The sequence below is a fragment of the Caenispirillum salinarum AK4 genome, from assembly GCF_000315795.1.
Lineage (GTDB): Bacteria > Pseudomonadota > Alphaproteobacteria > Rhodospirillales > Rhodospirillaceae > Caenispirillum > Caenispirillum salinarum.
Genome location: NZ_ANHY01000013.1, coordinates 1 through 56,341 on the forward strand (window position 1 = coordinate 1; position 56,341 = coordinate 56,341).

General features: G+C 68.8%; 55 protein-coding genes, 1 tRNA gene and 1 pseudogene (1 of these 57 cut by a window edge). 23 read left to right on the top strand and 34 right to left on the bottom strand.

From position 1 onward, the window contains the following. The 8 genes and pseudogenes from C882_RS13085 to C882_RS13115 all read right to left on the bottom strand — a co-directional run. Positions 1–2,384: beta strand repeat-containing protein (locus C882_RS13085; RefSeq protein ID WP_236262685.1), on the bottom strand; the 2,384-nt coding region annotated here is incomplete at its 3' end. Positions 2,385–2,837: 453 nt separating this feature from the next. After that, a pseudogene (locus C882_RS25815) lies at positions 2,838–3,506 on the bottom strand (DUF4347 domain-containing protein); the annotation flags it as partial. A 437-nt stretch (positions 3,507–3,943) separates the two neighbouring features. Next, on the bottom strand, positions 3,944–4,447 hold the full coding sequence (locus C882_RS13090) for a GNAT family N-acetyltransferase (protein ID WP_009541098.1): 504 nt from the start codon (positions 4,445–4,447) through the stop codon (positions 3,944–3,946). Between the two features lie 69 nt (positions 4,448–4,516). Further along, complete coding sequence (locus C882_RS13095; RefSeq protein ID WP_009541099.1) at positions 4,517–5,068, bottom strand: phage tail protein; 552 nt, start codon at positions 5,066–5,068, stop codon at positions 4,517–4,519. Between the two features lie 15 nt (positions 5,069–5,083). Then, positions 5,084–5,620, bottom strand: coding sequence for a phage tail protein (locus tag C882_RS13100; RefSeq protein ID WP_009541100.1), 537 nt, complete (start codon positions 5,618–5,620; stop codon positions 5,084–5,086). Positions 5,621–5,635: 15 nt separating this feature from the next. Next, positions 5,636–6,172 carry a phage tail protein gene (locus C882_RS13105; RefSeq protein WP_043645531.1) on the bottom strand — a complete coding sequence of 179 codons (537 nt, stop codon included), beginning with the start codon at positions 6,170–6,172 and terminating at the stop codon, positions 5,636–5,638. Positions 6,173–6,531: 359 nt separating this feature from the next. Beyond that, a complete protein-coding gene (locus C882_RS13110; protein ID WP_009541102.1) occupies positions 6,532–7,263 on the bottom strand; it encodes a class I SAM-dependent methyltransferase in 732 nt (243 codons plus the stop codon). Positions 7,264–7,352: 89 nt separating this feature from the next. Beyond that, the gene (locus tag C882_RS13115; protein ID WP_009541103.1) at positions 7,353–8,204 is read right to left on the bottom strand and encodes a hypothetical protein; all 852 of its coding nucleotides are present in this window, start codon (positions 8,202–8,204) and stop codon (positions 7,353–7,355) included. An 84-nt stretch (positions 8,205–8,288) separates the two neighbouring features. On the opposite strand from C882_RS13115, the gene C882_RS23305 reads away from it, so the two are divergent. From C882_RS23305 to C882_RS13130, 3 genes are all read left to right on the top strand, one after another. Further along, positions 8,289–8,858, top strand: a complete 570-nt coding sequence (locus tag C882_RS23305) for a YdcF family protein (RefSeq protein ID WP_009541104.1) — start codon at positions 8,289–8,291, stop codon at positions 8,856–8,858. Positions 8,859–8,930: 72 nt separating this feature from the next. Then, on the top strand, positions 8,931–10,160 hold the full coding sequence (locus C882_RS13125; protein ID WP_009541105.1) for a CaiB/BaiF CoA transferase family protein: 1,230 nt from the start codon (positions 8,931–8,933) through the stop codon (positions 10,158–10,160). 121 nt (positions 10,161–10,281) lie between these two features. Then, positions 10,282–11,268, top strand: a complete 987-nt coding sequence (locus tag C882_RS13130; RefSeq protein WP_160166791.1) for a nuclease-related domain-containing protein — start codon at positions 10,282–10,284, stop codon at positions 11,266–11,268. A gap of 26 nt (positions 11,269–11,294) precedes the next feature. Here C882_RS13130 and C882_RS13135 read toward each other — a convergent pair. Then, positions 11,295–11,368, bottom strand: a tRNA-Gly gene (locus C882_RS13135). 184 nt (positions 11,369–11,552) lie between these two features. On the opposite strand from C882_RS13135, the gene C882_RS13140 reads away from it, so the two are divergent. Continuing rightward, positions 11,553–12,518: a radical SAM protein gene (locus C882_RS13140; RefSeq protein ID WP_009541107.1), complete on the top strand. Its 966-nt coding sequence runs from the start codon at positions 11,553–11,555 to the stop codon at positions 12,516–12,518. A gap of 19 nt (positions 12,519–12,537) precedes the next feature. Here C882_RS13140 and gloB read toward each other — a convergent pair whose 3' ends face one another. Continuing rightward, complete coding sequence (gloB, locus tag C882_RS13145) at positions 12,538–13,308, bottom strand: hydroxyacylglutathione hydrolase (RefSeq protein ID WP_009541108.1); 771 nt, start codon at positions 13,306–13,308, stop codon at positions 12,538–12,540. A gap of 192 nt (positions 13,309–13,500) precedes the next feature. Here gloB and C882_RS23310 point away from each other — a divergent pair, with 192 nt between their 5' ends. Then, positions 13,501–13,791 carry a hypothetical protein gene (locus C882_RS23310; RefSeq protein ID WP_009541109.1) on the top strand — a complete coding sequence of 97 codons (291 nt, stop codon included), beginning with the start codon at positions 13,501–13,503 and terminating at the stop codon, positions 13,789–13,791. Positions 13,792–13,821: 30 nt separating this feature from the next. Beyond that, a complete protein-coding gene (locus C882_RS13155) occupies positions 13,822–14,616 on the top strand; it encodes a class I SAM-dependent methyltransferase (RefSeq protein ID WP_152415329.1) in 795 nt (264 codons plus the stop codon). Between the two features lie 7 nt (positions 14,617–14,623). Here the strand turns inward: C882_RS13155 and metW are convergent, their stop codons facing one another. Both metW and metX read right to left on the bottom strand, forming a co-directional pair. Beyond that, entirely contained in the window at positions 14,624–15,310 is a 687-nt protein-coding gene (metW, locus tag C882_RS13160) for a methionine biosynthesis protein MetW (protein WP_009541111.1), read from the bottom strand. Positions 15,311–15,337: 27 nt separating this feature from the next. Further along, complete coding sequence (gene metX / locus C882_RS13165; RefSeq protein ID WP_052000163.1) at positions 15,338–16,504, bottom strand: homoserine O-acetyltransferase MetX; 1,167 nt, start codon at positions 16,502–16,504, stop codon at positions 15,338–15,340. A gap of 223 nt (positions 16,505–16,727) precedes the next feature. Here metX and C882_RS13170 point away from each other — a divergent pair, with 223 nt between their 5' ends. The 5 genes from C882_RS13170 to C882_RS13190 all read left to right on the top strand — a co-directional run bounded on the left by C882_RS13170 (position 16,728) and on the right by C882_RS13190 (position 21,386). Continuing rightward, positions 16,728–17,579: a chorismate mutase gene (locus C882_RS13170; protein ID WP_009541113.1), complete on the top strand. Its 852-nt coding sequence runs from the start codon at positions 16,728–16,730 to the stop codon at positions 17,577–17,579. Positions 17,580–17,691: 112 nt separating this feature from the next. Beyond that, positions 17,692–18,780 (top strand): histidinol-phosphate transaminase, encoded by a 1,089-nt coding sequence (hisC, locus tag C882_RS13175; protein WP_009541114.1) that lies wholly within the window; start codon positions 17,692–17,694, stop codon positions 18,778–18,780. After that, positions 18,777–19,721: a prephenate/arogenate dehydrogenase family protein gene (locus C882_RS13180; protein WP_009541115.1), complete on the top strand. Its 945-nt coding sequence runs from the start codon at positions 18,777–18,779 to the stop codon at positions 19,719–19,721. The genes hisC and C882_RS13180 overlap by 4 nt, the downstream gene beginning before the upstream one ends. Before the next feature lie 468 nt (positions 19,722–20,189). Beyond that, complete coding sequence (locus tag C882_RS23315) at positions 20,190–20,828, top strand: EF-hand domain-containing protein (protein WP_009541116.1); 639 nt, start codon at positions 20,190–20,192, stop codon at positions 20,826–20,828. Positions 20,829–20,999: 171 nt separating this feature from the next. Then, positions 21,000–21,386: a hypothetical protein gene (locus tag C882_RS13190; RefSeq protein ID WP_043645535.1), complete on the top strand. Its 387-nt coding sequence runs from the start codon at positions 21,000–21,002 to the stop codon at positions 21,384–21,386. Positions 21,387–21,573: 187 nt separating this feature from the next. On the opposite strand, the gene phbB is transcribed toward C882_RS13190, so the two are convergent. The 7 genes from phbB to C882_RS13225 all read right to left on the bottom strand — a co-directional run bounded on the left by phbB (position 21,574) and on the right by C882_RS13225 (position 28,307). Beyond that, on the bottom strand, positions 21,574–22,302 hold the full coding sequence (phbB, locus tag C882_RS13195) for an acetoacetyl-CoA reductase (protein WP_009541118.1): 729 nt from the start codon (positions 22,300–22,302) through the stop codon (positions 21,574–21,576). A 330-nt stretch (positions 22,303–22,632) separates the two neighbouring features. Further along, complete coding sequence (locus tag C882_RS13200) at positions 22,633–23,097, bottom strand: hypothetical protein (protein WP_009541119.1); 465 nt, start codon at positions 23,095–23,097, stop codon at positions 22,633–22,635. Then, entirely contained in the window at positions 23,094–23,930 is an 837-nt protein-coding gene (locus tag C882_RS13205) for a dienelactone hydrolase family protein (protein ID WP_009541120.1), read from the bottom strand. The genes C882_RS13200 and C882_RS13205 overlap by 4 nt, the downstream gene beginning before the upstream one ends. A 334-nt stretch (positions 23,931–24,264) precedes the next feature. After that, a complete protein-coding gene (rpmB, locus tag C882_RS13210) occupies positions 24,265–24,564 on the bottom strand; it encodes a 50S ribosomal protein L28 (RefSeq protein WP_009541121.1) in 300 nt (99 codons plus the stop codon). 107 nt (positions 24,565–24,671) lie between these two features. Beyond that, positions 24,672–26,099 carry a sensor histidine kinase gene (locus tag C882_RS13215; protein WP_009541122.1) on the bottom strand — a complete coding sequence of 476 codons (1,428 nt, stop codon included), beginning with the start codon at positions 26,097–26,099 and terminating at the stop codon, positions 24,672–24,674. A 32-nt stretch (positions 26,100–26,131) separates the two neighbouring features. After that, a complete protein-coding gene (locus tag C882_RS13220; protein WP_009541123.1) occupies positions 26,132–27,568 on the bottom strand; it encodes a dihydrolipoyl dehydrogenase family protein in 1,437 nt (478 codons plus the stop codon). Further along, positions 27,549–28,307 (bottom strand): TVP38/TMEM64 family protein, encoded by a 759-nt coding sequence (locus tag C882_RS13225; RefSeq protein WP_009541124.1) that lies wholly within the window; start codon positions 28,305–28,307, stop codon positions 27,549–27,551. The genes C882_RS13220 and C882_RS13225 overlap by 20 nt, the downstream gene beginning before the upstream one ends. A gap of 279 nt (positions 28,308–28,586) precedes the next feature. Here C882_RS13225 and rpmH point away from each other — a divergent pair, with 279 nt between their 5' ends. From rpmH to pcaD, 8 genes are all read left to right on the top strand, one after another. Beyond that, the gene (gene rpmH / locus C882_RS13230) at positions 28,587–28,721 is read left to right on the top strand and encodes a 50S ribosomal protein L34 (RefSeq protein ID WP_009541125.1); all 135 of its coding nucleotides are present in this window, start codon (positions 28,587–28,589) and stop codon (positions 28,719–28,721) included. A 22-nt stretch (positions 28,722–28,743) separates the two neighbouring features. Then, entirely contained in the window at positions 28,744–29,199 is a 456-nt protein-coding gene (rnpA, locus tag C882_RS13235) for a ribonuclease P protein component (protein WP_009541126.1), read from the top strand. Continuing rightward, on the top strand, positions 29,196–29,483 hold the full coding sequence (gene yidD, locus C882_RS13240; protein WP_009541127.1) for a membrane protein insertion efficiency factor YidD: 288 nt from the start codon (positions 29,196–29,198) through the stop codon (positions 29,481–29,483). Before rnpA ends, yidD begins: the two co-directional genes overlap by 4 nt. 45 nt (positions 29,484–29,528) lie before the next feature. Further along, positions 29,529–31,286, top strand: a complete 1,758-nt coding sequence (gene yidC, locus C882_RS13245; RefSeq protein ID WP_009541128.1) for a membrane protein insertase YidC — start codon at positions 29,529–29,531, stop codon at positions 31,284–31,286. Continuing rightward, positions 31,283–31,963: a ribosome biogenesis GTP-binding protein YihA/YsxC gene (gene yihA, locus C882_RS13250; protein ID WP_009541129.1), complete on the top strand. Its 681-nt coding sequence runs from the start codon at positions 31,283–31,285 to the stop codon at positions 31,961–31,963. Before yidC ends, yihA begins: the two co-directional genes overlap by 4 nt. Before the next feature lie 400 nt (positions 31,964–32,363). Continuing rightward, positions 32,364–33,287 (top strand): acetylglutamate kinase, encoded by a 924-nt coding sequence (argB, locus tag C882_RS13255; RefSeq protein ID WP_009541130.1) that lies wholly within the window; start codon positions 32,364–32,366, stop codon positions 33,285–33,287. Between the two features lie 272 nt (positions 33,288–33,559). After that, positions 33,560–34,288, top strand: coding sequence for a pyrimidine 5'-nucleotidase (locus tag C882_RS13260; protein ID WP_009541131.1), 729 nt, complete (start codon positions 33,560–33,562; stop codon positions 34,286–34,288). A gap of 61 nt (positions 34,289–34,349) precedes the next feature. Continuing rightward, positions 34,350–35,147 (top strand): 3-oxoadipate enol-lactonase, encoded by a 798-nt coding sequence (gene pcaD, locus C882_RS13265; RefSeq protein WP_009541132.1) that lies wholly within the window; start codon positions 34,350–34,352, stop codon positions 35,145–35,147. A gap of 18 nt (positions 35,148–35,165) precedes the next feature. Here pcaD and C882_RS13270 read toward each other — a convergent pair whose 3' ends face one another. The 5 genes from C882_RS13270 to pal all read right to left on the bottom strand — a co-directional run bounded on the left by C882_RS13270 (position 35,166) and on the right by pal (position 38,502). Beyond that, the gene (locus tag C882_RS13270) at positions 35,166–35,930 is read right to left on the bottom strand and encodes an SDR family oxidoreductase (protein WP_009541133.1); all 765 of its coding nucleotides are present in this window, start codon (positions 35,928–35,930) and stop codon (positions 35,166–35,168) included. 74 nt (positions 35,931–36,004) lie between these two features. Beyond that, positions 36,005–36,271 carry a hypothetical protein gene (locus C882_RS13275; RefSeq protein ID WP_009541134.1) on the bottom strand — a complete coding sequence of 89 codons (267 nt, stop codon included), beginning with the start codon at positions 36,269–36,271 and terminating at the stop codon, positions 36,005–36,007. 49 nt (positions 36,272–36,320) lie between these two features. Continuing rightward, positions 36,321–37,280, bottom strand: a complete 960-nt coding sequence (locus C882_RS13280; protein ID WP_009541135.1) for a calcium/sodium antiporter — start codon at positions 37,278–37,280, stop codon at positions 36,321–36,323. 134 nt (positions 37,281–37,414) lie between these two features. After that, positions 37,415–37,759 carry a hypothetical protein gene (locus C882_RS13285; protein WP_009541136.1) on the bottom strand — a complete coding sequence of 115 codons (345 nt, stop codon included), beginning with the start codon at positions 37,757–37,759 and terminating at the stop codon, positions 37,415–37,417. Positions 37,760–37,986: 227 nt separating this feature from the next. Continuing rightward, positions 37,987–38,502, bottom strand: a complete 516-nt coding sequence (pal, locus tag C882_RS13290; RefSeq protein WP_043645579.1) for a peptidoglycan-associated lipoprotein Pal — start codon at positions 38,500–38,502, stop codon at positions 37,987–37,989. 206 nt (positions 38,503–38,708) lie between these two features. Between pal and C882_RS13295 the strand changes: the two genes are divergently transcribed. Further along, positions 38,709–39,557: a 23S rRNA (adenine(2030)-N(6))-methyltransferase RlmJ gene (locus C882_RS13295; protein WP_009541138.1), complete on the top strand. Its 849-nt coding sequence runs from the start codon at positions 38,709–38,711 to the stop codon at positions 39,555–39,557. A gap of 155 nt (positions 39,558–39,712) precedes the next feature. After that, positions 39,713–41,764, top strand: a complete 2,052-nt coding sequence (locus C882_RS13300) for a methyl-accepting chemotaxis protein (protein WP_009541139.1) — start codon at positions 39,713–39,715, stop codon at positions 41,762–41,764. Between the two features lie 81 nt (positions 41,765–41,845). On the opposite strand, the gene C882_RS13305 is transcribed toward C882_RS13300, so the two are convergent. The 3 genes from C882_RS13305 to C882_RS13315 are packed head-to-tail and all read right to left on the bottom strand — an operon-like array spanning position 41,846 to position 45,333. Continuing rightward, positions 41,846–42,757, bottom strand: a complete 912-nt coding sequence (locus C882_RS13305; protein WP_009541140.1) for a 3-hydroxyacyl-CoA dehydrogenase NAD-binding domain-containing protein — start codon at positions 42,755–42,757, stop codon at positions 41,846–41,848. Between the two features lie 4 nt (positions 42,758–42,761). Beyond that, positions 42,762–43,916 carry a pyridoxal phosphate-dependent aminotransferase gene (locus C882_RS13310; RefSeq protein ID WP_009541141.1) on the bottom strand — a complete coding sequence of 385 codons (1,155 nt, stop codon included), beginning with the start codon at positions 43,914–43,916 and terminating at the stop codon, positions 42,762–42,764. Positions 43,917–43,956: 40 nt separating this feature from the next. Beyond that, on the bottom strand, positions 43,957–45,333 hold the full coding sequence (locus tag C882_RS13315) for a gamma-glutamyltransferase (protein WP_152415335.1): 1,377 nt from the start codon (positions 45,331–45,333) through the stop codon (positions 43,957–43,959). A 25-nt stretch (positions 45,334–45,358) separates the two neighbouring features. Here C882_RS13315 and C882_RS13320 point away from each other — a divergent pair, with 25 nt between their 5' ends. Then, positions 45,359–46,771, top strand: a complete 1,413-nt coding sequence (locus C882_RS13320) for a M48 family metalloprotease (RefSeq protein WP_236262687.1) — start codon at positions 45,359–45,361, stop codon at positions 46,769–46,771. A gap of 96 nt (positions 46,772–46,867) precedes the next feature. Further along, complete coding sequence (locus C882_RS13325) at positions 46,868–47,644, top strand: DsbA family protein (RefSeq protein WP_009541144.1); 777 nt, start codon at positions 46,868–46,870, stop codon at positions 47,642–47,644. 177 nt (positions 47,645–47,821) lie between these two features. Here C882_RS13325 and C882_RS13330 read toward each other — a convergent pair whose 3' ends face one another. The 7 genes from C882_RS13330 to C882_RS13360 form a co-directional block, all read right to left on the bottom strand. Further along, the gene (locus tag C882_RS13330) at positions 47,822–48,322 is read right to left on the bottom strand and encodes a hypothetical protein (RefSeq protein ID WP_009541145.1); all 501 of its coding nucleotides are present in this window, start codon (positions 48,320–48,322) and stop codon (positions 47,822–47,824) included. Positions 48,323–48,891: 569 nt separating this feature from the next. Further along, positions 48,892–50,025: a DUF2336 domain-containing protein gene (locus C882_RS13335; protein WP_009541146.1), complete on the bottom strand. Its 1,134-nt coding sequence runs from the start codon at positions 50,023–50,025 to the stop codon at positions 48,892–48,894. A gap of 128 nt (positions 50,026–50,153) precedes the next feature. Then, positions 50,154–50,582 (bottom strand): universal stress protein, encoded by a 429-nt coding sequence (locus C882_RS13340; RefSeq protein WP_009541147.1) that lies wholly within the window; start codon positions 50,580–50,582, stop codon positions 50,154–50,156. Between the two features lie 19 nt (positions 50,583–50,601). After that, positions 50,602–53,283 (bottom strand): TRAP transporter permease, encoded by a 2,682-nt coding sequence (locus tag C882_RS13345; protein ID WP_009541148.1) that lies wholly within the window; start codon positions 53,281–53,283, stop codon positions 50,602–50,604. A 190-nt stretch (positions 53,284–53,473) separates the two neighbouring features. After that, on the bottom strand, positions 53,474–54,454 hold the full coding sequence (locus C882_RS13350; protein WP_009541149.1) for a TAXI family TRAP transporter solute-binding subunit: 981 nt from the start codon (positions 54,452–54,454) through the stop codon (positions 53,474–53,476). Between the two features lie 292 nt (positions 54,455–54,746). Further along, entirely contained in the window at positions 54,747–55,586 is an 840-nt protein-coding gene (locus C882_RS13355) for a BKACE family enzyme (RefSeq protein WP_009541150.1), read from the bottom strand. Further along, positions 55,583–56,341: the 3' portion of an aspartate aminotransferase family protein gene (locus C882_RS13360; RefSeq protein WP_009541151.1), read on the bottom strand. It continues 579 nt past the right edge of the window; the window shows 759 of its 1,338 coding nt (coding positions 580–1,338); its start codon lies off the right edge, out of view; the stop codon is at positions 55,583–55,585. The genes C882_RS13355 and C882_RS13360 overlap by 4 nt, the downstream gene beginning before the upstream one ends.

A 56,341-nucleotide genomic window follows, 5' to 3' on the forward strand; every position in this document is an offset into this window, starting at 1 on the left:
GCGCCGTCGTTGACGGTGACCGCGATGGTCGCCGCATTGTCGCCGTTGACGTTGGAGGCGCCGGTGTACTGGATGTTGCTGGCGGTGTTCAGGAAGGTGTCGATGGCCGCCGCCGAGCCCTGGAGCGTCAGCGTGCCCGTCCCCGTGCCGCCCACCGTCACGCCGCCGCCCGTGGTGGCGGCCATGGTGCCGGCGCTGGCCGTCAGCGTCACCGTCAGGGTGTCGGAGGGATCGACGTCACCCAGCGTCACGGCCGTAAGGTCCAGGTTCGAGGCCACGTCCTCGGTCACCGTCACGTCCGACGGCAGGCCGGTCAGCGTCGGGTTGTCGTTCAGGTTGGTGACGTTGAGCGTGATGGTGCCCAGCGCCACGTCGCCGCCGCCGCCGGTGCCGGTGTTGCCGTTGTCCGTCACCGCCACCGTCAGGGTGTCGGTGCCGGCGTAGTTGGTGTTGCCGGTGTAGGTGATGTTGGTCGTGGTATCCAGGTAGGTGTTGAGGGCGCTGACGGTGCCCGTCAGGGTCAGCGCGGTTGCGCTGCCTCCCACTGTGACGCCGGCGACACCGGTGGCCGAAAGCGTGCCGTTGCTCACGCCCAGCTTGAGCGTCACCGTCGTGTCGCCGTCCACGTCCGACAGGGCCAGGGACGACAGGTCGATGTTGATGGCGGTTTCCTCGGGTGCCGCGATGGGGCCGGCGGGCAGGCCGGTGGCCGTCGGGTCGTCGTTCACCGCCGTGATGTCGATGTTGACGGTGCCGGCGTTGATGTCGCCGCTGCCCGCGCCGTCGTTGACGGTGACCGCGATGGTCGCCGCATTGTCGCCGTTGACGTTGGAGGCGCCGGTGTACTGGATGTTGCTGGCGGTGTTCAGGAAGGTGTCGATGTCCGACGCCAAGCCCGACAGCGTCAGCGTGCCCGTGCCCGTGCCGCCCACGGTCACCCCGCCGCCCGTGGTGGCGGCCATGGTGCCGGCGCTGGCGGTCAGCGTCACCGTCAGGGTGTCGGAGGGATCGACGTCACCCAGCGTCACGGCCGAGAGGTCCAGGTTCGAGCCCTGGTCCTCGGTCACCGTCACGTCCGACGGCAGGCCGGTCAGCGTGGGGTCGTCGTTCAGGTTGGTGACGTTGAGCGTGATGTTGCCCAGCGCCACGTCGCCGCCGCCGCCGGTGCCCGTGTTGCCGTTGTCGGTCACCGCCACCGTCAGGGTGTCGGCACCGACGTGGTTGGTGTTGCCGGTGTACTGGATGCGCGACGCGGTATCCAGATAGGCGTTGATGGCGCTGACGGTGCCCGTCAGGGTCATCGCGGTGCCCGTGCCCCCCACGGTCACTCCGCCGTCGGTGGAGGCCGCCAGGGTGCCGTTGGTCACGCCCAGCTTGAGCGTCACCGTCGTGTCGCCGTCCACGTCCGACAGCGTCAGGGCCGACAGGTCGATGTTGGTGGCGGTTTCCTCGGGCGCGGCGATGGGGCCGCCGGGCAGGCCCGTGGCCGTCGGGTCGTCGTTGACCGCCGTCACGCCGATGGTGCGGACGAGGTTGGGGTTGACCGTGTCGGCCGCGCCCGTGCCGACGGTGCCGCCGGAGTCGCGGACCGCGTTCAGCGTGAAGGTGCGGTTGCCGCCGGTGGGATTCTCGCTGGTGTTCTTGTAGGTGATGGCGTCGATGAACGACACCGCGTTGGCGGTGGACTGGCCCGTGCCGAAGGTCACCGTCACCGTGCCGCCGGAGATGCTGACGTTGTGGCCGCTCACCGTGCCGCCGCTGCCGTTCAGGGCGAAGTCCTGGCCGCCGATGGTCACCACCTCGGACGCGGCGTCCTGCAGGCCGCCGACGGAGAAGGCGAAGGAACTGACGGTCTGGGTGCTTTCGATGGTGGAGATGCTGTCCAGGTTGAACAGCTGCTGCGCCGCGCCGCCCTCGGTGAAGCCGCCGGTGGGCTGGCTGGCATTGGCGCTGACGGTGGGCGCATCGTTGATATCGGTGATGTCCAGGTTCACGGTGCCCGCGTTCACGACGGGGCTGCCGGCGTTGTCCTGAACCGTGACGGTGACGGTGGCGGCGTTGTCGCCGCTGACGTTGCTGGCGCCGGTGTACTGGATGTTGGACGCCGTGTTCAGGTAGGTGTCGATGTTGGCGGCCGTGCCGGTGAGGGTGAGGGTGCCCGTGGTCGACCCGCCGACGGTGACACTGCCGCCGCTGGAAGCGGTCATTGTGCCCGAGTTGGCCGTCAGGGTGACCGTGAGGATATCGGCGGCATCGTCGTCGCTCACCGTGGCCGCCGAAAGGTCGAGGTTGCTCGCCGTTTCCTCGGTCACCGCTACATCGGTCGGCAGGCCGGCGACGGTGGGATTGGCGTTTCCGCCGAGCAAGTTGATCGTATACGTCATAACAGAATGAGAACCGCCAACTTGGGTGCCGCTAGCGTAACTGACCCGTATTGTGTCCGCGTCGACTCGTATCATGCTCGCGCTGCCGGACGTCAAGTTCGACGGGCCAGACACCAGGCTGAGGGAGTCGATGCCCACAAAATTCGTTCCAGACAAATTCACAAAGAATGCTGATCCATTTGCGATGCCAGAGCTTGCCGCTAGGGTCCATGTCACGGTCCCCTGGGACGCATTCACGCTATCGACGTCCATGGTCCACTGGCCATTAGTGAATTCGTCGGGATTACCTATGGTGTAGGTCCCGATGGGTTGACCATTGGCGGACCCATCATCGAAAACGAATTGCACCGATCCACCGGTGAGGTCCAGCACGTCGCCGAAGTGCGCGACGGCGATTTCCGACGTTTCGATCGCGCCTCGCGCGACCTCCAGGTCCCAATCGCCCCCAAGGTTCGCCGCGCCGGTCCGGTCGTCGGACGCGGCGACGTCGGCGCCCGTCGCCGCCGACAGTTCCGCCAGAAACTCCTGACCACCGGCATCGGCGCCGACCATGCATCCGTACAGCATGATGTCGCCGGTTTCGGCCAGGGCCTTGCCCAGCGCGGCGAGATCAGCAGCGCGGCCGGTCAGATTTTCCGACGTCAGCGTCACAGTACCAAGACGAATGGTGCCCTCGGCCCCGTGAGAGAGGACATGAACGGCGTCATACCCGCTTCGTCCTTCTGCCCAAGCCGCCATCTGCGCCAGCCCGTCCTGACCCGCCTCCAGGACCACAACTTCCAGACCGTCACGAACGGCGTTCGCCAAAACCTGATGGTCCTCCACACCGGCATCGATGAAGACGACCTCCCGCCGCTCGTCCTTTTCGCCCGGCGGCTGATGGGCGCGCGCCGCCGCGTCCAGTGCGGCATCGACAGCACCATCATGGTTATCGGCGGTCCCGTCGTGTTCGGCCGCCACGGCCTCGGCCGTCGCCTCGCGCACGGCGTCCACGCCCGTGGCGGCGCCGGCGGCGTCGAACATGTAGCGCGGTTCCAGCGCGATGGCGATTGGCGCGGCGTGGGACATCATGCTGTCCTTCAGGCGGCGGGCGGCGCGGGTGGGCTTGACGATCTGGTTCATGGCGGCTGGGACCCTTGCTGATTGTTCCGGTTCCGATGAAACCGGCTCCCCTGTATTTCCCCTGGTGCCGCGGCACCCTGCCCCGCGGCCGGCATCTGTTCTTGCGTTGCCGGCGGCCTACCGCCGGTGGAATGGCCTGTCGTCCTGCTCGCGCACGCGCCCCGGCCAGGGACGCCCATGCGCAAGGACCGTCGGCGCGAGGGCCACGGTCCCTTGAAATCTTGTCTGGCCGGCGGATACCGCCAAGACAGTTGCGCGAATAGACAGATTCGCGCGCGCCGCGACCAAACTTACGTTACCTTGAATCGCTGCGCGCATCCATAGGTTTAAAATAGTATGCAGAAGGCGTGCGGCCTGGAAAACCAGGATGAACGGCATAGCGGCGCCTACGACCAAATGCGCGGCCGGGGCTGGCGGGCCGCGATCGCGGCGGCCGGTCAATGCGGCAGGGCGCGCCATTCCATCGCCAGGCGGAGGCCGTCGTCCCCCACCGTGCGGAAGCCCAGGCGCTCGTACAGGCGTCGGGCCGGATTGTGCCCGATGACGTGCAGGCGCACCGCCTGGCCGCGCCCGGCGGCGGCGTCCATGACGGCCCGCAGGATGGCGCCGCCGTGCCCGCGCCCGCGCAGGCCGGGGATGATGACGATATCCAGGACCAGGATCGCGTCGTTCCGTTGGTGCAGGCACAGGCGGCCGGCGCCCTGGCCGTCGTGTTCCAGAATGTCCATGGATGCGCCGGGATAGGCGGCGCGGTAGTGGTGCGTCTGGGCCCTGGCCTGCTGGTCCATCAGCATGCGCCAATGGCTTGCGTCGCCGGGGAAGAAGGCCCGCTCCGCCTCCCGCGCGCTGGACATGAGGGAAACCAGGAAGGGCATGTCGTCCTGGTCGCGCTGGGGCCGCAAACGGAATCCGGCCACCTGGCCGTCGGGAAAAACATGCATCGGTGCAAGCCTGCTGGGGGGGATGGCGGAGCATCGGCGGCCGGATGACCCGGCCGCCGACCTTGGTGCTTAGTCTCTCGGGGGGTAAGCGCCGTTAATCGCGATGAACCACGCCATCACGCTGAAGGGCTGCACGTTGTAGTGCCCGGCCCCGCCGCCGGCGGGGCTGATGATGCCGCCGCCCATCTGCTGGTCGGGCGGCTGGGTGGAGTAGGCCTGGAAGGGCGTCACGCTCCCGAACGAACTCGCATTCCCCTGCGCCAGGAGGGTGGTGTTGGCCGGCGTCGACGTCCCGCCGTTCGCCGCCACCGCTTCCACGGTGTGGTTGTGCGCCGGCACCTGGTCCAGCGTCAGGGTCACCATCTCCTGCCCGCCGGGCTGGCCCTGCGGAAACGGGGTGCCGCTGTGAGGGTCGGTGCCCGCCCCGAGCGCGCAGCGCCCGCGCAGGTCCGGCAGTTGGAAGTTGGTCGTCCCGTTACCGCCGAAGGTGGTTCCGATCAGGCTGAACAGTGCCTGATTGCCATTTATCGGCAGCGTCTGGCCATCGCAACGCAGCCAGCCCTGCGGGGTTTGATTGTACGGATAGAGGGCGAGTTCGCCGAGAAACGGTTCAGTAGGCATGGTGTTCCACCTTCCTTAAGAGCGCGAGGGGTAGATGCCGTCGACACAGATGCAGAACTGTACCGGGAGGTACGGCGCCATGTTCGGGTGAGCGTTGGCATAGCCGGTCGAGCCGTCGCCGCCGACGCTGCTGATCATCTGCGCTCCCATGGCCACCTTGCCCGTCGCCGGCGCGTTGATGTAAAGGTTCCCGCCCTCGGCGAAGACGTTGCCTGTCGGCGACTTGACGTCCGCGGCAGTCGTCGACGCGGTCATCGCATGGGTGTGCGGCGGGACCTGAGAGGAACCCAGGGCCACGTTCTCGAAGCCAACATCCTGGCCGATCGAGCGCGGCGTCAGCCCGGGACCAACCCCCGTGCCCATGGCAACATGCCCGCGCATCTCCGGAAGCTGGAAGTTCGTCGTGCCGTTACCGCCATAGGTGATGCCGATAATGGAGTAGAGCGCGGTGTACTGCTGGATCGAAAGCAGTTGCCCCTCGCACGCCATCCAGTTGTAGGGGGCGAAGCCGTACGGAAGCAGGCGGATTTCGCCGATATAGGCATAAGACATGGTACAACCCCCTTCCTAGGACCACGACGGGTAAGTGCCGACCGTGGCAATGATGTAGCTCATCGCCACGGTGGGCTGCATGTTCACGTGCGACTGGCCGCCGCCGTTGGAATTGGTCACCGCCGCGGCGTTCAGCGCGACGTTGGTGGCCCCGTTCTTGTAGATGTTCGCCCCATTGGCCGGCACCGTGCCCGGGTAGGCGTTCTGCGGCGAGTCCGCGGTGGCCTCCGCTGCGGCGTGGGCCATCACCTGGTGGGTGTGGGCCGGGTACTGGCTGGTGGTCACCGTCACGGTCTCAAAGCCGCCTTTCTGGCCCACGGAGTAGTCGGTTCCCTGGTTCCCGTAGACCTGCCCCGGATGGATGTTCATGCGGCCGCGATAGTCCGGCAGCCCGAAGGTCGTCACGCCATCGCCCCCGAAACTGGTCCCGAGAAGCGAAAACAGTGCCGTGTTGGTGGAGATGTTCAGAAGCTGCCCGTTGCACAGCTCCCAGCCGTGGGGCGCATAGTTGCCGGCGAACAGCCGGACCTCGCCCAAGTAAGGATCACTCATGAGGATACCCCCCTTCGTTTCAATCGCGCCTCCCGCGGAGGAGGCAGTGACCGAAGCATGGTACCTGGGGGTGCATTATTGGCACATACCTAAAGTTGTCTTTGTAGGCGTAAAGATTTCTGGACACGAAAGTAGAAACACCTTCTACTGGGGGGCTTAGCAGTACCGCAACCCGTGGTAAGTCGCGGATGGATCGATCTGGGTTGCATGATCTTCTACTGCCTTCGTCTTAGGCGGGGCCTTTTCCGAAGCTCAGGGTACTGTCCTTCCCTCGTCCGTTCGCCCAGACAAGACAAGACCCCCTTCGACCTGCGTCGAAGGGGGTCTTGGCGTTTGGGCGGGAGCACCCCAGGATGCGGTCAGATCCCGCGGGCGTGGGCGTGCAGGTCCCAGTCCTCGCGCCGCTCCTTGCACAGGACGGTGACGCGGGTGGGCTGGTCGAACAGCCAGCCGTCGTCCTCTTCGGTGCGCCGCCCCAGGTCCTCGAAGCGGCGGCGCAGGTCGCCTTCCCGGGCGTCGAAGCGGGCCTCGCGCTCTGTGTTGACCGAAACGATGCGGTCGCGGAAAGCCTCGAAGCTTTTCAGGCGCACCACGTGAATGAACACCGTCTCGCGCTCGACGTGCAGGCCGGCGCGGTGGGCGTCGTGCAGGGCCCGCCACGCCTGGGCGCGCACCTCGCGCTCGTCGTCGACCGCCTTGCACAGGTCGTAGAACGGCCCCTGCGCCAGCGGTTCCGAACAGTATACCCGCCCGCCCGACCGCAGCACGCGGGCGGCCTCGGCCATGGCGGTGTCCATGTGTTGGGGCGGAACGTGGTGCAGGCTGTTGAAGAACACCACCGCGTCCATGGTTCCGGCCAGCACGGGCAGCGCCTCGGCCACCCCGTCGATGATGGCGACGCCGTCCACCGGCTCGGCGGCGCGGGCCTTGTCGAGCTGGCGCGGGCTGCACTCCACGCCGATCACGCGGGCGGCGCCGGCGCGGCGGATAGCGCGGGCCAAGCCGCCGTCGCCGCAACCGACGTCAACCACGGCCCGGTCCTCCAATTCCAGGGACTCGAAAAGAACGTCGCGGCTGTTCTTGTATTCCATGGCTTCACCAGACTGTCCGGACACGGCGGGCGCGGGCCGGGACGGGCCGCCGCCAAACCCTCATGATGCGCCGAAACGGCGCCCGGATGCTAGAAAAGTTCAGGCCGTTCGGGCCGGTAGGAGACCTTGTTCGCCCGCTCGAAGGCGTTGACGTAGGCCACCAGCTCGCGCCGGCGGTCCATGGCGGCCTGCACCTGGGCCGGCGTGATCGGCGGACCGGAGATGCGGTTCTCCTCCACCATGGCCTTGATGCGCTCCAGGAACATGCGCACGTTCACGGCCTCGATCAGGTCGGCGCAGAAGTGGATGAAGGTGTCGTAGCGCACGCTTTTCTTGGGCTTGGGCGGGTGGTGCACCGACACCGCGAACGACCCCGTGCGCCCGCCCCGGCGCTCCAGGATGGCGGCGCGGTGATAGCTGGAAAAGGGCGTGAACACGACCGCCGTCTGGCTGTCGTGCTGCACCACGAATTCCTCGTCGCGGCCGAACAGGGTCTGGCTGACGCGGCGCACCAGCTGTTCGTTGATGTCGCCGCCCTGGGCCAGCGCCTCCAGCGCGTCGATGTGGCGCGAGGTGTTGGTGGAGAACAGCGTGGTGCCGGCGTGGTGCAGCGACACCCAGCTTTCCGGCACGAACTTCCGCTCGTACGATGACTGGCGGTTCTCCCACTTGTCCGCCCAATCGACGGCGTCGTCCTTGCGGAAGACCAGGGGATTGCGGGTGAACGTTTCCACCACCATGGCCGCGCAGCGCAGGGTGGAGGGGATGTTCTGTCCGCGCACAACCACCGTCTCGGTCACGTCGGGAGCCTTCAGCGTCATGGCGATGCGGTTGGACCGAATGGACATCGCCGCCGCGTTCCCCTCCGACCCGGCGTCGAAGGAGAAGCTGTGGACGGTGGTCTTTTCACGGAACAGCGTGATGCCGGTGACGGAGGCCATCTCTTGGCTCGAAGGACTTTATACTGCGGCCGGGCGCGACCGGGGTTGCGAGGCGAGCGCCGATCATGGAGGCTCTACTACCAAATGTCCATGACTGATGCGCCGCCTAACCGCGTTTCCCTTGGGGATTTTCCGACCGCCGACGTGATCGTGGTGCTGGGCGCCGCCGTGCGGCCCGACGGAACGCCCTCGGCCGCGCTTTTGCGCCGCGCCGACCACGCCGGCGCCCTGTGGCGGGCAGGCCGTGCACCGGTGGTGCTGGCCAGCGGCGGACAGGCGTCCGGGCCGGCCGACGCGCCGACGGAAGCGCACCTCATCGCCATGCACCTGACCGCCGATCACGGCCTTCCGCCCACGGCCGTCCTGCGCGAGGACGCGGCGCGCAACACGCTTGAGAACGCCGCCTTCTGCCTGACCGAGATGAAGCGGCGCGGCTGGCGCTGCGCCCTGGTGGTGACCGACGGACCGCACATGCCGCGGGCGCTGTGGTGCTTCCGCACGCTGGCCCGGCGGCGGCGGCTGGCGGTGACGCTCGTCCCCGCCCCGGCGCCGGCGCCCGGCCGCTTCGGCCCGGGCTGGTGGGCGGCGGTGGCCTGGGAGGCGGCCGCCCTGCCCGTCTATGCCTGGCGCCTGTGGCGGGCCGGCGGCGGATAGCTTGCGCGGGCGTTGCGGATACGGGCAAGATCGCCCGCCCCGGACCCACACACCGCCCAAGGACCCTCCGCCATGACCGCCGATCCCGCCGCCGATCCCGCCCCCGCGCCCCTGCCGCTTGCGGGCGTGCGCGTGCTGGACTGCGCCACCTTCATCGCAGCACCCTACACCGCCGCGATCCTGGCGGAGTTCGGGGCGGAGGTCATCAAGGTGGAGCAGCCGGGCACTGGCGACCCCTTCCGCCGCTTCGGCACCATGACCGATCGCGGCGACAGCCTCGCCTGGCTGTCGGAGGCGCGCAACAAGCGCTCGGTGACGCTCAACCTGCGCGACCCGAAGGGAGCGAAGCTGTTCCGCCAGATGGCGCGCGAGGCCGACGTGGTGTGCGAGAACTTCCGCCCCGGCACCATGGAAAAATGGGGCCTGGGGTGGGAGGACCTGCGCGCCGTCAACCCCCGACTGGTCATGCTGCGGGTCACCGGCTACGGCCAGGACGGCCCCTATGCCCAGCGCCCCGGCTTCGCCCGCATCGCCCATGCCGTCGGCGGGCTGACGCACCTGGCCGGAATGCCCGACGGGCCGCCGGTGACGCCGGGCTCGACGTCTCTGGGGGACTACATGACGGGGCTTTATGGCGCGGTGGGCGTGCTGGTGGCGCTGCGGCACGCGCAGGCCACGGGGAAGGGCCAGATGATCGACATCGGCCTGTATGAAAGCGTCTTCCGCGTGCTCGATGAACTGGCCCCGCGCTATGCCTGGGAAGGCACGGTGCGCGGGGCGGAGGGCGTGGCGACGCTCAACGCCTGCCCGCACGGCCACTTCGAATGCGCCGACGGGGCGTGGGTGGCGATCGCGTGCACCAACGACAAGATGTTCGCCCGCCTCGCCAGGGCCATGACGCGCCCCGACCTGGGCGAACGCTTCGCCGCGGTCGCCGACCGCCTGGCTCACCGCGAGGAGGTGGAAGGCGCCGTCACCGCCTGGACCCGCACCCACACCCGTGCGGCCGTCATGGAGGCGTGCCTGGCCGAGGAGGTTCCGGCGGGCAGCATCAACACCATCGCCGACATCTTCGAAGACCCCCACTTCGCCGCGCGCGGCAACCTTCACCGCGCGGTGGAGGCGAGCTTAGGCGGCCGCGAGGTGGTGGTGCCCAACGTGGTCCCCCGCCTCTCCGACACGCCCGGCCGGGTTGAAAGCCTTGGGCCGGAACTGGGGGAGGGCAACGCCGAGATCTACGGCAAGCTCTGCGGCCTGACGGACGAGGAACTGGCGATGTATCGCAAGAAGGGGGTGATCTGACGCCGACCGTCGACCGCCCTGGCCCCTCCGACCCATGACGTTCGTCTGGTTGCGACTCGCCAGCCATGCCCGTAATAAACGAGCCGAGGCGCGAGGACGAAGTGGACGAGGCGACATGATTTTGAAGGAACTCGACAATGTGCCCGCCGCCGACCGGTTTTCGGTGGCGGGGCACAAGGCGGAGAAGGCTTTGGCCTTCTACCTGAAGCGCGGATTTGGCCGGGACAAAAAGTTCCACGTGCTGAACGGCATCCGGTTGGAGCATGACGACGACGCCGTCCAGATCGACCACCTGATCCTGCACCCCTACGGCTTCATTATCGTGGAGAGCAAGAGCGTCCACGACACCGTCCATATCGACCGTCACGGCCATTGGTGCCGCACCTTCAAGGGCCAGCGCAAGGGAATGGGCTCGCCTATCCTCCAGGCGGAACGACAAACGGATTTTCTGAAGGACATCTTTGAGGACCGGCGCGAGGAGGTGATAGGCACCCTTTTCGGTATTCAGCAGGGACTTGGCGGACGGACCTACGACGTCCTCGTCGCCATCTCGGACAACGGCCGAATCACCTGCGAGCGGGGCGCCCTCGATCCGCGCATCTGCAAGGCCGACGAGGTGGTCGATCGCGTGCGCAGCATATACAAGGGATACAAGCCAAGCTTGAGCCTGCTCGACAGTCGTCCGAAGTTCCGCCTCGCAGACATGGACAGCATCGCCACCTTCCTGGTGGAAAATCACCGCCCCGTCGGCACCGATGCGCCCCCGGTGGTGGAGCCTTCGCCCTGGCCTGGTTTCGGTCTGCGGTCGGAGCCGGAATTGGCGCCGGAGACGCCGCGCCGGCCGGCCAAAACTCCGCCAGAACCAACCCACACCTGCGGCAAGTGCGGTGACGGCGGGGACCTGCGCATTCTCTGGGGGCCGTACGGCTACTACTTCAAGTGCGGCGCCTGCGGCGGCAACACGAAGGCGCAGGCCACCTGCGGGGCCTGCGGCAAGCCGGCCCGGGTGCGCAAGCAGGGCCGCGCGTTCTTCGCCGAATGCCAGGCCTGCGGGACCTCGCGCGCCTACTTCTCCAACCCGCCGGAAGACGCCGACGCGGCGGAGTGACTTGGGCTGCAATGTCAGGGGAACGTTGGAGCGGGTGAGGGGAATCGAACCCCCGTCGTCAGCTTGGGAAGCTGCTGCTCTACCATTGAGCTACACCCGCGTCCGGCGCGGCATCGCGCGGCAGGGACACAGTTATAGGCGCAGCCGCGCCGCCGCGCAAGAGGGCGCGTGGCAACGGAAAATTCGCAATCCCACACGCAGCCGTGAATTGCGCCGGGCGGTCCGGGCCCCCATGGTGTTCGTAATCAGAAACACACCGACGACCGCCAGCCAGGGAGCCGCCCGTGCCCGACGACGGCCGCAAGACCGACCTTCATTCCGCCGGCCCAGCGCCGCACAAGTTTTCCGACCCAAGCGTCACCGCCAAGGGCGAAACCCGTGCCACCGTGACCCTGGAGCGCCTGGATACGCTCTGGATCAACACCGGCACGCTCTGCAACATCGAGTGCGCCCACTGCTACATCGAAAGCAGCCCCAGGAACGACCACCTGGCCTACATCACCACCGCCGAGCTGATGCCGTACCTGGCGGAGGCCCGCCGCCTGGACATGGGCACCACCGAGATCGGGTTCACCGGCGGCGAGCCGTTCATGAACCCCGACATGATCGAGATGCTCGACGCGGTGCTGACCGCGGGCCATCGCGCGCTGGTCCTGACCAACGCCATGAAGCCCATGACGCACAAGCGGGCCGACCTCCTGGACCTGCGGGACCGCTTCGGCGATGCCCTGGAGCTGCGCGTTTCGCTGGACCACTTTTCCGCCCTCCACCATGAGGAGGAACGCGGCCCCGGCACCTTCGCCACCGCCATGGATGGCCTGAAGTGGCTGTCGGACGAGGGCTTTTCCATCGCCGTCGCCGGCCGCACGCGCTGGGGCGAGCCGCTGGAGGCCGAGCGCGCGGGCTATGCCGACCTGTTTGCGCGCGAGGGCATCCGCATCGACGCCAGTGATCCGGCGCGGCTGGTGCTGTTCCCGGAAATGGATGAAAGCGCCGACGTGCCCGAGATCACCACCGCCTGCTGGGGCATCCTGGGCAAGACACCGTCGGACGTGATGTGCGCGTCGTCCCGCATGATCGTCAAGCGCAAGGGCGCCGAGCGGCCGGCCGTGGTCGCCTGCACCCTGCTGCCCTACGATCCGCGCTTCGAACTGGGCGCGACGCTGCAGGGCAGCGAGAAGACGGTGCCCCTCAACCACCCCCACTGCGCCCGGTTCTGCGTGCTCGGCGGAGCAAGCTGCAGCGCCTGAGCAGGGCCGCGCCCCAGCGTCAGAAGCTGTCCTTGCGCGCCCGCACCTCGGCGAAGACCCGCTCCGGCGGCGCGCCAGCCAAGCCCAGCTTGTCGGCGAGCGCCGGGTCGTCGGCGCGCAGAAAGGGGTTGGCCGCTTTCTCCACGCCCAGAAGCGACGGCACGGTGGGGCGGTTCTCGGCGCGCAGGCGCTCGATCTCGGTGCCGAGGTCGCGCAGCACCGTGTTGTCCGGGTCCACCGACAGGCTGAAGCGCAGGTTGGCCTGGGTGTACTCGTGGGCGCAGTAGACGCGCGTGTCGTCGGGCAGCGCGCGCAGCTTGGACAAGCTGTCCCAGAACTGCTCCGGCGTGCCCTCGAACATGCGGCCGCAGCCCAGCGAGAAGATGGTGTCGCCGCAGAACAGGGCGTCGCTGTCCTCGAACCAGTAGGCAATGTGCCCGCTGGTGTGCCCCGGCACGTCGAAGACGCGCGCCTCGGCCTCGCCCAGGCGGACCGTCTCGCCCTCGCCCACCTCGACGTCGATGCCGGGGATGCGTCCGGCGTCGGCGCGCGGACCGACGATGGTGCAGCCGGTGGCCTGCTTGATCTCCAGGTTGCCGCCGGTGTGGTCTCCGTGGTGGTGGGTGTTGAGGATGTGCGTCAGCCGCCAGCCGCGGCGCTCCAGCGCCTCCATCACCGGGGCGACCACGGCGGGGTCCACCACCGCCGTCGCCTGCGTTTCGGGATCATGGGCCAGATAGACGTAGTTGTCGTTCAGGACCGGGATCTGCACGATTTCCAGGCGGGACACTTAAGGCCTCCTTGGCTGGTTGGGTCGGGTTCCTTGCCTCACACCCTATCAACGCATGCCGCCCGCGTCAGGCCCCGCCGCCACCGGCCGCCGCGATCGAAGGGCGGAGCGAAAGTCCTCATGGATATTGTGACCGCCATCAATGCCCCCACGCGCGGCCCGGGTGTACTCTGGGCCGTGGAGGATAACGCCATGTTGAACGATCGCACTTTGCAAGCCCTGCGGCTGCGGGGATTTACCGTACAGGAGATCCTGCAGATCGAACGCCTCGCGCACGAGGCCTCGCACCATCGCAAGGCGTTGCGCGACCCGTCGCGCCGGAAGCTGGACACCGAGGCCGTGATGCACGCCGCCGCCGGCGGCGACCCGCTGGCGGCCAAGCTGGCGCCGCTGCTGCGGGACCGCCGCAGCATCCGCGTCGATCATGCGCTGGTGCGGGCGTCCATCGTGCTGGGCGAACGGCTGCGCGCCGACATGCTGTGAGACGCGGCCCGACGTGGTAAGCTCGGCGTCATGTGGATGGACGTCGTCGACCTGCGGGATTTCTATGACGGCAGCCTGGGGCAGGTGTCGCGCCGGCTGCTGCAACGCCGACTGCGCGCCATCTGGCCAGACACGCGGGGGATGCGCGTGCTGGGCGTGGGATTCGCCACGCCCTTCCTCGGCCCCTTCCTTGACGGCAGCGAGCGCGTGCTGGCGGCCATGCCGGGTGCCCAGGGCGTCATGCGCTGGCCGGCCGACGGCGCCAACCGGGTCATGCTGGCCGACGAGGCGGAACTGCCCCTGCCCGACCGCTCCATCGACCGCCTCGTCATCGCCCACGGGCTTGAGCATACCGAGCACATGCGCGCCATGATGCGCGAATGCTGGCGCGTCCTGACCGACGGCGGGCGCATGATCATCGTCGCGCCCAACCGGCGCGGCATCTGGGCCCGGATGGAGCGCACGCCCTTCGGCACCGGCCGCCCCTACTCGGAAAGCCAGATCACGCGGCTGTTGCGCGACACCATGTTCACGCCGCTGGAGGTGGGGGCGGCCCTCTACATGCCGCCGGTGCGATGGCGGGTGGCGCTGGCCTGGGCCCGCCCGCTGGAGGACCTGCTCGGCCGCTGGCGCTGGCCCGATGCGTTCGCCGGCGTGCTGGTGGTGGAGGCCGCCAAGCAGATCTACGCCGCCCCCACCCACAAGCTCGCCGAACGCCGGCGCGCCTATGCGGTGGTGCCCAACCCCTTCCGCAACGGACACCGCGGCGGCGCCCGCCCCGCCGGCGTGCGGCGCGACCGGATGCCGAACGACGAGGAGGTGTAGAGGCCCCTTATTTCCGCCGCAGCAGGAACAGCGCCTGTTCGGCCATCAGGTTGGCGAGGGAGCCGTCGGCGGACAGGCGGCTCTTGCGGCCCTGGCTGTCCAGCGCATAGGCCGCCTCCACCGTCACCCCCAGTTCGCGGCACAGGTCGCGGAAGTCGCGGATGGTGCACAGGTGGATGTTGGGCGTCGCCCACCACTGCGACGGCAGGCAGCGCGACACCGGCATGCGCCCCTGCGTGACCAGGTGCAGCCGGTTGCGCCAGTAGCCGAAATTGGGGAATGACACGATGGCGCGGTGCCCGATGCGCAGCAGGTCCTCCAGCACACCGCGCGGGTTGCGCGTGGCCTGCAGCGTCTGGGACAGGATGGCGTAGTCGAAGGCGCCGGCCGGGTAGTCCTTGAGGTCGGTGTCGGCGTCGCCCTGGATCACCGACAGCCCCTGCGCCACCGCCGCCTGCACGCCGTCCATGGACAACTCGATGCCGCGCCCGTCGACGCGCTTGGTCTGCCACAGGTAGGACAAGAGCGTGCCGTCCTCGCAGCCGACGTCAAGCACGCGGCTTTCCGGCGCCACCAGGCTGGCGATGAGCTGAAGGTCGACGCGGATGCCGGCGTTGGCGCCCGGCGGCGCGCCAGCGGCGGCGACCGTGCCGGCCTGGGCGACCGTCTGGTTGGCGGTGTCGATGTGCGTCATGGCGGTGTCTTCCCTCCGGCCGCGGCCTCAGCCCTCGCCCCGGCGGGGCAGGCCCAGGTGTTCGGCGGCACCGTCCAGGAAGCCCTGGAGGGTCTCGTGGAACTCGGGCTCGTCCAGCAGGAAGGCGTCGTGGCCCTTGTCGGACTGCACCTCCACGAACGACACGTTGGCGGCCACGGCGTTCAGGGCATGCACCACCGCGCGGCTCTCGGACGTCGGGAACAGCCAGTCCGAACTGAAGGAGATCACGCAGAACCGTGTCTTGGTGCCCATGAAGGCGTTGGCCAGGCGGCCGCCGTTTTCCTCCGCCAGGTCGAAATAGTCCATGGCGCGCGTGATGTAGAGGTAGCTGTTGGCGTCGAAGCGGTCCACGAAGGTGGAGCCCTGGTAGCGCAAATAGCTTTCCACCTGGAAGTCCGCCTCGAACCCGTAGGTGATGGTCGAGCGGTCCTGCAGGCGGCGGCCGAACTTGCGGTGCAGCGCCTGCTCCGACAGGTATGTGATGTGCGCCGCCATCCGCGCGACGGCCAGGCCGCGCTCGGGGCGCTTGTCGTGCTCCAGATAGTCGCCGCCGCACCAGTCGGGGTCCGAGACGATGGCTTGGCGCCCCACCTCGTGGAAGGCGATATTCTGGGCGGAGTGACGGTAGCTGGTGGCGATGGGCACGCAGGCGAACACGCGATCGGGGAAGGTGTGCGCCCACTCAAGTGCCTGCATCCCGCCCATGGAGCCGCCGATGACGGCGAACAGCCGCTCGATGCCCAGCGCGTCCATGAGCCGCGCCTGGGCCTGCACCATGTCGCCGATGGTGATGACGGGGAAGCGCATGCCCCAGGGCTTGCCGGTGGCAGGATCGGTTTCCGCCGGGCCGGACGAGCCCATGCAGCTGCCCAGCACGTTGATGCAGATGACGAAGAAGCGGTCGGTGTCGACGATCTTCCCCGGCCCGACGATCTGGTGCCACCACCCCGGCTTGCCGGTGGTGGGGTGCGGATCGGCGACGAAGTGGTCGCCGGTCAGCGCGTGGCAGACCAGGATGCAGTTGGTCTTCTCGGCATTCAGCGAGCCGTAGGTGGAATACGCCAGGGTGAACGGCCCCAGGTCGATGCCGCAGTCCAGCCGCAAGGGCTTGTCGTGGCCCAGCACAACCCGCTGGTCCTGGCCGCGCGGAAGCTCGGCGCCCCGCTCGGGCACCCGGGCCGCGGCGGTGTCGTCCTGCGTCTGCGTATCGTGGCTGTCCACCTGATCGGTCACCGCGAGGAAGTCCTTCCGGCACTGTCGAACGCCCGCGCGGCACCGGGCCGCCGGGAGGCTGGAAAACTATGACCGCCGCCGTCGACTTTCAACGTTTTCTTTGATTTCGCGCATGGGCGCCGGTAAGACTATCCGGCATTTCACAAAGGTTGCCGCGCCCGCCATGACCACCGACGACGCCGCCACGCTGGATACCCTGCGCCAGGAAATCGACCGCATCGACGACGCCATCCATGACCTGATCATGGACCGCACGGCGCTGGTGGAGCGCATCCGCGCGGCCAAGGGCGAGGGTGTCGTGCTGCGCCCGGCGCGTGAGGCAGCCATCCTGCGCCGCCTGCTGGACCGGCACGAGGGGCATTTTCCGGCCGCCAGCATGGTGCGCATCTGGCGCGAGATGATCTCGGCCCTGACCGCTCTTCAGGCGCCGCTCAGCCTGTCGGTCTACATGCCCGAGCGCGGCGCCGGCTATCTGTCCCTGGCGCGCGACCAGTACGGCGCCTACACCCAGACCCACACCTATGCCAGTGCCGGGCAGGTGGCGCGTGCGGTGATGGACGGGCAGGTCAGCGTCGGCATCCTGCCCATGCCGCACCTGGACGATGCGCAAAGCTGGTGGACCATGCTGGTGGGCGCCTCGCCGGACCTGCCGCGCATCGTCGCCCGCCTGCCCTTCCACGGCCCCGGACCCGGGCGCGGCGACGGGCTGGAGGCGCTGGCCGTCGGCCGCCTGCCGCTGGAAGCCACGGGCGACGACGTCACCGTGCTCGCCATCGAATGCTCCAACGACATGTCGCGCGCCGGCATGCGCAGCCAACTGGAAGCGGTCGGACTGGCGCCCAACCACCTGTGGGACACCCGCGAGGTGACGGCCGACAGCCGCATCGACCTGATCGCCGTGGAGGACTTCATCGCCGTCGACGATCCGCGCCTGCAGTTCGCGCGCGACCGCCTGTCCGGCGACGTGGCCTATATCCACGTCATCGGCGCCTACGCCCAGCCCCGGCCGGTCTGACCCGACCCTGCCCCGGGCAGGACACGAGGCGCCGGCGGATCACCCCGCCGCGCGCCTCTTTTTTGTTTCCCGACCCCTTCATTCAACATTCGCTGAAAGCAGGATTGACGCCATGAGCAGCCTGACCCCGCGTCCCGGCATCCTCGACATCGCCCCCTACAAGCCCGGCGAGTCCAAGGTCGAGGGTGTCTCCAAGGTCATCAAGCTGTCCTCCAACGAAGGCGCGCTGGGCGCCAGCCCCCGCGCCCGCGAAGCCTATCGCGCCGCGTCCGAGTTCCTGCATCGATACCCCGACGGCGGCGCCACCCGCCTGCGCGCCGCCATCGCCGCCCGCCACGGCATGACCGCCGACAACATCGTCTGCGGCTGCGGCTCGGACGAACTGATCGGCCTGCTCTGCCGCGCCTACGCCGGACCGGGGGACGAGGTGCTGTACTCGGCCCACGGGTTCCTCATGTACTCCATTTACACGCTCAGCGTCGGCGCGACGCCCGTGAAGGCGCCCGAGGTGGACCTGACGGCCTCGGTCGACAACCTGCTGGCGGCGGTGACGGAGAAGACCCGTATCGTCTTCGTCGCCAATCCCAACAATCCCACCGGCACCTACCTGTCGGCCGCCGAGGTCAAGCGCCTGCGCGAAGGCTTGCGCGACGACATCCTGCTGGTGGTGGACGCGGCCTATGCCGAATACGTCACCCGCAACGACTACACCGACGGCCGCGACCTGGTGGACGCGCACGACAACGTGGTGATGACCCGCACCTTCTCCAAGATCCACGGCCTGGGCGGCGCGCGGCTGGGCTGGTGCTACGCGCCCGATCAGGTGGTGGACATCCTCAACCGCCTGCGCAGCCCGTTCAACGTGACCAGCCCCGCGCTGGCCGCCGGCGAGGCCGCCATCGAGGACGTCGCCTTCACCGACCTGTCGCGCCAGCACAACGACGTGTGGCTGCCCTGGATGCAACAGAAGATGCACGACATGGGTCTGGACACCACCGACTCGGTCGGCAACTTCGCGCTGGTGAAGGTGCCCGACGCCGATGCCTGCGACTCCTTCCTGCGGTCGCGCGGGCTGATCGTCCGCCGCATGGGCGGCTACGGCCTGCCCGACTGGCTGCGCATCACCGTCGGCCTGGACGAAGAGAATCACGCCGTCATCGACGCGCTGGCGGCCTTCCTGGACGAACGGAGGGCGCGATGAGCGAATCCTTCCGCACCCCCGCCCCCGCCGGCGCGGCACCGCAGCCCGGCCCGCGCGCCGACGCGCCGCTGTTCGATCGCGTCGCCTTCATCGGCATCGGCCTGATCGGCTCGTCGCTGGCGCGCGCGGTCGCGCACCACAACCTGGCGCGCAGCACCGTCTGCACGGCCAAGGACCCCGAACACCTGGAGGTCGCCCATGGGCTCAAGCTGACCACCGACACCGCGCCCACCATCGCCGAAGCGGTGCGGGACGCGGATCTGGTGGTGGTCTGCGTGCCCGTGGGCGCCTATGCGGAGGTGGCCGAACAGCTGAAGGGCAACCTGAAGCCGGGCGTCATTCTTTCCGACGTCGGCTCGACCAAGACCTCGACCGTGCGCGACCTGGCGCCGATCCTGCCCGAGGGCGCGCACCTCGTTCCCGGCCACCCCATCGCCGGCACGGAGCATTCCGGCCCGGCGGCGGGCTTCGCCGAGTTGTTCATCGACCGCTGGTGCATCCTCACCCCGCCGCCCGGCACCGATCCGGCGGCGGTGGAGAAGGTGGCGGCGCTGTGGCGGGCCATCGGCTCGTGGATCGAGGTGATGGAGCCCGAGCACCACGACAAGGTGCTGGGCATCACCAGCCACCTGCCGCACCTCATCGCCTACACCATCGTCGGCACGGCGACGGACCTGGAGGAGGACCTGAAGCAGGAGGTCATCAAGTTCTCGGCCTCGGGCTTCCGGGACTTCACCCGAATCGCGGCATCGGACCCGGTGATGTGGCGCGACGTGTTCCTCAACAACCGGGAAGCGGTGCTGGAGATCATGCAGCGCTTCACCGAGGACCTGACCGCCCTGCAACGAGCCATCCGCCGCGGCGAGGCGGAGACGCTGGAGGCGCTGTTCACGCGCACCCGCGCCATCCGCCGCGCCATCATCGACGCCAAGCAGGCGTGAGGGGCCGTGTCGGCCCAGGGGGCGGTGGATGTCGCCCCCTGGGTCGGCCTCCGACGGGAGCGCTGCGGGGCGTCCGACGGCGGAGGTGGAGCGCAGCCTTTGCCGGGGTGATGGGTTAATCCAAAACCTTGTATTAAAAATAAAAATATTCCCGTCATTCCTGCGAAAGCAGGAATCCACGTCCGCTGCCAACCATCCTGCCGCACTTCCTTCGGTAAACGTCCGCCGGTTTTCTTGCAGTCTCGGAAGCTGGGACCCACCGAAGCCATCAGCCACCATTGCACGACGCATCTCGGGCGGCCGCCCATGCCCCTCCGCCCTTCAGGTCCCCGCCCTCGTTACACTGTGTTACCAACCCATCCGCCTGCCGACATGCCCCGGTTACCGGCGCGGGTTTATAATGGTCACCATCAAGACAGGGTCCGCGCGGCCGCTCCGGCCCGGACCCGGAACCGATGGAGGACGATCATGAAACGCACCCTGAAGACCATCCTCACCGCGTCGGCCGTGGTCGTCGGCCTGGGCGCCGCCGCTTGGGCGGCCGGGCCGGGGCCGGGCTTCGGGTTCGGCGGCGGTGGCCCGTGCTGGGGCGGCGGCGCCGGCTTCATGCAGACCCAGGGCGGCGGCGGTGGCGGCCCCGGCATGGGCGGCGGCCCGCGCCAGGGCATGGGGCCCGGCCAAGGCATGATGGGCGGCGGCATGATGGGCGGCGGTCCCGGCTGGCACATGCAGCAGCTCGACACCAACAACGACAACGCCATCTCCACCGAGGAGATGCAGGCGTGGCGCGGTGAGCGCTTCAAGCTGTTCGATGCCGACGGCGACGGCCAGATCACCGAGCAGGAGTTTAGCGACGCCGGCCCGCAGGGCTTCGGCTGGCGCGCCCAGAACTGGGACCAGATGCCCGCCCAGATGCAGGCCATGATGCAGGAGCGCCGGGCCTTCATGTTCCGCGGCATGGACGCCGACGACAGCGGCACCGTCTCGCAGGACGAGTTCGCCGCCCACATGGGTCCCGGCATGCAATACATGGACGCCAACAACGACGGCCAGATCACGGCCGACGAAATGGGGCCCGGCATGAGGTGGAACCGTCAGGCCCAGTAACGGCGCGCTCATGCTCCCAGGGCCGGCGCCGTCGCGGGTGCCGGCCCTTCAGGTTGCGCGCCGCCGACAGGTAAATTGCTTTGGTCATATGACGGTTGTCCGTGTTGACCTTATTCTCTAAAGGGTCAATCATCTTCCTCCCAAGGTCGTAAATCCATGGGAGAAGCACCAATGTCTCCGTCTGCACGTCTGCTTGCCCTGGCCACCGTTCTTCTGAGCGCCGGGGTGCCGGCGCGGGCGGCGGAGCCGGAGGCGGCCCTTCCGCAGGTGGCCGCCCTGACGGAGCAGGCGCCGGCGGATCGCTTGGCGGAAGACCTGGCCATGGCCGCAGCCGCCTCCGATCGCCGCTGCACCCGTCCAGACTCGGCGCGCGCGGCGCGGCCCGAGCATCCGGCCTACGAGGTCTTGCAGGTCCTGTGCGACCGACAGGGACGGCGCGGCCGCCTGATGACCGTGCGGCTGTTCCAGTCCGGCCGGGTGGCGGTGCGGGCGGAGGGAACGATATCGTTCGGGGACGAGGGACTTGCCGCCACCGGCCAGGCCTTCCCGACCTTCTGACGACGCCTCGGCGGCATCCGGCACCCTTTCCCCGGTGTCGGTTGTGCGCGGCGGTCCCGGCGGACTCCCCTTCCCCCAATCCCCGGGCCGGGCCGCGCACATGAAAACACCCCCGGGCGGGCGCGCCCGGGGGTGTTTTTGTGTCGCGCGCCGGTCCTCGGGAACGGACCGGGCGAGGCGCGACGGATCAATACATGTGCTGGCCGCCGTTGATGGACAGCGTCGAGCCGGTGATGAAGTCGGCGTCGTCGGCGGTCAGGAACACCACGCCGCGCGCGATGTCGGCGGCCCGGCCCAGGCGACCCATGGGGATCTTGGCGATGATCTTTTCCAGCACGTGGTGCGGCACGGCGCGCACCATGTCGGTGTCCACGTAGCCCGGCGCGATGGCGTTGACGGTGATGCCCTTGGCGGCCCCTTCCTGCGCCAGCGCCTTGGTGAAGCCGTGGATGCCCGACTTGGCGGCGGCGTAGTTCACCTGGCCGTACTGGCCGGCCTGGCCGTTGATGGAGCCGATGTTGACGATGCGGCCGAAGCCCCGCTCGCGCATGCTGTCGACCACGCACTTGCAGGTGTTGTAGCAGCTGGTCAGGTTGGTCTGGATCACCGCGTCCCACTGCTCGAAGCTCATCTTGTGCAGCGTGCCGTCGCGGGTGATGCCGGCGTTGTTCACCACGATCTCGACCGGGCCGAGTTCCTTGGTGATCTTCTCGATGCCTTCCTTGACGCTGTCGAAGCTGGAGACGTCGAACTTGTAGGCGGCGATGCCGGTTTCCTTGGTGAAGGCTTCGGCAGCGGCATCGTTGCCGCCGTAGTTGGCGGCGACCTTGCAGCCGGCGTCGCGAAGATGCTCGCTGATGGCGCGGCCGATGCCGCGGGTGCCGCCGGTCACAAGCGCAACACGTCCCTTGGACATAAACTTCCCTCCCGTGAAAAAAGCCTAGGTGAAATCACGAACCCTGCGACAACCCTTTTAGAAGAATCCCGCGCGGTAATAAACCCCCATTTTTCCCGAAAAAAACGAAACTTGCTTTCGCAGATTGGCAAAAACGGGTTATCGCGCTGCGGGACGGGCTCCGCGCGGCGTGCCGGATCGGGCCGCGACGGCTCTTGCGCGGCCACGGGAGATGCTACCCGGTCGGGCGGGGAAAACCTATTAGCCGTAGGGATGAGCGCCCTGGCGCCAAAGGTCCAGAACGGTCGAACGGCGCCATCCAATGGTCGACGCATGCCGCCCGGACGGATCTCACCGCACCTCGAACACCGCGCGAAAGCTGCAGGTCCGCGGGTCCTGCTCCACCAGCCGGGCATTGCAGGAGACGGCGCCGACACCGATGCGCTGGGCGGTCAGGACGGCAGCGCAACGCACCACGGCGCTGGCATCCGCACGCCAGCGGAACAGGCAGGTGCGGGTGTCGCCGTCCGACTCGGGCGGCAGGGCGTATTGCACCATGGACACCGCGCCCGTCATGGCGGGAAAGGAAAAGGCGGCCGTCTCCGCCGCGCCCGGCTCCAGCACGCGCGGCCACGCCTGGACGACGGCCGCCGTCGGGGTCTCGGTCATCACCGCCGTCACCGGCTCCGGGGCCGCGTTGACCACTGTCACCACGGCCTCCGCCGCCGAGTCGGGGTCCTGCGCTCCCGCCGATCCTGAGGCGGCCGCGAGAACCGCCGCCGCCAGCACGGTGCCAAGGCGCCTGCGCAGGGTCACTCCGCAGCCTTGGTCTCGGTCTGGACCGGTTCGGTCTGCGAGGCGCGGCCTTCCTCGCGCGCCTGGCGCAGGTTTTCCATCAGGAAGGCCAGCGTGCGCGTCCACGATTGTGCCGCCGCGCCGGCGTCATAGCGCGCGCCGGTGGGATTGGCGAAGGCGTGGTCGGCCTCGTACCAATAGATTTCCAGCGGCTGTCCGGCCTCTTCCATGCGGCTCTTGAAGGTGCCGACCATCTCTTCGTTGATGAAGTTGTCCTGGGTGGCGAAGTGGCCCAGAACCGGCCCCTCGATCTGCTCCAACTGCTCGGTCGGCACGTCGACGTTGCCGTAGTAGACGACCGCCGCATCCACGGGCGCATGTACGGCCGTGCGCAAGGCCCAGCCGCCGCCGAAGCACCAGCCGACGACGCCGATCTGCTCGGTCGTGGCCTCGTGGTTGCGCAGCCATTCGGTCCAGGCCTGCATGGTGGCGACGGCCTGATCCTCCTTCACCGACTGCATGAGAGAGCGCGCCTTCTCGCGATCCTGCGCCACCTCGCCGCCGTAGAGGTCGACGGCCAGCGCGACGAACCCCTGCTGGGCGAACTCCCGGGCCATGGACTTGATCTGATCGTTCAGCCCCCACCATTCATGGATGAGCAGCACGCCCGGCGCCTTGTCATCGGTGATGGTCTCCGGCGTCGCCAGCACGGCATTGACCGTGCGGCCGTCGGCCGTGGTGGTGGAAACCTGCTCAAGCTCCTCCGCCGCCAGCGCAGCCAGCTTGGGGTCTGCGAGGATGGCGGCGAGCGGCACTCCGGCCAGGCTCTTGACGACGGTGCGGCGGGCAATCATGGGCGGCTCCCCTCCCTGAAGACGATTGTGCGCGTCGATGACCGACATCGACGCTGCGCTCGGTCGGCACGCAGCCTAACGCGCCATAAGGCGCGGCGGCCAGTCGTCCTTGCCGGGCGGCAGATGCGTGGTTGACTACACGTCGCCCGGTAAAGGATACATGCGCAAGCCGGAACGCGCCGGCTTCCACTGCCGCTGCCTCATATCAGGGCCCACTTCGGTGCTGTCGAGTCCCGCTTTCGCGGCAGGGACCACCCCCACACGCCGAAAGGGCCGCCCGCGCGCTGCGGACGGCCCTTTCGGAGTTCTTTGCCTGAACGGCGTGACCGGGTGATCAGGCGGCGGCTTCGCCACCCGCGACCGCCTTCTGGACGCGCTTCTTCAGCTTGCGGGCCTCGCTGGTCAGCTTGGTGCTGGGCGTGGACAGCAGGAAGGCGTCGATGCCGCCCCGGTGCTCGACGGTGCGCAGGCCGTGGGCGGACAGGCGCAGGCGGACCGGCTCGCCCAGGGCATCACTCATCATCGAGGTGACCTGGAGGTTCACGTTCCACGTGCGGCGGGTCTTGTTGTGAGCGTGGCTCACATTGTTCCCGGTCATGACGCCCTTGCCGGTAATGGCACAACGACGGGGCATGGCCTTGTCCTTCTCGATCTCAGAAATCTGTGAATGAACGCTGGAAGGCCGGTTGTTTACCGATCGGAGGCGCCCCCGTCAAGGACAAAACCGACAATTTCCGCCCATCACCCCGGTTCGTGGCCCGCCAGCGGCAGGACCAGGCGGAAGACGGTGCCGTCCGCACCCGTGCGTGCCAGCGTCAGATCGCCGCGCAGGGCCCGCAGGATTTCGCGCGAGAGCGGCAGGCCGAGGCCCGTGCCCCCTGCCCGGGCCGAGCCGGAAAAGGGCTGGAACAGGTTCTCGCGCGCCTTGGCGGGCAGGCCGGATCCGTCGTCGGCCACCTCCACCTCCGCCCGGTCGCCGCGCGCCCAGGCCGAGACTGTGACGGTCTTCGCCCCGGCCTCAACGGCGTTGCGCAGCAGGTTGTCGAACACGCGGGAAAGCTGCCCCGGATCGGCCCGCACCGCCAGCCCCTCGGGCATGGCGACCGAAACCGCCACGCCCGGTGCCGTCGTCGCACTGTCCTCGATCAGGGCCGGCAGGTCGACACGGCCGGGACGCACCTCGGGCGGGCCTTCCTTGGCGAAGCGCAGCGTGCGGGTGCACAACTCCACCGCCCGGTCGAGGGCGCGGGCGATGCCCGAGGTAACGTGCTTGACCTCGGGGTCGGCGGCCGAGGCTTCCAGCCGGTCGCTTTCCAGCAGCGCGGCCGACAGAACGCCCTTGAGGTCGTGGCTGATCTTGGAGACCGCCGTGCCCACCGCCGCCAGCCGCGCCTGCTGCACCAGCGCGCGGCGCAGGTCCGTCTGCATCTCGGCCAGCGAACGTTCCACCATGCCCACCTCGTCGTGGCGGCGACTCGGGCGCAGCGTGCGGTCCGGGTCCTCGGGCGCGGCGCGGAAGTCGGCCATGTTGTCGGCCATGCGCAGCAGCGGGCGCACCAGCAGCAGGTGCAGGCTCAGGTACACGAGCCCGGCGGTGAACAGCGATATCATCAGCGACAGATAGAAGATGCGCTCGCCGTAGGCGAACATCTCATGGCGCATGGGCGCCTCGCGCAGAACCACGTCGATGCGCACGTCGGCGTCCTTGGGGCTGACGCCCATCACGCCGATCATGCGGTCGTCGGTGCGCGCCATGACGGCGAGCCCGTCGGCCAGAAGCTCGAAGAAGCCGGCGCTGCGTAGGTCGAAGCGGGCGTCCAGTTCCTCGGGCTCGATGCCCAGCATGAGCGTGGTGCGCTCCGGCCGCCAGGCGGTCATGCCCAGGGCTCCGGCATGATCGAGCAGGCGCTTCTGCAGATACTCGTCGACCATGCCGTCGGGCGTGGCCTCCAGGGCCAGCAGAGCGAGGTGGGCCTGCTCCATGTGCTCCTTCAGGTACTCGACCCGGTAGCGCGCGACCGAGGGCACGAAGATCAGCACCTCCGCCAGCATGACGAACAGCACCGTCAGCAGGAGCAGCCGCAGCGGCAGCCCGCGGTGCAGCGGCGCGCGGCGGCGCGGCGCTCCGGGAGCGCCGGCGGGCGTGGGCGTGACGTCGTCCTTGGGCACGGTGCCGGTCCTTGTTCTGGCGTCCCCCCACCCTACCCCAGACGCGCCAGGGCACGCACCAGCCGCCGCGTGCCGGCGCCGAAAAGCCTGGGCGTGTAGAAGCCGCCGGCGGCCTTCTTGCTGACCTCGCCGAGCGTCGGATAAGGGGCGATCATGGTGGCCAGGGGGCCCACCTTCATGCCCTGGGACAGCGCCAGCACCCAGGGCTGGATGAGATCTCCGGCATGGGGCCCGACGATGCCGCAGCCCAGCACCCGGCCCTTGCGGTCGGTGACCAGCTTGAGGCGACCTTCGGTGCGGCGCTCGGCGCGGGCGCGGTCGTTGCCGTCGAAGCCTTCGGTAATGACGCGGATGGAGTCGCCGTGCTTTTTCCGCGCCTCTTCCTCCGTCAGCCCCACCTGAGCCAGCTCCGGATCGCAGTAGGTGACCCACGGCACGGCATGGTGCTGGGCCTTGGCCGGCAGGCGGAACAGGGCGTTGCGCACGACGATCCCGGCATCGTGTCCGGCGCGGTGGGTGAACAAAAGCCCGCCGGTCACGTCGCCGATGGCGAAGACGCGCGTGTTGGAGGTGCGCAGGCGCGCGTCGACGGTGATGCCACGGGGCGTGTGCGCGATGCCAGCCGCCTCCAGGTTCAGGCCGCCGATGCCCGGCTCGCGCCCCACGGCCACCAGCAGGTGCGAGCCCGCCACCCAGCGGCCGTCGCGGAAGCAGAGGACGGGGCCGCCGTCGTCGGCGCGGGCCACTTCGGTGATGTCGGCGTTCTCGTACAGCACCAGCCCGTCGGCGCGCAGGCGATGGCGGACGACGGCGCGCAGCTCCGGGTCGTCCTTGGGCAGGATCTCGCCGCGGGTCGCCAGCGCCACCGGCACGCCCAGCCCGAGGAAGGCCGACGCCATCTCCGTGCCGATGGGCCCGCCGCCCAGGATCAGCAGCCGTTGCGGCGCCTCGCGCAGGTCGAAGACGGTCTCGTTGGTCAGCGGCTCGGCCTCGGCCAGCCCCGGCAGGTCCGGCAGGCGGGGCCGCGAACCGGTCGCCAGCACCACCCGGCGGGGGCGGATGCGGACGCCGCCCGCCTCCAGCGTGCGGCCATCGACGAACCGCGCCGACTCGCGCAGGACCGTGCAGCCCAGTGCCTCGAACCGCTCCTGGCTGTCGTGCGGAGCGATGCCGGCGATGACGTCGCGCACGTGATCCATGACGGCCGGGAAATCCACCGCCACCCCGCCCGGAGCCGTCACCCCGAACCGCCCCATGGCGCGGGCATCGGCGGCGGCGTGGGCCGCGGCCAGCAGGGCCTTGGACGGCACGCAGCCATAGTTGAGGCAGTCGCCGCCCATGCGGCCCTTTTCCACCAGCACCACCGACGCGCCCATCTGCACCGCCCCGGCGGCCACCGACAGCCCGCCCGAGCCGGCGCCGACGACGCAGAGGTCGGGGGTGAGGGTCTCAGGCTCCATCGCGCGCATCGGCCTTCCTTTCCTTCCACGCCCGCCACGCGACGGGCACCAGGGCGAGCGCCGCCAGTCCCAGCAGCGGGCCGAGAATCTCGGGGCTCCAGATGATGCTCAGGTCCGGCGTGCCGCCGCGGGCGAATACGGCGTCCAGCCCGTTGCCGACGCTGGCGTAGACCAGGGCGCCGGGAATGATGCCGATGGCTGTCGCCACCGTGTAGGTGGACAGCCTGACCCCCAGCAGCGCCGGCACCAGGTTCACCAGCCAGAACGGGAAGACGGGCACCAGCCGCAGCACCAGAAGATAGCTGAAGGCATTGCGCCGGAACCCTTTTTCCATGCGGGCGACGGCGCGGCCGGCCTTGGCGCGCCAGGCGTCGCGGAAGACCGTGCCCGCCAGCAGGAAAATCGCGACGGCGCCGACGGTCGCCCCGATGATGATGTAGACGGCCCCCAGCCAGGTGCCGAACAGGAAACCGCCGGCGATGGACATCCACACCGCCCCGGGCACCGAGAAGGCCACCCCCAGCGCGTAGATCGCCATGAAGGCGAGGACGGCCAGCAGATAGTTGGCGGCGACCCACTCCTGCAGGGCGATCCGGTGCTGGCGCAGAGTCTCGAACGACAGGACATCCGTTGCGCCGGACGCCCAAAGCCCCACCAGCACCGCCACGAAGGCGGCCAGGAGGCCCAGCTTCCACAGCCGGGCGCGGGTGGGGCGCTCTGTTTCCATGGTCTCGGATCGGGACGCCATGCGGGAACCGCCTTTCTTGCAGGGATGCGGGCTCATGCTTCCCGAGGTAGCATTGCGCCGCACCGCCCTCAATTAACGTCCCCGTGAGCGACGGGAGGTCGTGACGGCGAAAATCGCGCACGGTCGCGCGGTCCGAGGTTGACTTGCCCCCGCCCCTGAGGGTATATCGCCGCTTTCCTCGAACACCCGTCGCCACCGTGCGATCCCTGTCGAGACCTGAAGACATTTCAGGCGCCCGCCCGCCGGACGGCGCGCGCCGCCCGCAGATGGAGAGTTACCGTGAAGCGCACGTACCAGCCGAGCCGCCTCGTCCGCAAGCGCCGCCATGGCTTCCGCAGCCGCAGCGCCACCGTGGGTGGCCGCCGCGTCCTGGCGAACCGCCGCTCCAAGGGCCGCAAGCGCCTGAGCGCGTAAAGCGGTCGCGCGGGGCCCCGGCATGGGGGCGGACGACGCGCACACGCACCAGAGACGGAAGCGTCCCCCGCGCCTGAAGGCGCGGCGGGACTTTCTGCGTGTTGCCAACACGCGGAAAAAATGGGTCACGCCCGGGTTCATCATCCAGATGGCCCCGCGCGATGACCTGCGCGGCGATGACGCGGCGCCGGACCGTGCCGGCGCCCCGGCCGATCTGCCGCGCGTGGGTTTCACCACCAGCAAGAAGGTGGGCAAGGCCGTCACCCGCAACCGCGCCCGCCGCCGGCTGCGCGAGGTGGCCGACCAGGGCTTGCCCGCCTGGGCCGACCCGGCCTACGACTACGTCCTCATCGGCCGCACGGAGGCTACGGTTTCGTTGCCGTTCGATCAGATGTTGCATGATCTGCGCTGGGCGCTTAAACGACTGGGGGCCCTGCGCGGCCGCGGCGGCAACGGAACGAAGGTCGACGGACCATGAGCATCGCGAGCAGCGTCCTGCGCGGACTGGTGAGGGGCTACCAACTCTTCGTCTCTCCCCTGCTGCCGCCGTCGTGCAAGTTCGAACCCACCTGTTCCCACTACGCCATGGACGCCCTGGCCCGCCACGGCGCCCTGAAGGGGGCCTGGCTGGCGGCACGCCGCGTCCTGCGCTGCAACCCGTGGATGGAAGGCGGATACGATCCCGTGCCGCCCGCCTCCGGCACTGACACCGGCACAAAGAAGGCCGGTCATGGCTGTGGTTGCGGCCACACCCACTCCTGAGAGTTCTGAAAGAGCTGATGTTTCGGTCGAGCGGAAGACGAACCCATGTCTGAACAGCGCAACCTGATCCTAGCCATCGTCGCCTCCTTGGTGATCTTGCTGGGGTTCGAATTCCTCTGGCCGAAGCCGGACCAGCCGCCCGTCGAGCAGGCGCAGCAGACGCAGACGCAGGCTCCGGGCCAGCAGGCCGGTGACGCGCCGGTGCCCTCGCCCGGCGCCGACATCCCCAGCCCAGGCGCCGCGCCGCAGGCCCCGGGCGCCGCGCCCGGCATGGCCGCCCCGGCGAGCCGCGAGGCCGCGGTGTCGCGCTCCGACCAGCGCATCCGCATCGACACGCCGGCGCTGAAGGGCTCCATGAACCTGGTGGGTGCGCGGATCGACGATCTGACCCTGCGCGAGTACCACGTGGAGCCGGACGAGAGCAGCCCGCTCATCGACCTGTTGTCGCCGGCCGGCGCGCCCAACCCCTATTACGCCGAGTTCGGCTGGGTCGCGGGCGGCACGGGCATCGACGTGCCGGGCAGCGACACGGTATGGACGACGGACGCGCAGACGCTCAGCCCCGGCAATCCGGTGACGCTGACCTGGCGGAACGATCAGGGCATCGAGTTCCAGCGCACCATCAGCATCAATGACAAGTTCATGTTCTCCGTCGAGCAGACGGTCACCAACACCACCGACCAGCCGGTCACGCTGTACCCCTACGGCCTGATCGCCCGCGTCGGCACGCCCGAGACCGCCGGCTTCTACATCCTTCACGAGGGTCCGCTGGGCGTCTTCAACGAGACGCTCAAGGAAGTCGACTACGACGAGCTGGCCGAGGACGGGACGATCGAGCAGACCACCACCGGCGGCTGGATCGGCATCACCGACAAATACTGGTTGACGGCGCTGGCCTTCGACCCCGAGCTTGAGACCAAGGCCCGCTTCGCTCACCGCGACGCCGCCGCCGGCCCCACCGACCGCTACCAGGTGGACTACCTGGAGCCCGGCATGACCATCGCCGCCGGCCAGAGCGCGTCTGTCACCAACAACTTCTTCGCCGGCGCCAAGGAAGTGAAGCTCCTCGACCAGTACGCCGAGGAATACAACATCCCGAACTTCGACCTTGCCGTTGACTTCGGCTGGTTCTACTTCCTGACCAAACCGTTCTTCTACGTGTTGAATTGGCTGCATGGTCTGGTCGGCAACTTCGGCATCGCCATCCTGGTGTTCACCGTCTTCATCAAGCTCGCCATGTTCCCGCTGGCCAACAAGTCCTACAAGGCCATGAGCAAGATGAAGAAGCTGCAGCCCAAGATGAAGGAGCTGCAGGAGCGGTTCGGTGACGACCGCACGCGCCTGAACCAGGAAATGATGGCGCTCTACAAGCGCGAGAAGGCCAACCCGGTTTCCGGCTGCCTGCCCATCGTGGTGCAGATTCCGGTGTTCTTCGCGCTGTACAAGGTGCTGTTCGTGACGCTGGAGATGCGCCACGCGCCCTTCTACGGCTGGATCCACGACCTGTCGGCGCCGGACCCGACGTCCATCTTCAACCTGTTCGGGCTGCTGCCGTACACGCCGCCGGAATTCCTGATGATCGGCGTGTTGCCGCTCATCATGGGTGTCACCATGTACCTGCAACAGAAGCTGAACCCGGCCCCGCCGGACCCCATGCAGGCCAAGATCATGAACATGCTGCCCATCGTGTTCACTTTCCTGCTGGCCCACTTCCCCGCCGGTCTGGTGCTGTACTGGGCCTGGAACAACACCCTCTCCATTGCCCAGCAGTGGATCATCATGAGACGCGCCGGAGCCGCATGACCCGACAGAAGGAACCCGCCTTCACCGGCGAGACCATGAGTGACGAAGAGCGCGCCGCCTGGCTGGAAGCCGGGCGGCGCCTTTTCGCCAAGGAAGCCACCTTCGTGCTGGGCGCCGCCGCGCTCGTGCAGATCCCCGAGGAGCCGCTGCCCGAGGTCTGCTTTGCCGGACGGTCGAACGTCGGCAAGTCGAGCCTCATCAACGCCCTGACCAACCGCAACAAGCTGGCGCGCACCTCCGACACGCCCGGCCGCACCCAGGAGCTGAACTTCTTCAACTTGGGCGACCGGCTGATGATCGCCGACCTGCCCGGCTACGGCTTCGCCAAGGCGCCCAAGGAGAAGGTCAAGCAGTGGACGGCCGTGACCATGGCCTATCTTCAGGGCCGGGCGCAGCTTCGCCGCGTCATGGTGCTGGTCGACAGCCGCCACGGCCTGAAGGACAGCGACCACGACGTCATGAAGATGCTGGACCAGGCTGCCGTGAACTACCAGGTGGTGCTGACCAAGATCGACAAGCTGAAGGGCAACCAGGCGGAAAAGCGCGTGGCCGAGACGCAGGACGCACTCGCCAAGCACGTGGCGGCGCACCCGGTGGTCATCCCCACGTCGTCGGCCAAGGGCGACGGCATCCCCGAGCTGCGGGCCGAGATCGGGGCGCTGGCGCTGCCGGAGTGAGGCCAAGGCGTGGTGTGTTTTTTGAACCACCGAGGCACCAAGACACCAAGACAGCGCGCGAAGGCGCGCCATCGTCTTTCGGACGGCCGCTTTCGCCCGATCTATGAAGTTGATGTTGATTGAGTAATCGGGGGAGCGCGAGGCAGCCCGTGGCTCCCTCGCATCGTATTCCCGCGCAGCCGGAAGCCCTTGGTGCCTTGGTGTCTCGACGCCAGGTCACGCCGATGTGGCCACGCTGACACCGTCAGCACATCCTCTTGGTGCCTTGGTGTCTTGGTGGCTCCCTCCCTCCACCGCCACCGCCGCCAAAACCCTGTTCGTTCTCCCGCCGAATTGCTCTAGGATCGCGCGCGATTCGTTCACGCGCGTCCAAAGACCGTCCGCAGGAGACCGCCCGACCATGACCCCGCCGAAGAAGACCCCGCTGCCGCCGGAAGAGCGCGACGTCTGGATGCGCAAGGCCCGGACCCTGTCCGAAGCCCTGCCTTTCATGCGCGAGCACGCGGGCGCGACCGTCGTCATCAAGTACGGCGGTCACGCCATGGGTGATGCGGCGCTGGCGGAGCAGTTCGCCAACGACATCGTGCTGCTCAAGCAGGTGGGCATCAATCCGGTGATCGTGCACGGCGGCGGGCCGCAGATCGGCCGCATGCTCGACCGCCTGAAGATCGAGTCGGACTTCGTCGACGGTCTGCGCGTCACCGACCAGGCGACCGTGGACATCGTGGAGATGGTCCTGGCGGGCTCCATCAACAAGGAGATCGTCACCGCCATCAACCGGGCGGGCGGGTTCGCCATCGGCATGTCGGGCAAGGACGGCAACCTGATCCGGGCGCGCAAGCTGCGCCGCACCAAGAAGGACCCCGACAGCAACATCGAGCGCGTGCTGGACCTGGGTTATGTGGGCGAGCCGACGGAGATCACGCCGCACCTGCTGGACATGTTCCGCGAATCCGACGTGATCCCGGTCATCGCCCCCATCGGCATCGGCCCCAACGGCGAAACCTTCAACATCAACGCCGACACCGCCGCCGGCGCCATCGCCGCGGCGACGGGCGCCTATCGCCTGCTGATGCTAACCGACATCACGGGCGTGCTGGACAAGGACGGCGCGCTGATCCCCGACATGACGGTGACGGAAGCCCGCAAGCACATCGCCGAGGGCACCATCAAGGGTGGCATGATCCCGAAGGTCGAGACCTGCCTGACCGCCGTGGAGCAGGGTGTGGACGGTGCCGTCATCATCGACGGCCGCGTCCCCCACGCCATCCTGCTGGAAATCTTCACCCCCCACGGCGCCGGCACGGCGGTGTGGAACGACTAGATTTTTTTCGTTCAGGCGCGATGCGCCTGAACGACGTTCAAGCGCCACTAAGGCTCACGCGCCTGACCGGCGCGGGGTCGCGCTGTGTGCTCCGCACACGCCTTCGGCTCCGCCACCCTATGTCGTCCTTTTCGATCTTAGGCAGATCGAAAAGAACTCACGGCGGGGAGCGCGAGGGGGGGGCCAACCTCCCCTCGCCCATTCACCGCTTGCAGCCGCCGAGCCGCCGGCCCATGTGAGACCTGCCCTCACCACCTGAGAAGGACGCCCCCGTGCCGCAGACCCCGCTGGACCGCGCCGAGACCCCCGACAGCCCGCACCTGCCCGGCCTTGAGCGTATCCAGGACTGGATCTTCGACCTGGACAACACGCTCTATCCGGCCACGTCCAACCTGTTCGCGCAGGTGGACAAGCGGATGAAGGCGTTCATCTCCGAATTTCTCGGCGTCGACCCGCACCGCGCCTTCGAAATCCAGAAGCAGTACTATCACGAGTACGGCACCACCCTGCGCGGCCTCATGCTCAACCACGGCATGGAGCCCGATGCGTTCCTGTCCTACGTCCACGACATCGACCATTCGGTGCTGGAGCCCCGCGCGGAGCTGGACGCCGCGCTGACCGCCCTGCCCGGCCGCAAGCTGATTTTCACCAACGGCAGCGAGAAGCACGCCGAGGACGTGCTGGCGGCGCTCAAGCTGGCCCATCACTTCGACGGCATATTCGACATCGCGGCGGCCAACTACATCCCCAAGCCGCAGCCCGAGACCTACCAGGCCATGATGGACCGCTTCGGCGTGACGGCGGCCGAATCGGCCTTCTTCGAGGACAGCGCGGCCAACCTCAAGCCCGCCGCCGAGGTCGGCATGACCACCATCTGGGTGCGCCCCAAGGACGCGCCCTGGTTCAAGCAAAGCCACGACCTCAGCCACTGCCACCACATCACCGACGACCTGGTCCCCTGGCTGGACGCCGCCGTGCGGACGCTGAAGGGCGCGGCGTAAGCGCCGACGCCTTCTCCCGCGTTGCCCCTGTGTTTGTGACCACGAAGCGGAAGGAGCGGCCATGCACATCGAGGCCAACGGCACCACCTTCTTCGTCGAGACCGCCGGCAAGCCCGACGCGCCGCCGGTGCTGCTGATCCACAGCCTGTCCGCCGACCACGAGGCCTGGCGCCCGCAAATTCCAGCGCTGACCGAGCACTTCCGCGTCATCGCCCCGGACATTCGCGGCCACGGCAAGAGCCGCGCGACGCCCCCGCCCTATGCCATGGAGACTCTGGCCGACGACATGGCGGCCATCCTGGATGCGCTGGACGTGCCGGCGGCACATGTCGTCGGCCTGTCCATCGGCGGCATGATCGCCCAGACCATGGCGCTGAACCACGCCGAGCGGGTGAACAGCCTGCTGCTCGCGGCAACCGCCAGCGAGATGAACGCCGAGCGCCGCAAGGTGTGGGACGACCGCATCGCCTCGGTTGAGCGCGACGGCGTCGAGCAGCTCGTGGAGCCCACCCTGCAGCGCTGGTTCACCCCGCCCACCCACGACGGCGACCCGGAAACGGTGCGCCTGTGCGCCGCCATGATCCGCCGCACGCCGCCGGAGGCCTACATGGGCTGCGCGGCCGCCATTCGCGACCTGAACCTGACGGCGCGGCTGGGCGAGATTTCCGTCCCCACGCTCATCTTCTCGGCCGACCAGGACGCCAGCACGCCGCCCGAGTTGCAGGCCATGATCCGCGATGCCGTTCCCAATGCGCGGTTGGAAACCTTCACCGGCACGGCGCACCAGATCGGCCTGGAACGGCCGCAGCGCTTCAACGAACTGATGATGGGATTTTTGAAGCTGGCGCAGGCGCGGTGACGCCGTCCGGGCGGCGGGCTACTCGGCGTAGATCATCTTTCGCGTCATGCCGCTGTCGATCACGAATTCCGAGCCCGTGACGAAGCCGCTCCGGTCCTCCAGCAGATAGGCGACCAGTTCCGCCACGTCCTCGGGCCGTCCCACGCGGCCCGCCGGGTGCTGGGCGTGGTCTTCGTGCGTCAAGTCTTCGGGCGCGGCGTCGGGATCGGCGCGCCAGGCGCTGACGTCGATCCATCCGGGAGAGACCGCGTTCACCCGCACGTCCGGCCCAAGGCTGATGGCGAGCGCATGAGTCAGCGCCACCAGCCCGCCCTTGGAGGCGGCGTAGCTTTCCGTGTCCGGCTCGCTCATGTGGGCGCGGGTCGATGCCATGTTGACGATGGCGCCGCCGCCGTCCGCCCGCATCACCGGGGCGGCGTGCTTGGCGAGAAGGAAGGCGCCGGTCAAGTTGGTGTCGATCACCCGCCGCCAGTCGGCCAGCGAAAGCTCGGTCACCGGCTGGCGGTGCATGATGCCGGCGTTGTTCACCAGCCCCTTGAGCGGCCCCGGCAACTCGTCGGCGCGGGCGACGGCGGCGGCCACCTGGGCCTCGTCAGCCACATCGCAGGCAACGGCTGTCAGCATCCCGCGCCCGGCCAGGCGCTCGGCCATGGTCTCCAGGGCTGTGGCGTCGGCGTCCAGCATCACGACGTGCCAGCCGTCGTCCAGCAGCCGTTCGCAGACGCCGCGGCCGATGCCCCGGGCGCCGCCGGTGACGAGAACCTTGGGAAGCGGGTCGGTCATGGTCGGTCGGCCTCCTGATCATTTCCGCGGATGCTGGAAGAGGAACGGCCGTGCCACGCCGACCCGTTGCGGCGTCAAGCCTCCGGTGCGGCCGGGGGCGGGATCAGGGCGGCGGCAGCCAGCGCCAGCTCGGCGCGGTAGACCTTCCATGCCGTCCACAGGCTGACGGCCAGGCCGAGGCCGACACCGACGACGCCGCCGACGATGGCGGCCTCGCGGCTCAGGCCCAGGCGGTCCATCAGGATCAGGTCGATGGTCCAGGCGAAGGCGACGGTCTCGCCGCCGATGAGAAGGCCGCAGGCCGCGGCGGCGGCCGAAGCCGCCATGATGGGGGAACGCATGGGAACCCGTGTCTCCAGAAGATGCCGCTGAAGAAGAAGCGGCACGCCACTATGCCAGGATCAGCCAGGCTGTGTAAGCGGCATATGCGGCCAGGAACAGCAGACCACCCATGCGGTTGAGGATACGCTTTCCGACCAGCGCCACGGCCAGCAGAGCCAGCGTCGCGGCCGCCATCACCCAGATGTCGCGGCTGGCGATTTCCTCCGGCACCGCGATGGGCGAGACGGCGGCGGTCACGCCCAGGATGCCCAGGATGTTGAAGACGTTCGACCCCACCACGTTGCCCAGCGCCACGTCGCCCTGGCGGCGCACGGCGGCGACCAGCGACGTCGCCAGTTCGGGCAGCGAGGTGCCGACGGCCACCAGCGTCACGCCGATGACGGCCTCGGAGATGCCGGCGGCCTGCGCCAGTTCCACCGCCGCGCCGACCAGCAGCCGCGCGCCCAGGATGACGCCCGCGATGCCCAGCACCGTCAGCACGATCCCGCCGATGACGCCCAGCTTGGCGGGCGGCAGGTGCTCGGCGGCGTCGACCTCGCCCTCGCGCAGGGCCCGGGTGGCCGACTCGCGGCGGTCGAGAACCAGCGCCAGGCCCGTGTAGCCCAGCAGCGCCACAATCAGCACCACGCCGGCCCAGCGCGGCACGGCGCCCAGCATCACCAGCCCGATGGCGGCAGCGGTGGCCAGCGTCATCACCAGCAGGTCGCGGCGGACGCCGGGAATGGCGCAGACCACCGGCACCACCAGGGCCGAGGCGCCCAGGATCAGCAGGATGTTGGCGATGTTCGACCCGACGACGTTGCCCACGGCAATGGCCGGCGAGCCCATCATGGCCGCCTGAAGACTGGTCACCAGTTCGGGAAGCGAGGTGCCGAAGCCCACCAGCGTCAGGCCGATCACGAGCGGAGAGACACCGGCCTTGCGCGCCACCGCCACGGCTCCGCGCACGAGCACGTCGCCGCCGACCAGCAGCAGCACCAGGCCGCCGATAAGGGAAAGATACAGCATGGGAAGGGAACGCCCTGATTAGGAACGGCGCTCCGGCCGGGCGCCCGATGCGGTCCGCCGGCAAGGGGCCGGCGACGGCGGTGGTTATGGGGCGCGCCGCGCCGTCTGTCCAGAGGGCGGCGGCGCAAAGCCGGTCAGTGGTGGGCGGCCGCCTTCTTGGCCGCGGGGGCATGAGAGGGCACGGCATGGGGCGCCGGCGTCCCGCGCGGCCGGCCGTGGTCGCGGTCCTCGTCCTCGCCTTCCGCATGGGTGCGCACGGCGAAGCCCCTGAAGGCCCATCCCAGGCCGAAGGACAGCAGCGCCACCAGCACCAGTCCGCAGCCCAGGAAGATCAGCGCCGACTGGACGCCGATCTCCCCGCCGCCGAAGGCGTCGGTGGTCCACAGCATGACGGTGAGCGGCACGAGGCCAAGCGCGGCCAGCAGGCCCAGCCGGTGCCATCCGCCGGGTTTCAGCGGGGTCAGGCGATAGTGTGTCATGGCGTCCCCTCCGGCCAGAATTCGGACCTACCACCATGGTAGCATCCTTCCGCCGGAAAGTCGCCGAGGGGAGGCGCAGCACCTCCCCCCGAACCGTATCACACCGGGCGACCGGTAAAGATCGTACAGCCGTCGCCCGGTACGACGGACTGGCCGCCGCGCCGCATGACGCGTGAGGCTGCGTGCCGGGTGAACGCGGCGTCGATGATGTCGACCGTCGGCGCGTGTTATTCGACGACGGAGACGCCGCGGCGGTTCTGCGACCAGCAGGCCTCGTCGGCCTCGACGCAGGTCGGGCGTTCCTTGCCGAAGGAGACGGTGCTCAGGCGCGCGGCCGGAATGCCCTGGGCGCTCAGGTAGTCGCGCACGGCCGTGGCGCGGCGCTCGCCCAGTGCGAGGTTGTACTCGCGGGTGCCGCGCTCGTCGGCATGGCCTTCGATGACCAGTTGGCGGTCGGGCCAGGTCTTCAGCCACTGGGCCTGGCGGGCGAGCAGCGCCTGCGATTCGGCCGACAGGTCGTGGCGGTCGAGGCCGAAGTACACGCGGTCACCCACAGTGGCCTGGAACTCGGCGGCCGAGCCCGGTGCGTAGGCGCCGGTCGAGCCGCCGGCATTGGCGGAAACGCCGGTGGACAGGCTCTCGCCGGCGCCGGCGGTGGCGCCCGTGTCCTCGGGAGAGGCGGCACAGGCGGACAGGAAAGCGAGCGTCAGCACGATCGTCGCGGAGCGGACAAAACGCGCCATGGAATCCTCCAAGGAAAAAGCGGGCCGCCAATCGGACCCGCCGACGCGCATCTTGCGCATGCTTCTTCTTCCCGCATAGCGGAAAGTTCGGCGCGGGTCCTCTCCCATCGCGCGCCGTCCAAACGGCCCCTGGCGTCGGAAACGGCCCGCGCGCTATGCTCCGCGCCGCCGCCGGGGCGGCATGATGCACGGATCACAGGGCAGCCATGAACTACAGGCATATCTACCACGCGGGCAATTTCGCCGATGTCTTCAAGCATGCGCTGCTGGCGCTGGTGGTGGACTACCTGACGCGCAAGGACAAGCCGTTCTTCGTGCTCGACACCCACGCCGGACTGGGCGCGTACGACCTGTCGGCCGACGAGGCGCAGCGCACCGGCGAATGGCGCGACGGCATCGGCCGCATCCTGGCCGAGCCCGACCCGCCGGAGGCCCTGCGCCCCTACCTCGGCGCCGTTCGCGCCCTGGACCCCGACGGCGGCATGGCGCGCTATCCCGGCAGCCCGCGCATCGCCCGCCACTTCATGCGGCCCGGCGACCGCCTGATGGCGTCGGAACTGCACCCGGAGGACGCCGCCGTTCTGAAGAGCGTCTTCGCCCGCGACCGCCAGACGAAAGTGCTGGAACTGGACGGCTACACCGCTCTGAAGGCCAACGTGCCGCCCAAGGAGCGGCGGGGCCTGGTGCTCATGGACCCGCCTTTCGAGCAGCCCGACGAGTTTTCCGCCATGGTCCGCGCCCTGACGGCGGCCTATCGCAAGTGGCCGACCGGAATTTATGGGCTTTGGTATCCCGTCAAGGGGGGCGGCGTGGTGCCGGCCTTCCACGGCGAACTGGCGACGGCAGGCCTGGGCGACGTGCTGGTGGCGGAAATGACGGTCATGCCCGTGGACGAGACCACCAACCGCCTCAACGGCACCGGCATGGTCCTGATCAACCCGCCGTGGACGCTGGAAGACACACTGCACGACCTGCTGCCCTGGCTGACGCGCGTGCTGGGCCGGGCCGACCTGGGCGGCGGCGGTTGGCGGCTGGCGTGGCTCAGCCGGAAGTAGAACAGGCCGGCGGCCTGCGTCGCTATACCATGGTTTGATCCCACTGTACCCGATTTCACCGGTTGGCTATTTCCTACGTCTTCCGTAGCATGGTCCGGACTAAAAATTTCAAGTGTGGACGGAAACACCGTCCCGCCGGAGGACAGGGAAGTACGATGGGACTGACGAGCAAAGCGCGCGGGCTGACGCGCCGGCTTCGGCTGCCGACGGCCGGCATCCGGACCAAGATCACGCTGGGCTTCGCCGCCGTACTGGTGGTTCTTGTGGGCGTGTCCGGCGCCAGCCTGTGGAGCGCCGACCGCACGGGCGCCGAAGTCGACCACTTCGCCGAGATGGTGGCGGCCGAACAGCGCGCCTCTGACATCCGCCAGAAGTTCACGGCCATGCGGCTGGAGGCCCAGGCCTTCGCCGTCGACGGCACGGCCTCCGCGGCCAATGCCGTGAAAGGATATGCCGAAGAACTGGAGCCCCTGCTGGCCCAGGCGGTTGAGGATGCCCACGACGACCGTCTGCGGTCGACCGCCGAGATGGGCAGCAAGGCCTTCGACGAGTACATGAGCGCCTTCACGTCCTTCGTCGATGTCCGGCTGGCCTGGGCCGAGGAAGTCGAGAGCACGCTGCTTCCCAACGCGCGCACGCTGCTCGAAAGCATTTCCATCATGATCGACGACGCGCTGATCAATGGCCAGGAAGAGGTGGCCTCGTACCTGCGTCCGGCGCGCGAGCATGCACTGAGCCTGCGCTACAACCTGGCGCGCTTCCTGGGCGAAAAGGACAGCCAAACGGCCGAGGAGGTCACGCGCAACATCAGCGACATCGTCACGCCGCTGCGCCTCGTCGCCTATGCCCTGCCGAACGCCAAGGAGAACGAGACCTACCAGACCCTGATGGACGCCCAGAAGGCGGTCGAAGAAAGCTTCGCCTCCGTGCAGGAGTCGACCGAGCGCCTGCAGGCCATCCAGACCTTCACGCTGTCCAGCCGCGCCCGCGCCCTGGATGCCTCGGTCGACGCCATCCAGGCCGGCGTGCGCGAGGAGGCCCTGCGCATCAAGGACAAGACCGTCGCCATGACCGACCTGGCGACCACCGTCACGCCCATCATCGGCGGTGCCGGACTGCTGATCGGCCTGGTGCTGGCGGTGCTGATCGGCACCGGCCTGTCGCGTCCCATCCAGGCCATGACCGGCGCCATGACGCGCCTGGCCGACGGCGACCTGTCGGTGGACGTGCCCGCCCGCGGCCGCGGCGACGAGATCGGCCGCATGGCTGACGCGGTGGAAGTCTTCAAGGAACACGCCGAGGCCAACCAGCGCATGGAGGCCGAGCGCGCCGAAATGGCCCGCAAAGCCGAGGAGGAGCGCCGTTCGCTGATGCAGGGGCTGGCCGACGACTTCGAGAACACCGTGGGCGGCATCGTCGCCTCTGTCTCGGCGGCCTCGACGCAGATGAAGCAGACGGCCGAAGGCATGGCGAGCGCCGCCGACGACGCCAGCCGTCAGGCGAACTTCGTCGCCAACGCCTCGGAGGAAGCGTCCAGCAACGTCCAGACCGTCGCGGCAGCGTCGGAGGAACTGCATGCCTCCATCGCCGAGATCGGCCGGCAGGTCAGCCAGTCGTCCAACATCGCTCACGACGCCGTGCGCGAGGCCCAGCGCACCGACGAAATGGTGCGCGGCCTGGCCGAAGCCGCCACCAAGATCGGCACTGTGGTCGCCATGATCACCGACATCGCCGAGCAGACCAACCTGCTGGCGCTCAACGCCACCATCGAGGCCGCCCGCGCCGGTGATGCCGGCAAGGGCTTCGCGGTGGTGGCGCACGAGGTCAAGGCCCTTGCCAACCAGACCTCCAACGCCACGGGCCAGATCAGCGCCCAGATCACCGAAATCCAGAACGCCACCCAGGACACGGTGGACGCCATCGGCAGCATCTCGCGCATCATCGGCGAGATCGACAGCATCGGTTCCACCATCGCCGCGGCGGTGGAAGAGCAGACCGCCGCGACGCAGGAGATCGCGCGCAACGTCCAGCAGGCCGCCCAGGGCACGCAGGAAGTCTCCACCCACATCGCCGGCGTCACCAAGGCCGCCGGCGAGACGGGCACCGCCTCCACCCACGTTCTGGACGCCTCGCAGGACCTGTCCAACCAGGCCGACCGCCTGACGCACGAAATGCAGCAGTTCCTGATGCAGGTCCGCGCCAGCTGACGACACCCGAGGCAGGACACGATGCGAAACGGCCGGGCAATTGCCCGGCCGTTTTTCGTCATTCCAGGGCGGCGGCGGCCTTCACCCCCGCGCCTTGAGCAGCGCGATGAGCGCGGCGTCGCGTTCGTTTTCCAGTTCGCTCAGGGTGCGGCCGTCGGCTTCCGCCCTCACGCCGTCCACCAAGGCGTCCTTGACCTCGGGCGTCAGCGAGGGCGCGCCCAGGTCCGCCCAGCGACGTTCCTGCGCCGGGCCCAGGTGGTCGAGATAGCCGCGGTAGCCGCCGGCGCCGCCACCCAGGTGATAGAGCATGTGCGGCCCCATCACCGACCAGCGCAGGCCCGGCCCCGCCGTCACCGCCTTGTCCACGTCCTCCACCGAGGCGATTCCTTCGGCCACCAGATGCACGGCCTCGCGATACAGGGCGGCGGCCAGCCGATTGGCGATGTGGCCGGTGGCCTCGCGCTTGACCAGGATCGTCGTCTTGCCGATGCCGTCGAAGAAGGCGCGCACCCGGTCCGTCACGTCCGGGGCCGTGGCCGGCGACGGCACGATCTCCACCAGCGGGATCAGGTGCGGCGGGTTGAAGGGATGCGCCACGATAACCCGCGCCGGGTTCCGGCGGGCGCCCTTCTGAAGGTCAGAGGGCTTGTGCGCGGTGGTGCTGGACGCGATGGGCACCTCCTCGGCACAGGCGGCGTCGATCTCGGCGATGAGAGCCTGCTTGGCCTCCAGCGCCTCGGGTCCCGCCTCGATCACCAGGTCGGCGCCGTCCACCGCCTCGGCGACGGTGGCGCACAGGCGGCGCGCGCCCGGCGTGGCGGGCGCTCCCTCGATCTGGCGCAGGGCCGACCACGCCTTGGCGGTCACCGCATCCAGCCGGCCGGAAGCCGTGGGAGACGGATCGTAGACCGCCACGTCATAGCCCTTCCAGGTCAGGAGGGCGGTCCAGCTCGCGCCGATCAGGCCGGCGCCGACGACGGCGATGGTCGCCATGGCTTCAGGGCCTCCACTGCTTGAGGGCGGCCACGGCCCGTTCCATGTCCTCCGTCGAGCCGGCGAAGGAGAAACGGACGTAGCGGTCGCCCTCTGCCTCGTCGAAATCCACCCCCGGCGTGGCCGCGACCCCCGTCTCCGCCAGCATCCGCCTGCAGAAGGTCAAGGAGTCGTTGGTGCGGTGCGCCACGTCGGCATACAGATAGAATGCCCCGTCCGCCGGCGCCAGGCGATCGAAACCCGCGCCCGGCAGGCCGTCCAGCAGCACCTCGCGGTTGCGGGCGTAGCGCCGGACGTTGGCCTCCAGTTCCTCGCCGCAGTCGAACACGGCGATGCCGGCGTGCTGCGACAGGGTCGGCGGGCTGATGAACAGGTTCTGCGCCAGGCACTCGATGGGGCGCACCATGTCCTCGGGCACCACCAGCCAGCCCAGGCGCCATCCCGTCATGCAGAAGTACTTGGAAAAGCTGTTGACCACGATGGCGTCGGGCGCGATCTCGGCCACCGTCTCGGCCGGCATGCCGAAGGTGATGCCGTGGTAGATCTCGTCGGAGATCAGGCGCACCTTGTGGGCGTCGCACCACTGAACGACGCGCTTCAGTTCCTCGGGCGGCATGACCGTCCCGGTGGGGTTTGACGGACTGGTGACGATCAGGCCGTCCAGCGGCGGCCCGTCGAGCGCCTCGAGCACCTCGGCGGTGGGCTGAAAGCGCGTCTCGGGGCCGACGGGAATCGGCACCGGCTCGATCCCCAGCGCCTTGAGGATGTGGCGGTAGGCCGGATAGCCCGGCCGCGTGACCCCGACCCGGTCGCCCACGTCGAACGCCGACAGGAACGCCAGGATGAAACCCGCCGAGGAGCCCATGGTGGCGACGATGCGCCGCGGGTCGACCTCGGCGCCATGGGCGGCCTTGTAGTGGCCGGCGATCCTGTCGCGCAGGTCGGGCAGGCCGAGCGCGACCGTATAACCCAGCGGCGCACCCGATCCGAGCAGTTCGGCCACGCGCTCGGCGGCCTTGCGCGGCAGGCCGGTGGAGGGCTGCCCGACCTCCAGGTGCAGGGTGTCGGCGCCGGTGGCCTCGCGCTCGGCGGCGGCGCGCATGACGTCCATCACGATGAAGGGCGGGACGGTGCCCCGGCGGGCAATCTTCAGAGCCATGAGGGTCCTTGGGGGAAGGGGTCGTCAGGAAACAGAACGGTCAGCGCTGGCCGGCGATCATGCCGTAGCCGCTGCCGCGCGGGTCGGTCGCGACGCGGCACAGCGCCACGTGGGACGGTGCGCCCTTGGGACACCAGGCGGCGGAGACCTGCCCGGCGATGTCCTGGCGTCCGGCCACGACGCCCTCCACCGCCTGTCCGAGTGGCACGTCCTCCTTCAGCGTGCGGGCGGCCACCGTGCCGACGGCGGTCTGCGCGCCGGTGCCGCCTGCGACCGCGGCGAAGTGGAACTCCTTGACGTAGGGATTCCAGGCCAGCAGGGCGGCCAGGGGTTGCCGCGTCTGCTCCGGCGCCGGGGGCGGGGCGGCGATCATCGTGCCGAAGCCCGGCGCCATGCGGCCAGTACCGAAGGGACCGTTCAGGGTAAAGGCACAGGCGACGGCCTGACCATCCGGGTCGACGGTCAGCAGGCCGGCGGCGCCAGGCACCGGCTGCCCGCCTTCGACCGCACCGGCGACGCCGCCCGCCTGGAACACCTGCAGGGCCCCGTGGCCCGCCACCCCGACGGGCGGCGCGGCGACGATCTCGTTGCCGCGCGTGGTTGTCGCCGGCTCCACCCAGCGCGGGCGGAAGTTCGCCAGGGCCTGGGTGGTCAGGGCGAAACCGGCGCGGCGGTAGCTCTCCACCAGTTCGCGCGCCAGCATGCCCTGATAGAAGTCGCCCACACCGCGCAGCCGCAGGCGGGCCAGCGTGGTCGCCAGGTTTTCCTGCACCAGCGAGGTCCCCTCCCCCGGCGACATGCCCCGGGGGTCGGCGAAGGTGCGCACCGCCGTCGGGTCGTTGCGCAGCACCACACCGCCGGCGACGAACTGCTTGGCGAGCGCACGCGACGCGGGGAAGCCCAGCCGCGCCTTCTGCTCGGCGTCGTTGAGCAGCGTCTCCCACCGCAGGTCGCCGTACTTGGCGTGCAGCGCGAAGAGCCCCCGCGGCAGGGCCGGCACGGCGGCGGGATACCGCTGGCCGTCGCTGGGCGCGAGATCGGGCAGGAACTCCAGGACCTCGGCGCTGCTGCGGTCGCTGATGCGCTCGGTCTCGGGGTTGTGGACCAGACAGACGCCGCCGCCGCCGAGACCCATGGAGCTGGGCAGCGTCACCGCCATGGTGAAGGCCGCGGCCACCGCCGCGTCCGCCGCCGATCCGCCGGCCGACAGCACGTCGCGGGCGGCCAGCGTGGCGTGGGGCTCGTCGGCCGCCGCGATGCCGGCAAAGCCCGTCACGGCACCGACGGTGCCCTTTTCCACGGCCGCGCCGCCCCCACAGGCGGCCAGCGTGGCGGAGGCACAGGCGGCGAGCAGGAACGCGCCGAGGCGCCCGCGTTGACGGCGGGTCGGGCTGTCACTAGCTTTGATGGACAACATCGAGGGTCGGTCCTTGGTCAATAGCATGTTCTCTCGGGCGGTCGCCCATTCATCCGGCGCCGGCGCGCTCCGGCGTTTCGCCATGGCGCTCATGGCGCTGACGGCGGCCGTCACGCTGGTGCTGACGTGGCCCGCACAGACGGCGCGGGCCCAGGGGATGTCCCTGATCCGGGACGCGGAAATCGAAAATACCATTCGCGATTGGGCGACGCCACTTCTGCGCGCCGCGGGCGTCGCGCCCGAGTCCGTGACGCTCCGCATGGTCAACGACGACAGCCTGAACGCCTTCGTCACCCTGGGCAACAAGATGTACCTGCACACGGGCCTGCTGATGCGCAGCGAGAATCCCGGCCAGGTGATCGGCGTCATCGCCCACGAAATCGGTCACATCGCCGGCGGCCACGCGGTGCGCCTGAAGGACGAACTGGAGCGCGCCCGCATGCTGTCGCTCATCACCTCGGCGCTGGGTATGGCCGCGGCGGCCGGCACCGGGCGCGGCGACGTGGGCTCGGCGGTGATCCTGGGCGGCAGCCAGGCGGCGATGCGCAACCTGTTCAGCTACAGCCGCACCCAGGAAAGCAGCGCCGACCAGGCCGCAATCAAGTACCTGCGCGCCACCGGCCAGAATGCCGACGGCCTGGTGGAGTTCTTCGACATCCTGGGCGACCAGGAAATGCTGCTGTCCAGCCAGCAGGACGCCTATGCCCGCACCCACCCTCTGACGCGCGAGCGCATCACGTCGCTGGAGCATGCGGTGGAAGCGTCCGACCTGCCGCCGGCCGGCGACACCGCCGCCGACCGCATGCGCCATGCCCGCATGGTCGCCAAGCTGGTGGGCTTTCTGAAGACGCCGGGCGTGACCTTCCAGCGCTATCCCGAGACCGACACCAGCCTGCCGGCGCGCTATGCCCGGGCCATCGCCTGGTACCGCCAGGGCAAGCTGGACGAGGCGCTGCCCGTCATCGATGCCCTGCTGGCCGATTACCCGGACGATCCGTACTTCCACGAACTGAAGGGCCAGATGCTGCTGGAGAACGGCCGCGTCGCGGATTCCCTGTCCAGCTACCGCCGCGCCGTGGAACTGGCCCCGCGCGAGCCGCTCATCCGTATCGCGCTGGCCCACGCCCTGATCGAGACCGGCGACGACAGCCATCTGGAGGCCGCGCGCGAACACCTCGCCCAGGCGGTGAAGGAGGAACCCCAGGCGGGCTTCGCCTGGCGCCTGCTGGCAACCGTCCACGGCCGCCGCGGCGACATGACCATGGCGTCCTACGCCATGGCGGAAAGTGCGCTGCTTCACGGCGACCCGGCCCAGGCGGCATTCCACGCCGAACGCGCCGAACGCGGCCTGAAGACGGGCGACCCGGTTTGGCTGCGCGTGCAGGACGTCAAGCAGCGCGCCGACACCATGATGACGGAAATGAAGAACGACGGCTGAGCCGCGGCCTCGCGCAGACGTGACACGACACCTGTTGCTCCGGGGCCGCCGTCCCGTCATCATCACCCCACATTGACCGCTGACGGAAGACGACGCATGACCCCGATGTTCTCCAAGCCCCGCAAGGCCCTGGCCGTCGCCGCCGTGGCACTGGGTGCGGCGTTTGCCGCCACCGCCGCGCCGGCTCCCGCCCTGGCCGACGAGGCCCTGACTCCCGCCCAGGAAGATGCCGTGCGCGGCCTCGTGCGCGAGTACATCCTGGACAACCCCGAGATCATCGCCGAGGCCATCGACCGCCTGCGCAGCAAGCAGCAGGCCGCCGCCGAGCAGGCGCAGAAGGAATCCATCGCCGTCCATGCCGAGCAGTTGAACTTCGACCCGGAAAGCCCCGTGCTGGGCAACCCGGACGGCGATGTGACCCTGGTGGAGTTCTTCGACTACCAGTGCGGCTACTGCAAGGCGGTGTTCCCGGCCGTGATGGACGCCGTTGAAGACGACGGCGACGTGCGGCTGGTGATGAAGGAATTCCCCATCCTCGGCCCCGCCAGCGTCTACGCCGCGCGCGCCGCCCTGGCCGCCCGCGAGCAGGACAAGTACGCCGAGTTCCACGAGGCGCTCATGACGCTGAAGGGCCAGCTGACGGACGAAGCCGTGGACGCCGCCGCCGAAGACGTGGGCCTGGACCTGGAGCAGCTGAAGGTCGACATGGCCGCGCCCGCAGTGGACGAGCAGATTTCCGCCAACATGGCCCTGGCGCGCGCCCTGGACATCGGCGGCACCCCGGCCTTCGTGGTGGGCGACATGCTCATGCCCGGCGCCGTGCCGCTGGAACGCCTGCAGCAGGCCATCGCTCAGGCGCGCGAAGAAAGCTGAACCCGCCGCGGCCGTGCAAGAAGGTCGGGACGGAAAGGGCGCCGTTCAGGTTCGGGCAGCGGTCCTTTGCCGATAGAGGCCCCTCCGGGTCCGGCGCGCCCTGGATCGCCGCCCAGCGTCGACGGGCTGCGAGAGCGGACCAGCGTCCGCCCTCGCCGCTGCTCCGCGCTCGGCGTTCTAGAAGGGCTCCCGCACGAGATAGTCGCGGTCGGCGGGGATCATGTTGTTCTCTTCGAGGCAGGCCAGGACATCGGTGTAGACCGGCAGGTGGGCGGTCTCCCGGCGTTTGACCTCGCTCTCGAAGTATTCCCGTTCGTGATCCGTCATCTCGGAGGGATCGGGATATGCGAAGTGCAGAGTATGATGGCCGAAGCCATGCCGCCATCCGCCCCATCCGCGCTCGTGATTCGCGGATTTGACGTGCGCTCCCCTGAAGATGACGAACGAATTGGAACCCGCGCCGAATCCGGGGGTGATGTACTGGTTTTCGTCGATCTCGATCACCTTGCGATCCTCGTAGACGGTCAGGTCGGAGGGTTCCTGCACGAGATAGAACGAGCCGGCCTTTCCGGCGGCGCACCAGTCGGCGACGAACTGCGCGTACTCGCGGCAGAAACGGCTGTAGCGGGGGCGTTCAGCGGTTCCGGTGAGGGCGCCGAGGATGCGGGTGATGCTCATGGCGGGAGGATCCCTTCTTCGTTGACGTTTGCGGATGGGTGTGCGGGAACGGAGGATCGTCAGGCCCCGCGGGGTCCGGCGCGCCGCAGGGCGCCCGCCCAGGCGTCGCGGGCGTCGTCGCGCGAGGCGCGGACGCCGCTCCGAAGGGTGCGGCCGCGGTCGCGGGCGGAGGCGTCGAATTAATGGGTTTCGGGGCGGCCTGCGACGACGACATGCGCGTCAACGGTGCGGAAAGGACGGCGCGCCGGACGCTCGCTGGCGCGGGCGCGCCCGGCGCCGCGGTCGTTGCGGCGGCGTAGCCGAAGGCGGTCGCCGCAAAGAGCATCGTGTGGATCAGGCCGGCCGGGGTCGACGCATTCCGGCAAGCGACAGAAATTGACGCGCACGCCGTCCATTGGCGATGGACGGCGGAATTCTACAACGTCAAGACTGTTCTTCGGCACGCGCATCCCCCCAGATCACGAATCGATGGGGGAACTTAGCACATGCATGTCGCTGCGGGCCACTGGTCCCGAACGGCTGTTCGGGGCCCGGCCTTGTCCGTTGGGATATGACAGAAGAACTGCCGCTCAGCCTTCGGCGTGAAGCGTCGGCGGCAGGGTGTTCATCTTGGCCAGCAGGTATTCCAGGTCGGCGCTCTCGAAGTCGACGCCCAGGTCGCCGTACTGGGTCAGCACGCGCTCGATCATGCGGCGGGAATAGCGCTCGCGATCGTTTTCCTCGCCGTCGTAATCGGTTTCCGCCGCCACGTCGACGGCGGCGCGGATGGCCGGATAGAAGGCCTGCGGCAGGCCGGCCTTGCCGTAGATGCCCTTGAGGCCCAGGTCGCCGTTGTCGTGGATCAGCTCACGCGCGTTGACGATGGGAATGCCGGTGCGCACGGCCAGCGCGTACTCGAAGAACTTGATGTCGCCCATGCACACCGCGCGCAGGATGATCGACGGCGTCAGGCGGTCGTGCTCCTGCATCTGGCGCACCAGGCGCTCCACCTCGTCCTCGTCGCTTTCGGTCGACAGGTTGATGGTGGCGCGTTCGCGGCTGTGCAGCACCAGGTCGGCGGCCACATCGGCCGGCAGTTCGTGGTTTTCCAGGATGTGCTGGCGCAGGGTTTCAGAAACCCGCGTCACCAGCCGCTCCGCCACCGTGACCGGCAAGCGGGCCCGGTGGGCGAGCGGGTCCTGCACGCCTTCCACGTCGCCGAAGCGGTCGACCATGCGCAGCATGGCGTTCTCGGTCAGGTCGGCGCCCTGGTTGGCGGCCAGCGTGGCGGCCACGTCGGCATCGCCGCGCTCCACCAGTTCGTCGGCCACCTTGGCGTCGACCTCTTTCCGGCGGGCGACGGCCTTCTGCTTGTCGGGGTCCTGGGAGCGCACGATCTCGATCAGGTCCTCGTTCGTCAGGACCGTCGAGAATTCGAGGATCGGCATGGCCACGCTGGAAACGTCGCGCGCCAGCGACATCGCCACGTCGTTGGGCACCAGCGGGTTTTCCTTCAGGTTCGTCGCCAGCGCCTCGCGCACGCGCACCTCGGCGTCGCGCACCATGATGCGGAAGATGTCGACGGCAAGCTGCCGCTCGGCCTCCGTCAGCTCAAGCTCGCCGAACTGGCGGGACAGCTTGTCGGCCGTTTCGGCCCGCGCCAGGCCCGAGGGGTCGGCGAGCAGGCGGTTGACGTCTTCCGCGGAAAGCTTTTGGTCGGCCATGACGGGAACGGGACACCCTGGACGAAGGCTTGAAGGAACCGCACGACGCCCGTGCGGCGCGAAGCAACGGTACACCGCTGCCAGACCTTTGTATAGGCAGATGCGTCAGGCGGCAATGACCGCCGTCACTACTCGCGCACGACCAGCACCGACACGTTGGCGTGACGCACCACCCGCGCCGCGTTGGGACCCAGCAGGTAGTCCTTCAGCTCCGGCCGGTGGGCGCCGATGACGATCAGGTCGGCCTCGGTCTTCTCGGCCATGCGCAGCACGGTTTCGTAAACGTTGCCCTCGCCCACGATGTGCTGCACGTGCATGCCGTCGGGGACGTAGGGCTTGATCTCCTCGCGCAGGCGGTGGAGCAGCTTGTCGGCCATCTCCTTCTCATACCCCTTGGGGAAGAACTGGCCGACCATGCTCATGCCGAAGGTGGGCAGCACGGTCATGACGTGCAGGCACTGGCCCGTGGCCTGGTTCAGTTCCACGGCGGTGGCCAGCGTGCGCTTGAGGTCGCTGGGGTCGTCCAGGTCGATGGCGACGAGGATGTTCTGGTACATGGGTCGTCGTTTCCGTCCGTTACGATCGTGATGCGGTCAGCGAGGCCTCGCGGGCGGCGGCCAGGTCGTGCGGCCGGCGGCGGCGCTGCCATGCCGCCAGCCCCGCCAGCAGCAGCAGCGCCGGGATATACATCAACTCCTTGGGCGGTACGTCGTTGGGCACGCGCACGCCCTCGATCACGAAGTCGAAATCCACGCCCGCCTGCTCGGCCGGGCCGCCGAAGGCCAGCATGTCGACGACCATCTGGCCGTCCTCCTCCCGCAGGCCGGTGATACCGGCGTTGGCCAGGCGCTCCTCGAAGGTGCCCGGTTCGCCCAGCGGCAGGACCACGGTGCGCTCCACCTCCTCGCCTTCCAGGGTGACGCCGGAGACGCGGAAGGGAATGCTCGCACCGGGCGGCGCCTCGGCCACCAGCGGCGCCATCTGCTCGGCCTCCACCCACTGATAGGGCGGATAGATCATGTCCATCCAGTAGCCGGGCCGGAACAGCGTGAAGGCGATCAGCAGCAGCGCCAGCGTCTCCCACAGGCGGTTGCGCGTGAAAAACCAGCGCTGGGTGGCGGCGGCGAAGGCGAACATGGCGATCACCGACACCACGAACACCATCAGCGCCTTCCACACGCTGGTCACACCGATCAGCAGCAGGTCGGTGTTGAAGATGAACAGGAACGGCAGGATGGCCGTGCGCATGTCGTAGGTGAAGCCCTGGATACCCGTCTTGATGGGGTCGGACTTGGCGATCGCCGCCGCCGCGAAGGCCGCCAGGCCCACCGGCGGCGTGTCGTCTGCCAGGATGCCGAAGTAGAAGACGAACATGTGCACCGCGATCAGCGGCACCACCAGCCCGGCCTCGGCGCCCAGCGTCACGATCACCGGCGCCATCAGGGTGGAGACGACGATGTAGTTGGCCGTCGTCGGCAGGCCCATGCCGAGCAGCAGGCTGATGATGGCCGTGAAGATCAGCATCAGCATCAGGTTGCCGCCGGAGATGAACTCCACGAACTCCGTCATCACAAGGCCGACGCCGGTCAGCGTCACGGTGCCGACGACCACGCCCGCCGCCGCCGTGGCGACGCCGATGCCGATCATGTTGCGCGCGCCCATGACCAGGCCCTCGAACAGCTCCTTGCCGCCCTCGCGCGTCTCGAAGCCGATGTCGCCGGCCCCCTTGATCATGGCCTTCAGCGGGCGCTGGGTGGCGGCGATGAAGATCATGAACACCGCGGCATAGAAGGCGGCCAAGCCGGGCGACATGCGCTCGACCATCAGGCACCAGATCAGCACGGCGACGGGCAGCAGGTAGAACAGGCCCGCCTTCACCGTCGGCCCGACCGGCGGGCATTCGCTGATCTCGGCGGAATGGCTGATTTCCGGCACGCGGGTCGACAGCCACAGCAGGTAGACGTAGCCGACGAACAGGAAGACCATCGCAATCCAGATGGTCGCGGCGCCGAACACGCCCTTCATCCAGCCGAAGCCGAAGTAGACGATTGCCGACAGCACCGCCAGCGTCAGGAACGAGAACAGGAAGCCGCCCAGCGCTCTCTGCCAGGGCCGCACCTCGGCCCGCGGCAGGCCGCGCAGGCCGGCCTTCTCCGCCTCCAGGTGCACGATGTAGACCAGCGCGATGTAGGAAATGAGCGCCGGCAGGATGGCGTGCTTCATCACCTCGATGTAGCTGATGCCCACGTACTCGACCATCAGGAAGGCCGCCGCCCCCATGATGGGGGGGGTGAGCTGGCCGTTGGTGGACGAGGCGACCTCCACCGCGCCGGCTTTCTCCGAGGTAAAGCCGACGCGCTTCATCAGCGGGATGGTGAAGGTGCCGGTCGTGACCACGTTGGCGATGGACGAGCCCGAGATCAGGCCGGTCATGGCGGAACTCACCACCGCCGCCTTGGCCGGCCCACCCTTGAAGTGGCCGAGCAGCGCGAACGCCACGCGGATGAACCAGTTGCCGGCCCCGGCGCGCTCCAGCAACGATCCGAACAGCACGAACAGGAACACCATGGACGTCGACACGCCCAGCGCCACGCCGAACACGCCCTCGGTGGTCAGCCAGTAGTGCGACGCGGCCTTGTTCAGCGATGCGCCCTGGTGTGCGATCACATCGGGCATGTAGGGGCCGCCGAAGGTGTACAGCAGGAACACCAGCGCGACGATCATAAGCGGCGGGCCCAGGGCGCGGCGGGTCGCCTCCAGCAGCAGGATCATGCCGACCACGGCCACCACCAGGTCCTGAGTGATGGGCAGCCCCGGCCGCTGCGCCAGATCGCGGTAGAACACGTAGAGATAGCCCGCGCACATCGCACCAATAATGGCGAAGACCCAGTCCAGCAGCGGAATGTGGCCGCGTGGGCTGCGCTTGAAGGCGGGGTACGCCGTGTAGGCCAGGAAGATGGCGAAGGCCAGGTGGATGGACCGCGCCTCGGTGGAGTTCAGCACGCTGCCGATCATGTAGGGCAGCGGCGAGGCGTAATAGAGCTGGAACAGCGACCACGCCAGCGCCACGCCGATCAGCAGCTTGCCGGCGAACCCCACGGGCTGGCGCGCCCCGGTTTCCGTTTCCGCGACGAAATCGCCGTAGTCCTCTTCGGCCTCGGTGGCGGCATCGACGTGCGGTCGGCCCATGTCGGCCTCGCGCGGCGGGGCGCCGTGCGGTTTCTTTTCGGAGTCGTCGTTGTGCTGTCGGTCGGCCATGGCGCGCCCCCGGGGTCGCTGTCTGGATGCGTGTGAATGCGTCGGAACCAGTGCCGGCGTCGGGTCAGGGGGCGGGCTCTGCCGTGCGCCGCCGCCTGGCCGGAGACCGGCCGGACGTCAGGAAGAAGAAGAAGCCGAAACGGGAAGCCGGCGCACCGGCTTCCCGTCGGATCGGCTGGAGGCGGCGGCCTTACAGGAGGCCGGCTTCCTTGTAGTACTTCTCGGCGCCCGGGTGCAGCGGCGCGGCCAGCGCGTCCTTCACCATGGTCTGCTTGTCCAGCTCGGCAAAGGCCGGGTGCAGCTTCTTGAAGTCCTCGAAGTTCTCGAAGACGGCCTTGACCACGTTGTAGACCACGTCATCCGGCATGTCGGTGGAGGTCACGAAGGTGGCCTTGGGCCCCAGCGTGGTCACGTCGCTGTCGGTGCCTTCGTAGACGCCGCCGGGAATGGTGGTGAAGGCATAGGAGGGGTACTTCTCGATGAAGCCCTCGGCCCAGTCGCCTTCCATGGGCACCAGATGCGCGTCGCAGGCGGTGGTGGCTTCCTTCACCGACCCGTTGGGGACGCCGGCGGTGTAGGCGATGGCGTCGACCTTGTTGTCGCACAGGGCCTGGGCCTGCTCGGCGGGCTTCAGCTCCGCGGCCAGGCTGAAGTCGTCCATGCTCCAGCCCAGGTGCTCCATGATCAGTTCCATGGTGGCGCGCTGGCCGGAGCCCGGGTTGCCCACGTTGAAGCGCTTGCCCTGCAGGTCCTGGAAGTCCTTGATGCCGGAATCGTCACGGGCGACGATGTGCAGCGGCTCGCCGTGCACGGAGAACACCGCGCGCAGGTCCTTGAACGCCTCGTCGAAGCCCATGCCGCCCTCGTAGGCGCGGCCCTGGACGTCGGACTGCACGATGCCGAAGTCCAGCTCGTCCTGCTTAATGGTGTTGATGTTGTAGACGGAACCGCCCGTGGACTCGACCGAGCAGCGGATGCCGTGGTCCTTGCGGTCCTTGTTGACCAGACGGCAGATGGCGCCGCCGGTGGGGTAGTAGACGCCGGTCACGCCGCCGGTGCCGATGGTGATGAACTGCTGATTCTGCGCAACGGCCGAACCGCCGGACATGCCCAGCGCGGCCGCACCCAGCGCCACGGCGGCGGCGATGGTCTTGGCGCCAAAATTCTTCATGTCGAAGCTCCCTTAAATGTGTGTCTGCTTATCCGCCAGCGAAATGGATGCCGGCCGTTGCTGCCGATGAACACGGCCGCCTGCACGGGATGCGCAGGACGCGCGGGCCGTGCCGCCGGGCTGCCTCCCAAAAGCAGCCGACGCCTCCCGGGCGGGAGGACGGACCGACGCACCATTCGTTCCATGAACAGGCGCGTCGTCGCATAGACGTTTCAATATCCTAACGCGCCCATCGGGTTCTGCCACAGAAAAATCCGAATATCGCCAGTGCCATCCCGAGTCGCGAGCGGGGTCAGAGGGGGGCCATGAGCCTTCTGATGTCCTCGGCCGAGGCGACTCGACGGCCGAGAAGCCGTGCGCCCTCCGCCACCTGGGCCACCAGGTCGGCGTTGTCGGCGGCGGATGATCCGTCGGCGCGCAGGGTATTGTTCTCGAACCCCACGCGCGCATGACCGGCCAGGGCGCCCGCCGCCAGAACGCAGGCCCCCTCGCGCCGCCCGAAGGCGCAGACGCTGAAGGGTCCGTCGGCGGCCGGGTCCCAGCGCTCGAGGAAGGGCAGCAGGTCACGGGGATCGGAATCCTGGTTACGCGAATACCGTCCGAGAACGAACAGCACGTTCATCCGGTTGCCGGGGATGATGCCGCGCCGCCGCAGGTCGTGCAGCCGCGCCACGTCCTCGGCGGAATACAGGATGTACTGAGGCGCGCAACCCCAGCCCACCACCTCCGACAGAAAGGCCGCGGCGTCCTGTTCATGATCGGCGTCGGGGATCAGCTCGCGCACCGCCAGCGAAACGGCTTCGGGCCTGACCGCGCGAACCACGGCCATCTGCTCGGCCGCGGTGTATTTGCCGACGGCCTCGGTGGTGATCTGGATGACCATGTCGTCGCCCACCGCCGCGCGCACCGCCGCCGTCGCCTCGGCATAGAGGTCGGCGTCCAGCACATGACCCGCCTGGGCGTCGCGGACGTGCAGGTGGAGCATGGCCGCGCCGGCCTCGCGCCACCGCACCGCGCCTTCCGCCACTTCCTGCGGGGTGACGGGGACGGCCGGATGGTCCGCGTGGGTCTTGCGCGCGCCGTTGGGGGCGACGCAGACGGCCATGGGCTGGTCGAAGGCGATCCCGCTCATGCGGCCTTGGCCTCGGGCAGGACGGCGTCCAGCGCCGCCGCCAGCTTGTCCACCAGTTCGGCCACCTGCGCCTCCGAGATGATGAACGGTGGCGCGATCAGGCAGTGGTCGCCGCGCCGGCCGTCGATGGTGCCGCCCATGGGGTAGACCATCAGCCCCTCCGCCATGGCTGCCTTCTTGAGCGTCGCACCCACGCCCCGGGCAGGGTCGAAGGGCGCCTTCGTCGCACGGTCGGCGACGAACTCCAGGCCGATGAACAGGCCCCGGCCGCGGATGTCGCCGACGTGCGGATGCCCGCCGAACCGGTCGCGCAGCGCCGCGAACAGCTGGTCGGAGCGCAGGTCGACGCCCGGCATCATGCCGCTTTCCGTCAGGCGCTCCTGCACCGCCACGGCGGCGGCACAGGCGGCGGGATGACCCATGTAGGTGTGGCCGTGCTGGAAAAAGCCCGTGCCGTCGCGGAAGGCGTCATACAGCCGGTCATGCACCAGCGTCGCGCCGATGGGCTGGTAGCCCGCCCCCAGGCCCTTGGCCACGGTGACCAGGTCGGGCACGATGCCCTCCTGCTCGTAGGCGAACAGGCTGCCGGTGCGGCCCATGCCGCACATCACCTCGTCCAGGATCAGCAGCACGCCGTAGCGGTCGCAAATCTCGCGGATGCGCTTGAAGTAGCCCGGCACCGGCGCCAGCGCGCCGGCCGTCGCCCCCACCACCGGCTCGGCGACGAAGGCCGCCACCGTTTCCGGGCCGAGGCG

Coding starts and splice junctions, on each gene's coding strand:
- C882_RS13330 (WP_009541145.1), bottom strand. CDS start 48,322: ATGAGCATCACCCGCATCCTCGGCGCCCTCACCGGAACCGCTGAACGC.
- C882_RS13275 (WP_009541134.1), bottom strand. CDS start 36,271: ATGCGTTCCCCCATCATGGCGGCTTCGGCCGCCGCCGCGGCCTGCGGC.
- C882_RS13155 (WP_152415329.1), top strand. CDS start 13,822: ATGTGGATGGACGTCGTCGACCTGCGGGATTTCTATGACGGCAGCCTG.
- C882_RS13225 (WP_009541124.1), bottom strand. CDS start 28,307: ATGGCGTCCCGATCCGAGACCATGGAAACAGAGCGCCCCACCCGCGCC.
- C882_RS13340 (WP_009541147.1), bottom strand. CDS start 50,582: ATGTACCAGAACATCCTCGTCGCCATCGACCTGGACGACCCCAGCGAC.
- C882_RS13325 (WP_009541144.1), top strand. CDS start 46,868: ATGACCCCGATGTTCTCCAAGCCCCGCAAGGCCCTGGCCGTCGCCGCC.
- C882_RS13320 (WP_236262687.1), top strand. CDS start 45,359: ATGTTCTCTCGGGCGGTCGCCCATTCATCCGGCGCCGGCGCGCTCCGG.
- C882_RS13350 (WP_009541149.1), bottom strand. CDS start 54,454: ATGAAGAATTTTGGCGCCAAGACCATCGCCGCCGCCGTGGCGCTGGGT.
- C882_RS13310 (WP_009541141.1), bottom strand. CDS start 43,916: ATGGCTCTGAAGATTGCCCGCCGGGGCACCGTCCCGCCCTTCATCGTG.
- C882_RS13295 (WP_009541138.1), top strand. CDS start 38,709: ATGAACTACAGGCATATCTACCACGCGGGCAATTTCGCCGATGTCTTC.
- C882_RS13125 (WP_009541105.1), top strand. CDS start 8,931: ATGACCGCCGATCCCGCCGCCGATCCCGCCCCCGCGCCCCTGCCGCTT.
- rpmB (WP_009541121.1), bottom strand. CDS start 24,564: ATGCCCCGTCGTTGTGCCATTACCGGCAAGGGCGTCATGACCGGGAAC.
- C882_RS13285 (WP_009541136.1), bottom strand. CDS start 37,759: ATGACACACTATCGCCTGACCCCGCTGAAACCCGGCGGATGGCACCGG.
- C882_RS13095 (WP_009541099.1), bottom strand. CDS start 5,068: ATGCCTACTGAACCGTTTCTCGGCGAACTCGCCCTCTATCCGTACAAT.
- rnpA (WP_009541126.1), top strand. CDS start 28,744: ATGGGGGCGGACGACGCGCACACGCACCAGAGACGGAAGCGTCCCCCG.
- C882_RS13110 (WP_009541102.1), bottom strand. CDS start 7,263: ATGGAATACAAGAACAGCCGCGACGTTCTTTTCGAGTCCCTGGAATTG.
- C882_RS13300 (WP_009541139.1), top strand. CDS start 39,713: ATGGGACTGACGAGCAAAGCGCGCGGGCTGACGCGCCGGCTTCGGCTG.
- metW (WP_009541111.1), bottom strand. CDS start 15,310: ATGACGCACATCGACACCGCCAACCAGACGGTCGCCCAGGCCGGCACG.
- C882_RS13115 (WP_009541103.1), bottom strand. CDS start 8,204: ATGGCCTCCGTCACCGGCATCACGCTGTTCCGTGAAAAGACCACCGTC.
- C882_RS13335 (WP_009541146.1), bottom strand. CDS start 50,025: ATGGCCGACCAAAAGCTTTCCGCGGAAGACGTCAACCGCCTGCTCGCC.
- C882_RS13345 (WP_009541148.1), bottom strand. CDS start 53,283: ATGGCCGACCGACAGCACAACGACGACTCCGAAAAGAAACCGCACGGC.
- yidC (WP_009541128.1), top strand. CDS start 29,529: ATGTCTGAACAGCGCAACCTGATCCTAGCCATCGTCGCCTCCTTGGTG.
- C882_RS13190 (WP_043645535.1), top strand. CDS start 21,000: ATGTCTCCGTCTGCACGTCTGCTTGCCCTGGCCACCGTTCTTCTGAGC.
- hisC (WP_009541114.1), top strand. CDS start 17,692: ATGAGCAGCCTGACCCCGCGTCCCGGCATCCTCGACATCGCCCCCTAC.
- C882_RS13105 (WP_043645531.1), bottom strand. CDS start 6,172: ATGAGTGATCCTTACTTGGGCGAGGTCCGGCTGTTCGCCGGCAACTAT.
- pcaD (WP_009541132.1), top strand. CDS start 34,350: ATGCACATCGAGGCCAACGGCACCACCTTCTTCGTCGAGACCGCCGGC.
- C882_RS13305 (WP_009541140.1), bottom strand. CDS start 42,757: ATGGCGACCATCGCCGTCGTCGGCGCCGGCCTGATCGGCGCGAGCTGG.
- C882_RS13100 (WP_009541100.1), bottom strand. CDS start 5,620: ATGTCTTATGCCTATATCGGCGAAATCCGCCTGCTTCCGTACGGCTTC.
- argB (WP_009541130.1), top strand. CDS start 32,364: ATGACCCCGCCGAAGAAGACCCCGCTGCCGCCGGAAGAGCGCGACGTC.
- C882_RS23305 (WP_009541104.1), top strand. CDS start 8,289: ATGTCCATGACTGATGCGCCGCCTAACCGCGTTTCCCTTGGGGATTTT.
- phbB (WP_009541118.1), bottom strand. CDS start 22,302: ATGTCCAAGGGACGTGTTGCGCTTGTGACCGGCGGCACCCGCGGCATC.
- C882_RS13280 (WP_009541135.1), bottom strand. CDS start 37,280: ATGCTGTATCTTTCCCTTATCGGCGGCCTGGTGCTGCTGCTGGTCGGC.
- C882_RS23315 (WP_009541116.1), top strand. CDS start 20,190: ATGAAACGCACCCTGAAGACCATCCTCACCGCGTCGGCCGTGGTCGTC.
- C882_RS13180 (WP_009541115.1), top strand. CDS start 18,777: ATGAGCGAATCCTTCCGCACCCCCGCCCCCGCCGGCGCGGCACCGCAG.
- C882_RS13220 (WP_009541123.1), bottom strand. CDS start 27,568: ATGCGCGCGATGGAGCCTGAGACCCTCACCCCCGACCTCTGCGTCGTC.
- C882_RS13090 (WP_009541098.1), bottom strand. CDS start 4,447: ATGCATGTTTTTCCCGACGGCCAGGTGGCCGGATTCCGTTTGCGGCCC.
- C882_RS13270 (WP_009541133.1), bottom strand. CDS start 35,930: ATGACCGACCCGCTTCCCAAGGTTCTCGTCACCGGCGGCGCCCGGGGC.
- yihA (WP_009541129.1), top strand. CDS start 31,283: ATGACCCGACAGAAGGAACCCGCCTTCACCGGCGAGACCATGAGTGAC.
- C882_RS23310 (WP_009541109.1), top strand. CDS start 13,501: ATGTTGAACGATCGCACTTTGCAAGCCCTGCGGCTGCGGGGATTTACC.
- C882_RS13170 (WP_009541113.1), top strand. CDS start 16,728: ATGACCACCGACGACGCCGCCACGCTGGATACCCTGCGCCAGGAAATC.
- C882_RS13205 (WP_009541120.1), bottom strand. CDS start 23,930: ATGATTGCCCGCCGCACCGTCGTCAAGAGCCTGGCCGGAGTGCCGCTC.
- pal (WP_043645579.1), bottom strand. CDS start 38,502: ATGGCGCGTTTTGTCCGCTCCGCGACGATCGTGCTGACGCTCGCTTTC.
- yidD (WP_009541127.1), top strand. CDS start 29,196: ATGAGCATCGCGAGCAGCGTCCTGCGCGGACTGGTGAGGGGCTACCAA.
- C882_RS13355 (WP_009541150.1), bottom strand. CDS start 55,586: ATGAGCGGGATCGCCTTCGACCAGCCCATGGCCGTCTGCGTCGCCCCC.
- C882_RS13315 (WP_152415335.1), bottom strand. CDS start 45,333: ATGTTGTCCATCAAAGCTAGTGACAGCCCGACCCGCCGTCAACGCGGG.